Below are 57,671 nucleotides of genomic sequence, written 5' to 3' on the forward strand. Positions count from 1 at the left end.
CAGCCGCAGCGAGATGGCGAGCTGCATCACGTCCCAATAGATCGCCTCCGGCTGGCGACCGAAGGCGTAGAGGCCGTTCTGGTCGAAATAGGCCGCCGTGAAGTTCGCCGCCCAGCTGGGGGCGAAGCGCCAGGGACCATAGTCGAAGCTCTCGCCGGTGACGTTGATATTGTCGCTGTTGAGCACCCCGTGAACGAACCCGGCGGCCATGAACTGCCCCGCCATCCGCGCGGTGCGGGCGACGACATAGGCGAGCAGGCGCTCGGGCGCGTCCGGCCCGTCCTGCTCTCCGAAATAGTGGCGCAGCACATAGGCGGTGAGCTTCCGCAGCCCGTCCACGTCCTGAAAATAGGCGAGGCGCTGGAACACGCCGATGCGGATATGGCCATGGTTGAGCCGCACCAGCACCGCGGAACGCGTGGGGGAGGGCTCGTCGCCGCGATGGAGCGATTCGCCGGTCTCGACCAGCGAGAAGGTGCGGCTGGTCTCGACGCCCAGCGCCTCCAGCATCTCGGTGGCGAGGATCTCGCGCACGCCGCCCTTCAGCGTCAGCCGCCCGTCGCCGAAGCGGCTGTACGGGGTCTGGCCCGACCCCTTTGTGCCGAGGTCCATTAGCCGACCGGCGTCGTCGGTCATCTGCGCGAACAGGAAGCCGCGGCCGTCGCCGATCTCGGGATTGTACACGCGGAATTGGTGGCCGTGATAGCGCAGCGCCAGCGGCTCGGGGAGGCTGCCCGCAAGCGGCTCGAACCGGGCGAAATGGGCGAGCCATTCGGCATCGCTCAGCCCCTCCAGCCCCACGGTCGCGGCGGCACGGTCGTTGCGGAAGCGGAGAATCGTCTGGGGGAAGCGCGCGGGCGCCACCGGATCGTAGAAGCCATCCCCGAGTTCGAGGATCGCCTGTTGCGGAGCGAAGGCCATGCGGCGATATGGGGCGCGATGGGTGATCGGCGCAACTACTCCGATGGCGTTTGGTGGTCGAAAGACGGCCTGCGGCTGCATTATCGCGACTATCCGGGGCGCGACGACCGTCCGCCGCTGCTCTGCTTTCCCGGCCTCACACGCAACGCACGCGACTTCGAAAATCTCGGCGAGCGTTTCTCTGGCGACTGGCGGGTGCTCTGCGTCGAGTTTCGCGGGCGGGGCGAAAGCGCCTATGCCAAGGATCCGATGAGCTATGTGCCGCTCGTCTATCTCCAGGATGTCGAGGCGCTGCTCGCCGAGCTGAAGATCGAGAAGTTCGTCGCGGTGGGTACCTCGCTCGGCGGCATCGTGACGATGCTGCTCGCGGCGACCGACGGCGGCAAGCTGGCCGGCGCGGTGCTCAACGATGTCGGGCCCGAGCTGAACCCGGCGGGTCTGGCGCGGATCCGCACCTATGTCGGCAAGCAGGTCTGGTATCCGACCTGGATGCACGCGGCGCGGGGCGTCGCCGAGGCGAACGGGGACGTGTACCCGGACTACCGGATGGAGGACTGGCTGGCGATGGCCAAGCGGCTCCATCGGGTGAACAGCCAGGGCCGCATCGTGCTCGACTACGACATGAAGATCGCCGAGCCCTTCCGCGTGCCGGGCAACGAGGCCGGCCCGGACATGTGGCCGACGATCGACGCGCTCGCCGGCCGCCCGCTGCTGGTGGTGCGCGGGGAGCGCTCGGACATCCTCCGCGCCGAGACGGCCGAGAAGATGGTCGCGCGGGTGCCCGGTGCCGAGCTGGTGACGGTACCGCGGGTGGGCCATGCGCCGACCCTCGACGAGCCGGAAGCGGTGGCGGGGATCGAGCGGCTGCTGGCGAAGGTACAATAAGTTCCTTCCCGTGCCGGGGAGGAGTTGTAACCCGCATCCTAACGGATGACGCCGCCGCAATCGCCCGCTACACCCCGGCCCCCATGTCGATCCACATCCTCCATCTTCATTCGACCTTCGCGCTCGGCGGCAAGGAAGCGCGGGCGGTGCAGCTGATGAACGCGTTCGGCGATCGCGCGCGGCACACCATCGTCTCGGCGATGCCCGACCAGCTCGGCGCGCGCGAGGCGATCGACCGGCATACCAAGTACGAGATCGCGCTCGATCCGCCGCCGCTTACCGGCAGGCCCTCGGTCAAGCGCTACGAGCAGATCGCGCGCTTCATGCGGCGCTTCGACCTGGTGCTCACCTATAATTGGGGGGCGATCGACGGGGTGATGGCGGCGCGCGTGTTCGGCAAGGGCCTGCCGCCGATCATCCATCACGAGGACGGATTCAACGCCGACGAGGCCGAGAAGCTGAGCACCGTCCGCAACATGTATCGCCGGATGGCGCTGCCCGCTGCCAACGCGCTGGTGGTGCCGTCCGAGAAGCTCGAGCAGGTCGCGATCAAATTCTGGAAGCAGCCGGCCGAGCGTCTGGTCCGGATATCCAACGGGGTGGCGACCACGCGCTATACCGGGCCGCTCGACCCGTCGCTGTTGCCGATGCTGGAGAAGCGCCGCAAGGGCGAGGTGTTCATCGGCTGCCTCGCGGGGCTGCGACCGGTCAAGGATCTGCCGATGCTGGTCCGCGCCGTCGCCGGCATGTCTTCGCGGTTCAAGCTGGTGATCCTGGGCGAGGGGCCCGAGCGCCAGGCGATCCTCGACCAGGCCGAGGCGATGGCGATCGAGGACCAGGTGTTCCTGCCCGGCTTCATCGCCGATCCGCAGCGCTATCTGGGGCTGTTCGACATCTTCGCGCTTTCCTCGAAAAGCGAGCAGGCCCCCGTTTCGGTGCTGGAGGCGATGGCGGCGGGCCTGCCGATCGTCGCGCCGCGGGTAGGGGATATTGCGGCAATGGTGTCCGAGCCCAATCAAACGTATCTTTCTGCGGATCGCACCGAAGTGTCGCTGCGGGATCGGCTCGATATCCTTGCGCAGCATCCGGACGAACGGAAGCGGCTGGGTGAGGCGAACCGCCTGCGGGCTGCGGCGTTGTATGACGAGGCCGAGATGGTTTCGGCCTATGCGCGGCTCTATTCCCAGGCGATGGGACGGCCAGGCGCGCTGGGCTGAGACCGGCCGGAGACGGAGCCGAGTTGATTTGTTACTCGCTTGTCGCAGCCAATCCGGCTAGCGTCGCGCGGCAATTTTTGTGGAGGCAATGTGTTCAAGGGTCTTTCGCCCATCAACTACAACGGTCGTGAAGTATGGCCGCTGGTCGAGGGCGGGAAGGGCGTCGCAGCGACCAACCATGCGAGCGCGGGGGCCTGGGCGGCCGCCGGCGGCATCGGTACGGTCAGCGCGGTCAACGCCGACAGCTATGACGCGGATGGCAAGATCATCCCGCAGATCTACCGTGCCCTCACGCGCCGCGAGCGCCATGAAGAGCTGATCCAGTACGCGATCGAAGGCGCCGTGCAGCAGGTGAAGCGCGCCTTCGAGATCGCCGGCGGGAAGGGCGCGATCAATATCAACGTGCTTTGGGAAATGGGCGGTGCACAGCGCGTCCTCCAGGGCGTGCTGGAGCGGACCAAGGGCATGGTGGCCGGCGTCACCTGTGGTGCTGGCATGCCCTACAAGCTCAGCGAGATCGCGGCGCACCACGAGGTGAGCTACCTGCCGATCGTCAGCTCGGGCCGCGCCTTCCGCGCGTTGTGGAAGCGGGCCTATTCGAAGGCGCAGGAATGGCTGGCCGCGGTGGTCTATGAGGATCCCTGGCTCGCCGGCGGGCATAACGGCCTGTCCAACGCCGAGGACCCGCGCGCGCCCCAGGATCCCTATCCGCGGGTCAAGGCGCTGCGCGAGGTGATGCGCGAAGGCGGCCTGCCGGACAGCGTGCCGATCGTGATGGCCGGCGGCGTCTGGTACCTGCGCGACTGGAACGACTGGATCGACAATCCCGAGCTAGGCGCGATCGCCTTCCAGTTCGGCACGCGTCCGCTGCTGACCAAGGAAAGCCCGATCCCGGATGGCTGGAAGGCCAAGCTGATGGAGATCGAGGAAGGCGAAGTGCTGCTGCACCGCTTCTCGCCTACCGGTTTCTATTCCAGCGCCGTCCGCAATCCGTTCCTGCGCCATCTCGAAGCGCGGTCGGAGCGCCAGATCCCCTATTCGACCGAGGCGGCAGGCGACCACACCTTCCAGCTCGACGTGGGGGTGAAGGGCAAGAATTTCTGGGTGACCCGCAACGACCTGCTGCGCGCGCGCGAGTGGCATGGCCTCGGCTTCACCAGCGCGCTCAAGACGCCGGACAACACCTTGGTGTTCGTAACGCCCGAGGACCAGCAGATCATCCGCAAGGACCAGGCGGACTGCATGGGCTGCCTCAGCCAATGCCAGTTCTCGTCCTGGGCGGACACCGAGACCAACTCGACCGGCCGCCTGGCCGATCCGCGCAGCTTCTGCATCCAGAAGACGCTCCAGGACATCGCCCATGGCGGCGATACCGACCAGAACCTGATGTTCGCGGGCCACGCCGCGTACAACTTCAAGCGCGATCCCTTCTATTCGAACGGGTTCGTGCCGACGGTGAAGCAGCTGGTCGACCGGATCCTGACCGGGGATTGATGCCGCGACACTAAGCTCCTCCCCTTTAGGGGAGGGGTTGGGGTGGGGCAGTGTCTCACCGAGACCAACATCTGGTCTGGAATCCCTCCACCCCCAACCCCTCCTCCGAGGAGGAGGGGCTTAAAAAAATTCAAGCCTACAACCATCCCTCGAACACCTGATCCGGCGGGCGATGGCCGTCCGCCCAGCTGCGGATATTGGCGACGACCTTCATCCCCATCGCCTCGCGCGCCTCGAAGGTCGCCGAGCCGAGATGCGGCAGCAGCACGACATTTTCCAGCGTCATCAGACGCGGGTCGACCCTGGGCTCGTCGACATAGACGTCGAGCCCGGCCCCCGCGATGCGGCGTTCCTGCAGCGCCGTCACCAGCGCTTCCGGATCGACGATCTCGCCGCGCGCGGTGTTGACCAGCCAGGCGTTCGGCCCGAGCAGGTCGAGCCGCCGCGCATCGATCAGTCCGTTGGTAGTGGCGGTATGCGGCGTGTGGATCGTCAGGATGTCGATTGCTTCGAGCATCGCGTCGAGATCCTCGTGATAGGTGGCGCCCAACTGATGCTCGAGCACCTCGTGGACGCGGTGCCGCCCGTGATAATGGATCTGCAGCCCGAACGCCCGCGCGCGCTGGGCGACGGCCTGCCCGATCCGGCCCATGCCCAGGATGCCGAGCTTGCGCCCGCCGATACGGTGGCCGCGCATGCTGGTGGGGCTCCAGCCGTTCCAGCCGCCAGAGCGCACCAGCTTGTCGCCCTCGACCAGCCGGCGCGGCACGGCGAGGATCAGCGCCATCGCCATGTCGGCGGTGTCGTCGGTCAGCACGCCCGGCGTGTTGGTGACGATGATCCCGCGGGCGCGGGCTGCCTTGAGGTCGATATGGCCGACGCCAGCTCCATAATTGGCGATCAGCCGCAGCCGGTCGGGCGCTGCGGTGAGCAGCTCCGCCGTAATGCGGTCGGTAACGGTAGGGACCAGCACGTCGGCATCCGCCATGGCAGTGGCTAGCGCGGCGGCGTCCATCGGCGCGTCGTCGAGATTCGCGACCGAGTCGAACAGCGCCGCCATCCGCGCTTCGCTTGCTTGCGGCAGCGCGCGGGTGAGGATCACCCGGGGGCGGGACGGTCGCTTGGGATCGGCCATGGCAAAGGATTGGCCGGTGGCGGGGATACAGTCAACGGTTGAAGCGCAGAGCCGGCTGGTCGATAGACGGCGCATGCAGCAGCGGCGTTTCTCGATCGGTATCGCAGCCTTGGCGCTCGTCGCCCTGGCCACCCCCGCGCATGCGGAGCGCAAGCCGCCTTATTATGCCTCGCTGAAGGCGAGCAAGGCGCGGATGCGCACCGGGCCGGGCCGCAACTATCCCACCAACTGGTTCTACCAGCGGCGCGGGCTGCCGGTGAAGGTGCTGGCCAGCTACGGCGCCTGGGTGAAGGTGCGCGATCCCGATGGCGCGGAGGGCTGGATGCAGGCCAATCTGCTCGACGACAAGCGCACGGCGATCGTCGCCGGCGGCATCGCGGAGCTGCACAGCAGTCCCTCGAGCGATTCGCACATCAGCTGGCGGGCGGCGCCGGGGGTGGTTGGCAAGATCAGCGCGTGCAGCGGCGGCTGGTGCTGGTTCGATGCCACCGGGCGCGCCGGCTATGTCGAGCAGGCGCGGATCTGGGGGACCGAGCCGGGCGAGACGGTGCGTTGACTGCTCTCCTTTAGCCCCTCCTCCTTGGAGGAGGGGTTGGGGTGGAGGGATTCCAGACCAGAAGTTGGTCTCGGTGAGACTCTGCCCCACCCCAACCCCTCCCCTGAAGGGGAGGGGCTATACGTCGCTTCAATCCATCAGCTCCACCACCACCGCGGTGGCTTCGCCGCCGCCGATGCACAGCGAGGCCAGCCCGCGCTTCTGGCCCTTCGTCTCCAGCGCCGAGAGGAGCGTCGCCAGTACCCGCGCGCCGCTCGCGCCGATCGGGTGGCCGAGCGCGCAGGCGCCGCCATGGACGTTCACCGCATCATGGCCGAGGCCGAGTTCTTGCATCGCGATCATCGTCACGCAGGCGAACGCTTCGTTGACCTCGAACAGGTCGACATCGCCGGTTTCCCAGCCCGCCTTCTCCAGCGCCTTGCGCATTGCGAAGACCGGCGCGGTGGTGAAGCGCGCTGGCGCATGGGCATGGGCGGCATGGGAGACGATCCGCGCGATCGGCGTCAGTCCAAGTTTCTCCGCCACCGAGGCGCGCGCCAACACCAGCGCCGCCGCGCCATCCGAGATCGACGAGGCATTGGCGGCAGTGATCGTGCCGTCCTTGGCGAAGGCGGGCTTGAGCGTCGGGATCTTGGCCGGATCGGCCTTGGTCGGCTGCTCGTCGAGCGCCACCGTCACCACGCCCTTGCGCCCCTGCAGCTCGACGGGGACGATCTCGCGATCGAAGGCGCCGCTGGTCTGTGCTGCCTTGGCCCGCTCCAGGCTGGCGATGGCGAAGGCGTCCTGGGCCTCGCGGGTGAACTGATATTCCTTTGCCGTCTCCTCGGCGAAACTGCCCATCAGCCGGCCGGGCTCATAGGCGTCCTCCAGACCGTCGAGGAACATATGGTCCTTGAGCACGTCATGCCCGATCCGCGCGCCGCTGCGGTGGCGCATCGAGAGATAGGGCGCGTTGGTCATGCTCTCCATGCCGCCCGCGATCAGCAGGTCGACCGAGCCTGCAGCGAGCGCCTCGGCGGCCATGATCGTCGCCTGCATGCCCGATCCGCACATCTTGTTGATCGTCGTCGCCTCGATGTGCTGGGGCAGACCGGCCTTGAGGGCGGCCTGGCGGGCAGGGGCCTGGCCGAGACCGGCGGGGAGTACGCAGCCCATGTAGATGCGCTCGATCGCCTCACCCTTCAGCCCAGCGCGCTCGACGGCGGCACCCACCGCGGTAGCGCCGAGATCGGTGGCGGCGGCTTCGGCGAGGCTGCCCTGAAAGCTCCCCATCGGCGTGCGCGCATAGGACAGGATGACGATGGGGTCGGCGGACATGCAGGTTCCTCTCATGATGTTTGGCGCCGATCTAGGGTGTCTCCAGCGGGTTTGCAAAAGCCTGAGCGTTCCCGCAGGAAGGCGTCGTGCGAACCGCTTGCCGCCCTAGTCCGTTGCGACGCCCTCATTGGCGCCAGACCGTTCCGTGACACCGCTGGAACTCTGGGGACGGCCGATCCTGCTCGGTGTGCTCGGCGCGGTGTTCGGCAGTTTCATCGCCACGATCGCGATCCGCTGGCCGGAGGGGCGGGACGTGGCTCGCGGACGCTCCGCTTGCGATTCCTGCGGCACCTCGCTGCGTGCGGCCGAGCTGGTGCCGGTGCTCAGCTATCTCGCGCAGCGAGGGCTATGCCGCCATTGTTCGGCCCGCATCGCGCCGAGTCATTGGGCGACCGAGCTCGTGGGGCTGGCGATCGGCGTGATCGCGGGGCTCGCCGCGCCTGGCCTGGAGGGCACAGCGGGGGCGGTGTTCGGGTGGCTGCTGCTGGCGCTGGCAGCGCTGGACCTTGCAGCATTCTGGTTGCCGAACGGGCTCAACGCAGCGCTTGCGGTCATCGGACTGGGCGTTGGCGCGATGGGTTTTGGCGTACCGCTGACCGCGCGCGTAATTGGTGGCGTCGCCGGTTTTGCGGCGCTTTGGGTGGTCGCGCGGGGCTACAAGACGCTGCGCGGCCGGCAGGGGCTTGGCGGCGGAGATCCCAAACTGTTCGGGGCGATTGGCTGCTGGCTCGGCTGGGAGAATTTGCCACTGGTGCTGCTGGCCGCCAGTCTGATCGGGTTGGCGGTCGTACTGGCGATGCTCGTGGCGGGGCGGCGTGTGCGGGCCAGCGACCGGCTGCCCTTCGGGGTGATGCTGGCCTTGGGGGCTTGGGCGGTGTGGCTGGTTCCGCAGTTGCTCTCCGCGCCGATCGGCACGGGGGCGGACGCGCCGTGGCAGCTGACATCGATAGAGCATTGATCGGCGCCCATTCGCGCGCCAAAAAAAAGGCCGCCCCGGAGGACGGCCTTTGAAAGTCTTAGGAGAGGATGCCTGAAAGGCCCGATCTTTCTGCACCGCAGGAGCATCTGCTGCAAGTGCGAACTGTTACCGGTATCATTGCAAAATTTGCAACCTGCCAACGTTGTCACGTGCGTAAAGGTTAACCAAATCTAAGGGGGCTAGATGACTGCATTGAAATTAAACGACTTTCTTCCGTATCGAATGTCGATTGCCTCCAATGCGGTGTCGGACGCCGTAGCGACCACCTATCGGAACCTTTTCGGCTTGCGCATTCCCGAGTGGCGCCTGGTCGCCGTGCTGGCCGAGGGCGGAGCGATGAGCCAACAGGCGCTGTGCGGCCGGACGCGTATGGACAAGGTGACAGTGAGTCGCGCGGCGATCGGCTTGGTCGAACGCGGGCTGATCGCACGTGCGGCGAATCCGACCGACCAGCGCTCGCACCTCGTCGCGCTCACGCCCGAGGGTTGGCACCTGTACGAGCAGGTCGCGCCCAAGGCCCTTGAGCTGGAGCGGCGGCTGTTCGCCAGTTTCTCCGAGGACGAGAAGGCGCAGCTTGCTGCGATGCTCGGGCGGATCGAAGCGGCGGCTACGGCATTCGACGGGGGTTGATCGCCCCGCGTCGCCTCGCGTAAGCAGGGCGAGCCCTCCCCAGGCGTGTAGCGAAGAACCGCAAGGAGGACTCCGTTGACTGATTATGCCGATCGCGCCGGACTGCAGGTTGCCACGTCGCTGGTGCGCCTCGTCGAGGAGGCGGTGCTGCCGCCGCTCGGCATCGATGGGGACGGGTTCTGGAACGGTGCCGCTGCGATCTTCGCCGAGCATGCCCCGGTAAACCGCGCGCTGCTGGCCAGGCGCGATGCGCTGCAGGCGACGATCGATGCGCGGCTGGCAAGCGGCGCGGCGGCGGACGAAGCTTTCCTCCGCGAGATCGGCTATCTGGTGCCCGAACCCGCGCCCTTCTCCATTGCCACCGACCATGTCGATGCGGAGATCGCCACACTGGCGGGCCCGCAGCTTGTGGTGCCGGCGCTCAATGCTCGCTTTGTCCTAAACGCCGCCAATGCGCGCTGGGGCAGCCTGTACGACGCGCTGTACGGCACCGATGCGATCCCGGGCGAGGCGAGCCCCGGCGGCTATGACCCCGCGCGCGGCGCACACGTAATCGCCTGGGCGCGGGCGTTTCTCGACCAGGTGCTGCCGTCCGCCACCGAAATCGGCAGCACGGCGGAGGGCGCGCGGCACACCATCTACTATCGCGGCGCCAACGGCCTGCATTTCGCGATCGTGCGCGATCCCGGCCACGCGATCGGTCGCGACGATCCCGAGCATGTCGCCGACGTCCTGCTCGAGTCGGCGCTGACGGCGATCATCGATCTCGAGGATTCGGTCGCCGCGGTCGACGCCGAGGACAAGGTGCTAGGCTATGCCAACTGGCTCGGCCTGATGCGCGGTGATCTGGTCGAGACGTTCGCAAAGAACGGCCGCAACCTCACCCGCACGCTGGCCCCCGATCGCGTGCTCGGCAACGGCACCACGCTGCCCGGCCGCGCGGTGCTGCTCGTCCGAAATGTCGGGCATCTGATGACGACCCCGGCGGTGCTGCTGCCCGACGGCAGCGAGGCGCCCGAGGGCATTCTTGATGCGATCGTTACCGGCGCGATCGGGCTGCACGATGTGCGCGGGCTGGGGCGCTTCCGCAACAGCCGTGCGGGCGCGATCTATGTCGTGAAGCCGAAGATGCACGGGCCGGAGGAATGCGCCTTCGCCGATCGGCTGTACGGCGCGGTGGAAGCGCTGCTCGGCCTATCGCCCAACACGATCAAGATCGGCCTGATGGACGAGGAGCGCCGCACCTCCGCCAACCTTGCCGCGTGCATCCACGCGCTGAGGCACCGGCTGTTCTTCATCAACACCGGTTTCCTCGATCGCACGGGCGACGAGATTCACACCAGCATGCGCGCGGGCGCGATGGTGCCCAAAGGCGAGATGAAGGCCGCGCGCTGGATCGCCGCCTATGAGGCGCGCAACGTCCGCATCGGGCTCGATTGCGGGCTGGCCGGGCGCGCGCAGATCGGCAAGGGCATGTGGGCCGCACCCGATCGCATGGCCGACATGCTCGCGCAGAAGATCGCGCACCCGAAAAGCGGTGCCACCACCGCTTGGGTACCGAGCCCTACCGCCGCGACGCTGCACGCGACGCATTACCACCAGATCGACGTCGCCGCCTGCCAGCGCGCGCTGCCCGCCGAAGTGCCGCCGCTCGCCGATCTGCTGACGGTGCCGCTGGCCGAGGGGCGCAACTGGAGCGCCGAGGAGATCGCGCGCGAGCTGGACAACAACGCCCAGGGTATCCTGGGCTATGTCGTTCGATGGATCGACCAAGGCATCGGCTGCTCCAAGGTGCCCGACATCCACGATGTCGGGCTGATGGAGGATCGCGCGACGCTGCGCATCTCCTCGCAGCACATCGCCAACTGGCTGCTCCACGGCGTCGCCACGCCCGACCAGGTCGACGCGGCGCTGCAGCGCATGGCGGCAAAGGTAGATGGGCAGAATGCCGGCGATCCGCTGTACCAGCCGATGGCGGGACGGGAGGCGCAGAGCCTGGCCTTCCAGGCGGCCCGCGCGGTGATCTTCGAGGGGGTCGAGCAGCCGAACGGCTATACCGAGCCATTGCTGCACCGCTTCAGGGCACGCGCCAAGACGCTCGAACCTTGCGTTTGATCGCAAGCGTTGCTTGGAACGACAGAAGCGGGGAGCCAAATCGGCAACGGACCGTTACGGAAGCGGGAGGGCCGGATGCAATCGCGGCTCCCGAAGGAGGCGCGTGGGTAAAGGGGTTCGGGTGGTTTGGGTCGCGGCGCTGGCCGGGGCGGGGTTCGTGCCAGCAATTGCGCATGCCCAGCTGAACGATCCCAAGCCGGGGCAGGGCGCCCCGCAATCCGCGCCGCAAGCGCCCAAGGATGTCACTCCTACCGATCCGCAGCAGGCTGCGCCGATCGTTACCGACAAGGCGTTCGAAGCGGCACTGCCCAAGCTCAGCGACGACATCAACGCGCCGTTGGAGCCGATCGGTGGTTTCCAGAAACCGGCGGCGGCGAAACCGAATGCTGCGCCCCCCGCCGCGCCGACCGCGCCCGCCACGCCGGTGCAGCAGACCCCGGTCGTTGTCGACGAGCAGGGCTTTGCGCCGGCAGGGCCCGAGGCGCCGGAGATGGCCGCGCCGTTGCCGCCGCTCGCCGAGTTCAAGGTGGAGCCGGTCGCCGACACCGCCGACGACGGCGATAAGGCACCCGCCATCCGCTACACCACGGAAGTCGACGGCCTCGCCGAACTGCGGCTCGATGACGAGTTCCGCAGCCTGTCCGCGCTCCAGCACGGCAAGGGCAAAGCGGCCAACGCGGCGATGGTCACCGCCCGCGCCCGCGAGGACGAGAAGCTGGCGCTGCGGCTGCTGAAATCGCTCGGCTATTATGACGGCACCGCCACCTCCTCGATCGCGCAGAATCCGCCCAACTCCGGCAACCTGCGCGCGACGATCATCGCCTCGCCCGGCAAGCTTTACCGGCTGGGCTCGGTTCGGATCGAAAGCGACCCAACGAACCCGCCGGGGCTGCTCGACCGCGAACTGAACCTCAACCCGGGCGATCCCATCCAGGCCGATCGCGTGCTTGGCGCCGAGGCAAATGTCTCGCTGCGCATGCCGCAGCAGGGCTATCCGTTCATCGAGCTCGGTCAGCGTGACATCGTGCTCGACGATGCCACCCACACGGGCGACTATACCCTGCCGGTAACGCTAGGCCCGCGCGCCAGCTTCGGGCAGATCCAGACTGCGGGACGTCGGCAGGTGTTCACGCCCGAGCATATCAACGTCTTCCGGCGATACCGTGAGGGGCAGGTCTACGATAGCCGCAAGGTGGACGATCTGCGCCAGGCGCTGATTGCGACCGGGCTGTTCTCCACGGTGTCGGTCGAGCCGCAGCGCACCGGCAAGCCGGGTCCGGACGGCACCGAGCAGGTCGATTTGCTGGTACGCCAAGTCGCGGGCAAGGCGCGCACGCTGGCGGGCGAACTCGGCTACAGCACCGGCCAGGGCGTCAAGGCGCAGGCGAGCTGGGCACACCGGAACCTGTTCCCGCCGGAGGGCGCGCTGACCGTCAGCGGCATCCTCGGCACGCAGGAGCAGGCGCTGACCACGACCTTCCGCCGCTCCAACGCCGGCAAGCGCGACCGTACCTTCCTGGTCACCGCGTCGCTCAACCACCAGGATTACGATGCGTTCGAGGCGTTCACCAGCACGCTATCTGCGCGTATCTCGCGCGATTCCACGCCGATCTGGCAGAAGCGCTGGACCTATTATTACGGTGCCGAGCTGGTCGGATCGAACGAAGATCGGTACAATTACAGCCTCGGCAAGCGCGATCGGGGCACCTGGCTGATCGCCGCGATCCCAACCTTCCTCGGCTATGACACCTCCGACGACCTGCTCAACCCCACGCGCGGCTATCGCATCAAGGGCAATCTGAGCGCCGAAACCTCCGTGCGCGGATCGGTGCGGCCCTATGCGCGGGCGATGCTGGAGGTGGACGGCTATTACCCTGTCACCAGCAGCATCGTCCTCGCCGGGCGGGTGCGCGCGGGCTCTATCAGTGGCGTGTCGCGCGACGACCTGCCGCCCTCGCGGCGTTACTATGGCGGCGGCGGCGGCTCGGTCCGCGGCTTCGGCTATCAGGAGCTCGGCCCCCGCTCGCCCGACGACAAGCCGGTCGGCGGCCGTTCGTTCAATGAGTTCGGGATCGAGGCGCGCTATCGCTTCGGGAATTACGGCATCGTGCCGTTCCTCGACGCCGGCCAGGTCTATGAGGGCACGGCACCTACGGGCCGCAACCTGCGCTTCGGTGCGGGCATCGGCGGACGGCTCTACACCAATTTCGGCCCGCTGCGCATCGACGTGGCGACGCCGATCGCGCGCAAGAAGAACGAATCCAAGATCGCGCTCTACATTTCGATCGGACAGGCATTCTGATGGTGGACGACGTGCCTGAAACCGAGACCGTGACGGTCGTGCGCACCGGCAAGCCGCTCTGGGTGAAGATCGCCCAGTGGGCGGCGCTGGGGCTGGTCTCGATCGCCGCGCTGGCGGGGCTGGCGGTACTGGGGCTCGATACCCAGCCGGGACGGCGGCTGATCGCGGACCAGCTCGCGCGGCTCAAGCTCGAGTCCGGCCTCGGCTTCCGCATCGGCCGGATCGATGGATCGATCTATGGCGGCATGGTGCTGCGCGACGTGCGGGTGAGCGACACCAAGGGCGTGTTCGCCACCGCGCAAGAGATCAAGCTCGACTGGCGGCCGCTCTCCTATCTCAAGAACCGCATCGACATCCGCAATCTCGAAAGTCCGGAAATCCGGCTGGCGCGACTGCCGGCGCTCAAGCCTTCAGGCGATCCGAACGCGCCGCTGCTGCCCGACCTCAACATCGACATTGCGCGGCTGAACGTCGCTCGGATCGACATCGCGCCAGCGGTGGACGGCCAGCGGCACATCGCGCAGCTGCGCGGGTCGGCGCATCTGTCGGACGGTCGCGCGCAACTGGTCGCCGATGCGGGCACGATCGCGGCACGCGGCGTGGCCGGTGGTGACCGGGTGACGCTCAAGCTCGATGCGGTCCCTGCCGCCAATCGCCTCGACATCGACCTGCGGCTGAACGCCCCCAAAGGCGGCTTGGTCGCCGGTCTCGCCAAGTTGCAGGCGCCGCTGGTGGCCACCGTGCAGGGCGCGGGCGACTGGAAGCATTGGGCGGGTAAGGGCGTCGCGACGCTCGGCGGCGGCAGCCTCGCCGATCTCGACGTGATGGCCGACAATGGTCGCTTCCAGATCCGCGGCATGACGCACCCCGGCCTGTATCTGCAGGGACCGGTCGAGCGGTTAACCGCGCCGGGCCTGCGGCTCGACACCGATTTCCGCTGGGCAGACCGCAAGGCCGACGGCGTGATCAAGCTCAAGTCCGATGCGCTGTCGGCGCAGGCCCAGGGGCTGGTCGATCTCGGCCAAAACCAGTTCCACGGCGTCCATGTCGATGCGCTGCTGCTCAAGCCGGGCACAATCGCGCCCAAGCTGGTCGGCCGCTCGGTGCGCGCCTCGCTGGCGCTGGAAGGCGCCTTCGCGACGCCGATGGTCGACTACAAGCTGTCCGCCGGGGCGATCGGTTTCGGCGAGACGGTGGTCGAACAGCTCTACGCCGAGGGCCGCGCGCGTGTGGACTCGGATCGCATCCTTGTGCCGGTGCGTGCCAAGGCGGCGCGCGTCTCCGGCTTGAATGCCGCCGCAGGTGGGCTGGTCACCAATGTCACGGTTAACGGCGATATTGCCATCTCAGGCAGCCGCATCCTTTCGGACAATCTCCGGCTGAAGTCGGACAAGATCGATGCCACCGCGATCGTCGCCGCCGACATGGCCACGGGTCGCTATACCGGTGCGCTGAAGGGGCGGATCAACGACTATACCATCGCCGGGGTCGGCGTGGTCGACCTCAACACCGATGCCGAGCTCTACACTGCCCCCGGTGGCGGCTGGGGTATTCGCGGCAAGGTCGCGGGGCGGTCGCGGAAGCTGTTCAACGAAGGCGTCCGCAACTTCCTGGGCGGCAACACCGTCGCCTCGGCACGGCTCAACCTCGACCCCCGGGGCGTAATCGGCATCGCCGATGTACGCCTGAAAGCGCCGCAGTTCCGCGTGCTGCGCGGGCAGGGGACGTATGACCCCGCCGGACCGATCCGCATCACGGCCGACGCGGTCTCAGATCAGTACGGGCCGCTCAGTGCGCAGGTCACCGGCACGCTCAACGCGCCGCAGTTGCTGCTGCGGGCGGAAAAGCCGGGGCTGGGCGTGGGGCTTGCCAAGGTGGAGGCCAAGGTGGTTGGCCGCGGCGATGCCTATGCGGTGGTCGCGACCGGCGAGAGCAATTACGGGCCGTTCAACGCCGATGTGCTGGTGCGCACCGGCAAGGCGCTGGCGATCCAGGTCAATGCCGCGCGCTTCGCCGGCATGGACATTGCCGGCCAGCTCCAGCAGACGCCTGTCGGACCGTTCGCCGGCCAACTGACCTTCCGCGGATCGGGCGTCGACGGGATCGCGACGCTAGGCGCCGAGGGCAAGTACCAACGCGCCGATGTGCGGGCGACCGCGGCCAACGCCGCCATCCCTGGTGTCGCGGAGCTGACCATTGGCCGCGCCATCGCCAATGCGAGCATCGTGCTCGCCGAGCAGCCGCAAATCGTCGCCGACGTGCAGATCGCCAACCTCAAGCGCGGTGAGTTCCTGCTGCGCAGCGCGCGCGCCAAGATCGACTATGGCGGCGGCAACGGCACTGTGCAGGCGGTGGCTAGCGGCTCCTCCGGCGTAGCTTTCGACGTCGCGCTGAACGGGCGGATGACGCCGAACCTGTGGACTGCGGCGTTGCAAGGCCAGGCGAGCGGGGTGAAGTTCCGTACGCCACAGGCCGCGCGCATCGCGATCGAGAACGGCACCTACCGCCTGTTGCCGACGCAGATCGACTTCGATCAGGGCAGCGTACGCCTGGCCGGCCGCTATGGCGACGGCACGGTGCTGCAGGCGCGGCTCGATAAGCTCGATCTGGCGATCATCAACGCCTTCGTGCCCGATCTCGGCATTGGTGGTACCGCCACCGGCAGCCTCGACTTCGCCCAGACTTCGGCAGACGCGTTCCCGAGCGCGGACATGCGGCTGGAGATCGACGATCTCACTCGCTCCAGCCTAGCCCGCGTTTCGGCGCCGGTGCATATCAGCATGGTCGGCAAGCTGTTGCCCGACGGCGGCGACCTCCGCGCGTTGATCCGTCGGGGCACGGCCACCATTGGTCGCGTCGTCACGACGCTCCGGCCGCTCGGGCCGGGTGCCGGCAGTTGGACCGAACGACTGATGGCGGCGCCGCTTTCCGGCGGCATCCGCTATAACGGTCCGGCGGCGCTGCCCTTCGCCTTTGCGGGGCTGCCCAACCAGCAGCTCACCGGCGCGATCGGCATGGCGGCGGACTTCACCGGCCGCGTCGATCGCCCGCTGCTCAACGGCGTCGTCCGCGCCGACAACCTGACCTATGACAATGAAGGCACCGGCACCCGGCTGACCAACCTCAAGATCGACGGCCAGTTTTCCAACGACGCCTTCGTGCTGAACCAGGTGACCGCGCGTGCCGGCGACGGCAGCGTCAGCGCCAGCGGCCGGGTCGGCCTTTCCTCCGCGGACGGCTTCCCGATGGCGATCAACGTCAAGCTCGACAACGCCCGGCTGGCACGCAGCGAGGCGCTGGGTGCGACGGCGAGCGGCACGCTCACCATCACCAAGAGCGCCGACGTCCAGAAGATCGAAGGCCAGATCAACATCCCCGAGGCGAACTACCAGATCATCCGCCAGGGCGCGGCCGAGATCCCGGAGTTGACGGGCGTGCGGCGCAAGGGCGATGTCGATCCCAACCAGCAGGCGCAGGCGAAGAAGCCCGCGCGCGCCTTTGGAAATTTCGATCTCGCCATCCGTGTCCGCGCCGATAATCGCCTGATGGTAAGCGGCATGGGCCTGGAATCCGAGTGGCAGGCGAACATCACCATCGGCGGCACCACGCTGAACCCGCAGATCCGCGGCACGATGGAGGTGGTGCGTGGCACCTACAGCTTCGCCAGCCGCCGGTTCGAACTGACCAAGGGCATCATCAGCTTCCAGGGCGCCGAGCTGACCAACCCGACGATCGACATCTCGGCGAACACCACGGCGGAGGGCGTGACGGCGATCCTCAACATCACCGGCACCGCGCAGAAGCCGCAGATCGCGTTCACCTCCAACCCGGCGCTGCCGCAGGACGAGGTGCTGTCGCGGCTGTTCTTCGGCACCAACGTGACCAACCTGTCCGCCACCGAGGCGATCCAGCTGGCCGCGGCGCTCAACTCGCTGCGCGCGACCGGCGGCGGGCTCAACCCGCTCGGCCAGCTGAAGTCGGCGACGGGCATCGACCGCCTGCGCGTGCTGGGTGCCGACGACACCACCGGACGCGGGACCTCGCTGGCGGCGGGCAAGTACATCACGAATAACATCTATATCGAGATCATCACCGATGCTCGCGGCTTCACCGCGACGCAGCTGGAGGTGTCGCTGTCGCGGGCGCTGAGCGTCCTTTCGCAGACGAGTTCGTTCGGCGGATCGGGTGCGACGCTGCGCTACTCGCGGGATTATTGAGGTGGCGTAGGTCCAATAGTCGTGCAACCATGCCTCGCGGAGAGGCAGAAAAGATGCGCGAACATTTCGACGTGCTCGTCGTCGGCGCGGGGATTTCGGGGATCGGTGCGGGCTATCACCTGCAGACGCAGAGCCCCGGTCGCACCTATGCGGTCCTCGAGGGGCGCGAGCGCATGGGAGGTACATGGGACCTGTTCCGCTATCCGGGCATCCGCTCGGATTCGGACATGTACACGCTCGGCTTCCCGTTCCGGCCGTGGACCGATGCCAAGGCGATCGCCGACGGCGACGCGATCCTGCGCTATCTGGTGGATACCGCGCGCGAATTCGGAATCGATCGGCACATCCGCTATCGCCACAAGGTCGTTGGTGCCGCCTGGTCGAGCGAGGAGGCGCTGTGGACCGTCACCGTCGAGGCGGAGGGGCAGACCCGCCAGTTCAGCTGCAGCTTCCTGTTCTTCTGCTCGGGCTATTACAATTACGAGCGCGGCCATCTCCCGGACTTTGCCGGCCGCGAGGCGTTTCAGGGCCGGATCGTCCATCCGCAATTCTGGACCCCGGATATCGATTATTCGGGCAAGCGCGTCGTCGTGATCGGCAGCGGGGCTACGGCAGTAACGCTGGTCCCCGAAATCGCGCGGGAAGCGGCGCACGTCACCATGTTGCAGCGGTCGCCCAGCTATGTCGTGGCGCGGCCCTCGCAGGATCGGATCGCCAACTGGCTGCGGCGCATCCTGCCCGCTAAAACCGCCTATGGGCTGACGCGGTGGAAGAATGTGCTGATCGGCCAGTATTTCTACGGCCTGGCGCGCAAGCATCCGGTCAAGGCGAAGGCGCGGCTGGTGGACATGGTCCGCGGCGAGCTCGACCCAGGCTACGACGTCGCGACGCATTTCACCCCCAGCTATGATCCCTGGGACCAGCGGCTGTGTCTGGTGCCCGATGCCGACCTGTTCGCGGCGATCCGTAGCGGAAAGGCCGATGTCGTCACCGATCGGATCGAGCGGTTCACCCCCGATGGGCTCAAGCTGCAGTCAGGGCGCGAACTGGCCGCGGACCTGGTAGTCACCGCGACCGGCCTCGAAGTGCAGCTGATGGGCGGCGTGCCGGTGACGGTGGACGGCGAAGCGGTCGATTGGTCGCAACGGCTGACCTACAAGGGCATGATGTTTTCCCGCGTGCCGAATTTCGCGATCGCTTTCGGCTACACCAATGCCAGTTGGACGCTGAAGGCGGACCTCACCGCGCGCTATGTCACCCGCCTGCTGGCCGCGATGGCGAAGCGCGGCATGCGGCAGGTGACCCCGCAGCCCTCCGCCCCGGTAGAGCCGCAGCCCTTCCTCGACTTCACCTCGGGCTATGTCCAGCGTGCGCTGCACCTGTTGCCGCGCCAGGGCCATCGTAAGCCGTGGCGGGTGCACCAGAGCTACACCCGCGACCTGCTGGCGCTCAAATATGGCGGGATCGACGACGACATGGTCTTCTCCAATCCCGAGCCTGCCAAGCGCCGGGCCGCCTAGCCGAGCAGGGCACGGGCGGCGGCGACGCCGGTCTTGTAGGCGCCGTGGACGGTCGAGAATTCGGTGGCCGAGCAGGCCTCCCCGGCGAAGCGAATACGCGGGTCGATCGGGGTGCTCAGCACCTGCCGGGCCGAGGCGCGGCCGGGCAGGGCGTGGCTGTAGCCGCCGCGGATATGCGTCTCGCGGCTCCACGAGGATCCCGCGAGCAGCCGCAGCCGTCGCCGCCATTGGCCACCGAGCAGCGCGCACAGTTCCTCGATCGCGAAGTCGGCGGCGCCCTGCAGCCCCCGCGCGGCCAGTTCGCGCGCGCCGTCGCCGCCGAACATTGCTTCGATCACCGGATGCCCAAAGGGGCGGAGCGTGTAGGTGCCGGTGATGACGCTGCGCGGGTCGCCGAGCAGATGCGCGTTCGCCTCCAGCTCTTCGGCCCCCTGATCGATCGCGAGGAACAGCTTGTCGGCCAGACCCAGCGGAAGGGCGGCCGCGGCATGGAGCAGGTCGTCATGGCCCGGGAGCATGATGTCGCCGCGCGCGAGAATGTCGGTGGAGACGGTGACGATGACCTGCGCCGCCTCCAGCGTGCCGCGCGGCGTTTGCAGCTTGAGGCGGACGCTCGAGCCGTCGATTGCGGTGATCGGCGTGGCGAGCGCGGTGCGCAGGCATCCCGCCTGTGCGGTCACCAGCGCGCCATAGCCGGCGGGGACGCGCCAGTCGGTCTCGGTCGCGGCGTCCTCATAGGCGAGATAGTCGGCGATCGAGAGCTTGGCGGTGTCGACGCCGTTGACGAAGCCGCTGATCGCATCGATCCAGGCGCTCCAGCCGCTGTCGGGCACCAGCGCTGCGCCCGCGCGATCGCCCGGCGGCGGATCCTTGCGCAGCCGGGTCTCGAACGCGTCATAGGCTCTGGCAGCCTCGCGCTGTTCGGCCTGCGAGAAGCCCAGTTCGCGCCATTGCTCGCGCCAGCGGGGCAGCGTCTGGTCCAATTCAAAGCCGTGCAGCGCGGCGATCTCGACCCAAGGGTTGTGCTCGGCCGAATGGAGCCAGCCGGCGCCGAGGTCGAGCGCCATGCCGTCGACATGCTCGGTCCGCGCCCGTCCGCCGAGGCGGGTGTCGGCCTCGACCAACAGCACGTCCTTGCCGGCATCGGCCAGGGTACGGGCGGCCCCGATGCCGGCGGCGCCGCCGCCGACCACGATCACGTCGAACTGTTGCATCCCCTGCCGAACGCGCGTCAGGCCGAACGGCTGCGCAGCAAGGCCGATCGCAGGCATTCGCAGACCAGTTCGTCGCGCTGGTTGTGCATCTGGTGCCGCCAGGTGACGATGCCCTGGCCGGGCCGAGACTTGCTGGGGCGCAGCTCGACTACCTCGGAACTGGCGCGCAGCGTGTCGCCCAGGAACACCGGCTTGGGCATCACCAGCTTGTCATAGCCGAGATTGGCGACCAGCGAGCCCGCGGTGGTGTCCGCCACGGTGACGCCGATCATCAGGCTGAACGTATAGGTGCCGTTGACCAGGATCTGGCCGAACTCGGAGGCGCGTGCCGCCTCGGCATCGAGGTGTAGGGGCTGGGTGTTGTGGGTGAGGGTGGTGAAGAGGAGATTGTCGGTCTCCGTCACCGTCCGCCGCAGGGCATGCTCAATGCGGTCGCCCAGTTGCCATTCGTCGAAGAAGCGTGCCATTCAGCCTTCGTCCTCATCGAGCTTGAGCTTGAAGCCGGCATGGCTCTTGGTCCAGCCGAGCTTCTCGTAGAAGCGGTGCGCATCGACGCGGTCGTTGTTGGAAGTCAGCTGCACCATCCGACAGCCCCGGGCGCGGCATGCTGCTACCGCCCACTCTATCATTTGCCCGCCAAGTCCTTGACCACGCACGGAAGAGGCGATGCGCACCGCCTCGATCTGCCCGCGCCAGGCGCCGCGAAAGGCGATGCCGGGTAGGAAGCTCAGCTGCATCGTGCCGATCACCTCGCCGTCGCGCTCGGCGACGATCAGCCGCTGGTTGGGATCGCGATCGATGTCGGCGAAGGCCATCTCGTAGCGCGGGTCGAGCGGCAGCGAGGCATCCTCGCGCCCGCGACTGAGCTCGTCGTCGTCGAGCATCGCGACGATGGCGGGGAGGTCGGCAAGGGTGGCGTCGCGGAAGATCATGCCGCCTTCTCCACGCGGACGAGCAAGCTGCCTTCGGTGACCTGCCCGCCCGCGGTGACCGGGAGTTCCGCAACGGTGCCGTCGAACGGCGCGGTGAGGGCGTGCTCCATCTTCATCGCCTCCAGCGTGACGAGCCGCTGGCCCTTGGTGACCTGCGCGCCGGGAGCCACGTCCACGGCGGTGATGCGGCCGGGCATGGGGGCGAGCAGGGCGCCGTCGGCGGCGGTGCCGATGCTTTCTGCACCGGCAGAAGCCGGAAATGCGAAGCGGTGGGGGGCGTTGCTCTCTTCGGCTTGTACCCAGACGCTGTCGCCATCGATGTCATAGCGATGCGGCTCGACAGGGCCGGTTGCATCCAAATCGATATCGGTGGTCTTGCCGTCGACTGCAATTCGCACGGTATGGTGTGGGGCTGCGTTCAGACGGAAACCGAACAACGGGTTCCAGCGCGTGCCAGAGGAGACGACCCACTCGCGATTACCTCTGCCGGATAGGACGGGCTGTTCGGCCACACCCTTTTCCGGCGAGGCCAGAAGAAGCAGCGCGCCGGCAGAGAGCAATCGTGCGTCTGGTACTTCACGCTCGATCAGGCTGTCTAGCTTGCGCTCGATCAAGCCGGTGTCGATCAGTCCGTCCGCAAACTCGGGGGTTTGGAGCAGGCGAGCCATGAACTCCGCGTTGGTACGAACGGGCTGAACCCGAACGTCCTTGCAAACATCAGCAAGCTGCATCCGGGCTTCGGTGCGATCGTGGCCAGTCGTTATCAGTTTCGCGATCATGGGATCGTAGAATGCACTGACGCTAGCGCCTTCGGTGACGCCGGTTTCGATCCGCGCACCGTGCGGCAGCATGAAATACTCCAGCGTGCCGATAGATGGCAAAAACCCTTTGGCCGGATCCTCGGCATAGAGCCGCGCTTCCATCGCCCAGCCGTTAATCGCCAGCTCCTCCTGCCGCTTGGGCAGCGGCTCGCCGCTCGCCACGCGGAGCTGCCATTCCACCAAATCCTGCCCGGTGATCTCCTCGGTAACCGGATGCTCGACCTGCAGCCGGGTGTTCATTTCCATAAACCAGATTCGGTCGGCGCGCAGGCCTTCGCTGGCGTCAGCGATGAACTCGATCGTGCCGGCGCCGACATAGTCGACCGCCTTGGCCGCGCGCACTGCCGCCGCGCAAATCGCTTCGCGCGTCTCGGCGTCCATGCCGGGGGCGGGGGCTTCCTCGATCACCTTCTGGTGGCGGCGCTGGAGCGAGCAGTCGCGCTCGAACAGGTGAACGACATTGCCGTGCGTGTCGCCGAACACCTGCACTTCGATGTGGCGGGGCGAGAGGATGTATTTCTCCAGCAGCACCCGATCGTCGCCGAAGGAGGAGGCCGCCTCGCGCTTGCAGCTGGCGAGCGCGTCGGCGAACTCGGCAGCACTTTCCACCCGCCGCATGCCCTTGCCGCCGCCGCCCGCCACCGCCTTGATCAGCACCGGATAGCCGATCGCATCGGCTTCGGCCTGGAGCCGCTCGGGGCTCTGGTCCTCGCCGAGATAGCCCGGGGTGACCGGAACGCCTGCCGCGATCATCCGCGTCTTGGCGGCGTCCTTGAGGCCCATCGCGCGGATGCTGTCCGGCTTGGGTCCGACCCAGACCAGCCCGGCGGCGAGCACCGCCTCGGCGAACTCGGCGTTTTCCGAAAGGAAGCCATAGCCTGGGTGGATCGCCTCGGCCCCGGTTGCCTTGGCCGCCGCTATGATTTTCTCGCCGACCAGATAGCTCTCGCGCGCCGGGGAGGGGCCGATATGCACGGCCTCGTCGGCCTGGCGGACGTGGAGCGCGTTCGAGTCGGCGTCCGAATAGACTGCGATCGTGCGCAAACCCATCGCGCAGGCGGTGCGGATGATGCGGCAGGCGATTTCGCCGCGATTGGCGATGAGCAGCGATTTCAGCATGATAGGCGCTCCCGAACCGCGCAAACTTCACGAAGCTCGCGCATGTCGATGAAGAAAATAACGGTGGGTTGCGGTTCGCTGGCCATGGCCGAGCCTAGGCAGATTCCGCTGGTGTAGGACAGCCCGTCACGGGTGGCGCTCCGGGAAACCGTGGCGGGTATGGAGCGCGGCGAGCACCCCCTCGATGTTGTTGACGAAGCCGCCCTCGGCAAAGGCGAGCGCGGGGAGGTTCTGGTTTGCCTCGCCCAGGCGCGCCACCACCGCCGCGCGCGGGCGGGGCCAGGCGACGCGCACCACCTCGATGGCCGCGGCGCGCTCCGGGAAGGCGGCGAGCAGGCCCTCCACGGTGATGCAGTCCTTGCAGTAGAAGCGCCGCGCGCCGCCATAGGCCGGGTCGGCCCAGTCGGTGTCGAGGACGAACAGCGTGTCCCGGCTCATTCGGCGCATCCCGTGGTGCGCGAGGTCCAGGCGAGGCTGGCGATCTTCCAGGCGCCGTTCTCGCGCACCAGGCTGAAATGATCGGTGCCGCAGTGATGCACCTTGCCGTTCAGCCGGAATACGTACGGCGCCCAGACCATCGCGAGATCCCCGTCGATCTCCACCGCGGGGCTGGAGATGCGCTCGTCGAACGTCTCCGGGCCGGACTGGAAGCGGGCGAGCAACTCGGCGTTGGTCAGGGTGCGGACGGTGCCGGGGCCATCGGCCGCGTCGGTGACGATCGTCGCGCTGGCGCTCGGGAGAAGGACGGCGCCGATCACCGCGGCATCGCGCGTGTTGATCCCGCCCAGCAACTTGTCGACCGTCGCGAGCACGGCGCGCTCGTCGCTGCCGTCGGGCGGGGCGAGTGGGTTGGCGGGCGGCAGCTTCGTCGGTGAAGGAACGCTGTGGGTCGGATTTGCAGCGGGCTGCGGCAGACCTGCAGTTTGCGCGGCAAGGGTAAAAGCAATGAAAGACAATAGCATGGATCAGTCTCTGCAATCTGGTTCTGAGGACATGCGTGCGCGCTTCCTCACATCCGGAACACGCCGAACTGCGGGCGCTCCGGGATCGGTGCGTTGAGCGTTGCCGCCAGCGCGAGGCCGAGCACGTCGCGGGTCTGCGCCGGATCGATGATGCCGTCGTCCCACAGCCGCGCGGTGGCGTGCCAGGGGTTGCCCTCGTCCTCGTATTTCTGGCGGATCGGTGCCTTGAACGCTTCCGCTTCCTCCGGCGACCAGTTGGCCGCATCGCGGTGGACCGTGGCCAGCACGCTCGCCGCCTGCTCGCCGCCCATCACGCTGATCCGGCTGTTCGGCCAGCTGAACAGGAAGCGCGGGGAGTAAGCGCGGCCGCACATGCCGTAATTGCCCGCGCCGAAGCTGCCGCCGATCAGGATGGTGAGCTTGGGCACGGTCGCCGTCGCCACCGCCGTCACCAGCTTTGCGCCATGTTTCGCAATGCCTTCCGCCTCATACTTGCCGCCGACCATGAAGCCGGAGATGTTCTGGAGGAAGAGCAGCGGAATGCGGCGCTGGCAGGCGAGCTCGATGAAATGCGCGCCCTTCTGCGCGCTTTCGGAGAACAGCACGCCGTTGTTGGCGAGGATCGCGACCGGCATGCCCCAGATATGCGCGAAGCCGCAGACCAGCGAGCTGCCGTAGAGCGCCTTGAATTCGTGGAACTCCGAGCCGTCGACCAGCCGCGCGATCACCTCGTGCACGTCATAGGGCGCCCGGACGTCGGCGGGGAGGATGCCGTACAGCTCCTCCGGCGCATATTTGGGCGGGCGCGGGTCCTTCAGCGCGATGTCGGGCACGCGATCGGCGGGGAGGTGGCTGACGATGTCGCGGACGATGGTCAGCGCATGCTCGTCATTCTCGGCGAGGTGATCAACCACACCCGAGCGGCGGGCATGGAGGTCGCCGCCGCCCAGGTCTTCGGCGCTGATCTCCTCGCCCGTTGCCGCTTTCACCAGCGGCGGGCCGGCGAGGAAGATCGTGCCCTGGTTGCGGACGATCACGCTTTCGTCGGACATGGCGGGGACATAGGCGCCGCCCGCGGTGCAACTGCCCATCACGCAGGCGATCTGCGGGATGCCCTGCGCGGACATGTTGGCCTGGTTGAAGAAGATGCGGCCGAAATGATCCTTGTCCGGGAATACCTCGGCCTGGTGGGGCAGGTTCGCGCCGCCGCTGTCGACCAGATAGATGCAGGGCAGGCGGTTGGCCTCGGCGATCTCCTGCGCGCGGAGATGCTTCTTCACCGTCATCGGGTAGTAGGTGCCGCCCTTCACGGTGGCGTCGTTGCAGACGATCATGACCATGCGGCCCGAGACGCGGCCGATGCCGGCGATCCCCCCCGCGCCGGGGACTTCGCCGTCATAGAGGTCGCAAGCCGCGAGCTGGCCGATCTCGAGGAACGGGCTGCCGGGATCGAGCAGCCGCTCGACGCGCTCGCGGGGGAGCAGCTTGCCGCGCGCGACATGCTTGGCGCGGGCGGACTCGCTGCCGCCGAGCGCGGCCTGCGCGACATCGGCGCGGAGCTTCTCCGCGAGGGCGCGGTGGTGCGCCGCCTGGGCGCGGAACTGGTCGCTGTCGGGGTTGACCTGCGTGGGAAGAACGGGAGCAGACATCGTAGGTTACGCCGCCCCCAGCAATTCGCGGCCGATCAGCATGCGGCGGATCTCGTTGGTGCCCGCGCCGATGTCGAGCAGCTTGGCGTCGCGCAGGAAGCGTTCGACCGGCCAGTCCTTGGTATAGCCGGCGCCGCCCAGCGCCTGCACTGCCTCGCCCGCCACGCGGAAGGCGTTCTCGCTGGCGAGCAGGATCGCGCCCGCTGCGTCGAAGCGCGTCGTCTTGCCGGCATCGCAGCTGCGCGCCACGGCATAGACATAGGCGCGCGCCGAGTTGAGCGCGACATACATGTCGGCGATCTTGGCCTGCATCAGCTGGAAGCTGCCGATCGCCTGGCCGAACTGCTTGCGCTCGCGCAGGTACGGCAGGACCACGTCGAGGCACGCCTGCATGATGCCGAGCTGGATGCCGGCGAGCACGGTGCGCTCATAGTCCAGCCCGCTCATCAGCACCGCGACGCCGCCGTTGACCGGGCCCATGACGTTCGCCTCGGGCACTTCGCAATCGGTGAACACCAGTTCCGAGGTGGGCGAGCCGCGCATGCCCATCTTGTCGATCTTCTGGCCGATCGCGAAGCCGGGCATGTCCTTCTCGATGAGGAAGGTGGTGATGCCGCGCGAGCCTTCGCCGGTCTTGGCGTAGACGACGAGGGTGTCGGCATAGGCCGCGTTGGTGATCCAGAATTTGGTGCCGTTGAGCACATAGCCGCCCTGGACCTTCTCGGCCTTGAGCTTCATCGAGACGACGTCTGAGCCGGCGCCCGCCTCGGACATGGCCAGGCTGCCGACATGCTCGCCCGAGATCAGCTTGGGGAGATATTTGGCCTTCTGCTCGGCATTGCCCCAGCGCGCGATCTGGTTGACGCAGAGGTTGGAGTGCGCGCCGTAGCTGAGGCCGATCGAGGCCGAGGCGCGGGCGACTTCCTCGCAGGCGATGACATGCTCGAGATAGCCGAGCCCCAGGCCGCCATCCTCTTCGGGAACGGTGATACCGTGCAGGCCCAGCTCGCCCATCGCGGCCCAGAGTTCGTCGCGCGGGAACCAGTCCTCCGCGTCGATCCGTGCGGCGAGCGGGGCGATCTTGTCGCGGGCGAAGCGCGCGGTGGTGTCGCGGATCATGTCGGCGGAATCGCCGAGGGCGAAGTCGAAATCCGGGGTCATGCTTGTTCCTCTCCAACGGTCACGATCATGCCGTCGATTGTCGTTACGGGCCATGGAAGCAGTCGCGCGCCGACGCAAGGGCCGCCGACGCATCGGCCCTCCTCCACGGTGTAGAGCGCGCCGTGCCAGCTGCACTGGATATGGGTGGCGTCGGGGGTGAGATAGGCGTCGAGCTGCTGGGTCAGCGGGACGGGCATATGGGCGCAGCGATCGACATAGCCGAAGACCTGCGTGCCGCGGCGGACGACGAAGCCGTGGAACCGGCCGGCGCGCATCTCCAGCACGAAGTTGCGGGCGGTGCCGTCGGGGATCAGGTCGAGCGGGCCGAGCTTCACACCGGCGGGGGTAGTCGTCAGTCGCTCGGTCATGCTGGGCGCGATACTTCCAAGTCTGCGTTCCCCTTCCGCTTGCGGGAGGGGCTGCACCGTCTTAGCGCTGCTTCCACGTCGTTCCCTCCCCCGACCCCTCCCGCAAGCGGGAGGGGAGCGCAGGTTGCAGCGGTCGAAGAGATCACGGCAGCTGTGCCTTGGGGAAGCCTTCCCACACCGCGTCATAGTCCGGCTGGGCGTGGGCGAGCGCGTGCTCGGTCGGGCGGTAGGGCCAGCAGGTCTCGACCATGAACGCCATGGTGCCCTCGATCTTGTGCGGCTTGAGCTCTGCGTTCGTAGCGCCCCGCCAGCTGGCGACGTCGGGGCCGTGGCCGGCCATCAGGTTGTGGAGCGACAGGCCGCCCGGCGCGAAGCCCTCGGCCTTGGCGTCGTAGGCGCCGTGGATCAGGCCCATCGCCTCGCTCATCACGTTGCGGTGGAACCAGGGCGGGCGGAACGTGTCTTCCGCCACCATCCAGCGCGGCGGGAAGATCACGAAATCGGCGTTCGCGCGGCCGGCCACGGTACTGGGCGAGGTGAGGACGGTAAAGATCGAGGGATCGGGGTGGTCGAAGCTCACCGTGTTCATCGTGTTGAACCGGGCGAGATCGTAGCGATAGGGCGCGAGGTTGCCGTGCCATGCCACCACGTCAAGCGGGCTGTGGGGCAGGGTGGTTATCCACAGACTTGCCAACGACTTCTGCACAAGCGCGAACGGTTCGTCGCGATCCTCGAACCAGGCGGCGGGGGTCTCAAAATCGCGCGGGTTGGCGAGCCCGTTGGCACCGATCGGGCCGAGATCGGGCAGACGGAAGGGCGCGCCGAAATTCTCGGCGACATAGCCGGCGGCGCTGCCCCCGGGCAGCAGCACGCGGAAGCGGACGCCGCGGGGGATCACCGCGATCTGGCCGGGCGAGATGTCGATCCGGCCGAGCTCGGTCAGCAGCGTGAGCGCCCCTGCCTGGGGAATGAACAGCAGCTCGCCGTCGGCGTTGACGAAGGCACGTGCGTCCATGTCGCGATTGGCGCCGTAGCGGTGGACCACCACGCCTTCGAGATCGGCAGGGTCACGGGTGGCGAGCATCGTCTCCATGCCGTCGATCCAGTCGACCGGCGCGGCGGGGGCGGGGATCGGGTCCCAGCGCAGGCGATTGGGCGCGAGCGGCTTGGCCGGGGTGTGCGGCGAGAAGCGCGGGGCACCGTCATAGGGCCGGTAGGGCGGATGCTCGGCGCTGGGGCGCAGCCGGTAGAGCCAGCTGCGGCGGTTCTCGGCGCGCGGCGCGGTAAAGGCGGTGCCGGAGAGCTGCTCGGCATAGAGGCCATAAGGCGGCCGCTGCGGGCTGTTGCGGCCGATCGGCAGCGCGCCAGGTACCGCTTCGGTGGAGACGTGGTTGCCGAAGCCGGGGAAATAGGTGGTCACGGGGTTCGTCCTCTCCAGCACGCCTCCCCCTTGTGGATCAGGTCGGGAGGGGGACATTCGGTGGGGCCGGGGTATGCCATCGTTCCTGCGGCGGCACCCCCGGCTCTCTCCCTCTCCGAACTGGTCAGGCGTCGACCTTGATCACGCCGCGGCGGATCTGGTCCAGCTCGATGCTCTCGAACAGCGCCTGGAAATTGCCGTTGCCGAAGCCTTCATTGCCCTTGCGCTGGATGATCTCGAAGAAGATCGGGCCGAACATCGTCTCGGTGAAGATCTGGAGCAGGATGCCCTCGTTGTTCTCCACCGAACCGTCGATCAGGATGCGGTTCTTGCGCAGCCGCTCGATATCCTCGCCGTGACCGGGGACGCGCTTGTCGATCAGCTCGTAATAGGTCTCGATCGTGTCCTGCAGCCGCACGCCGCGGGCGCGGAGGCGCTCGACCGTGTCGTAAATGTCGTCGGTGGTCAGCGCCAAATGCTGGATGCCTTCGCCATTATATTCGCGGAGGAATTCCTCGATCTGGCTGTTGTCGTCCTGGCTCTCGTTGAGCGGGATGCGGATCGCCTTGTCGGGGGCGATCATCGCCTGGCTGAACAGGCCGGTCGCCTTGCCCTTGATGTCGAAATACTTCTGCTCCTCGAAGCCGAAGAGCGTGCGGTAGAACTCGCTCCACACGCGCATCTGACCGCGGCGGACATTGTGGGTGAGGTGGTCGAGCAGGTCGAGCCCGACACTGTTCTCGGCCTCTGCCTCGCGCCAGCCGGGGAACTCGGCCCAGTCGGCATAGAGGTCGCTGCCGTCCTGGATGAAATAGAGATAGGAGCCGCCGATGCCCTGGATGACGGTGTCGTCCTCATCAGTAGGCTTGCCGCCATGGGCGAGCGCCCATTCCATCGCCTTCTTGGGGTCCGATACGCGGAACGCCATCGCACTGGCCGAGGGGCCATGCTCGCCGCGGAACGCCGCAACGCGGCCGGCATCGTCGCGGTTGAGCATCAGGTTGATGCGGCCCTGCTTGTAGCGGGTGATGTTCTTGCGCGGATGGCGATGGGTGGGGACGAAGCCCAGCTGCTCGAACTGACGCGCCATCGCGTCCGGATCGGGCGAGGTGAACTCGACGAACTCGAAGCCGTTGAGGCCGAGCGGATTGGCGGTATCGGTCATGGCCGACCTAATACCCCAACTCCCGATTTAGTGTCAAATGTTACCAGTTCGTCACAGTCCCTCGCCGCCGACCCAATGCGCGTTGGAGAGGCGGCGGGCGACGGCCCAGGTCTGGGTGCGGATGTCGGGCACCGCGACGATCTCCCAGAAGGCGCCGCGAGTCATCGGCCCGAGCGCGTAGAGGTTCGCGTTGGCGCGGCCATCGGCGGCGATGGTCTGACCCTGGTTGTCGACGTCGATGCCGATATGCGCCGGGTCCGGGCGGATCACGCCGCGGGCGGCGAGGCGCTGGAGCAGCGGCTCGCGACTGCGGGCGAGGTCGCCGAGCGGTCCGGTGCAGTTGACGATGCGCTGGGCTAGGATCGTCTCCGGCACCTCCTGCCCGCGTGGGCGTAGGGTGACGGCGATCCCGTCCGGGGCTTCGACGAAGCCCAATGTCTTGGCGGCGCGGACTTCCAACTGGCCGCGATCGATCAGCGCCTGCAGCCGGGCGTGGACCTCGGGCGCGAGGCGGTGGCGATGGACGTCCCACCAGGGGCGGAGATGGCGAAGGAAGCGCGCACGCTCGTCCTCCCTGGCATTGGCCCACATCGGCTGGGTGAAGGGGCGGAGCTCGTCGACCGCGTTGCGCCAGCCGACCTGCTCGGCGCGGTCGCGGACGGCGCGGACCAGTGCAGATGCCTTGGTGCGGGGGCGTTCGCGGAGCTTGTCCCAGTCCTGCCCCGGGCCATGCGGGCGGGGGAGCAGGCCGCGGCGTGACACCGCGACGATCTTGCCGCCGAACCCGCGCGCCTCCAGCAACAGCGCCACGTCGACCATGGTGAGGCCGGTGCCGATCACCAGCACGGTATCGTCGTCCGACAGACCCTCGGGGACGCTCGGGTCCCAGGGATCGCCCTTGTAGCGTTCGGCGGAAAGCGTGGCGGGGTCGAGCCCCGGCGGATCGTGGGGCGGCAGATTGCCGACGGCGAGCACGGCGGCATCGGCGCGCAGCATGCCGTCGGACAGCTGGAGCGTCGCGCCGTCGGCGTCGAAGGTCACGTCCTCCACTTCGCCGCGGACGAGGCGCAGGCGATCGGGATAGCGGGCGAGCGCCTGCTCCAGCATCTCGCGGAGATATTCGCCGTACACCCGGCGCGGCACGAAGCTGGTCGCGGCATTCTCGACACCGCGCGCTTCCAGCCAGCGGACCAGATGCCCCGGATCGTCGGGAAAGGCGCTCATGTTCGCGGCGCGGACGTTGAGCAGGTGGGAGGGATGGGCAGCGCCATAGGCGAGCCCGGTGCCCGCCACCGGCGCGCGCTCGATCAGCGTCGCGCGCGGGCCTTCGTGGCGGATGAGGTTGATCGCCTGGAGCGTGCCCGAAAAGCCCGCGCCGATAATGGCGACGTGTTCGATCATGGTTGCGGCTCCCCCGATGCCGGCGTCAGATTTCGTAGTCGAGCTGCCACTCGGGCTGGCGGAAGGCCGGCTGCTGCTCGGCAAAGGCGGGCTGGCGGGCCTTCATCTGCGCATAGAGCCGCTTCACCGAGTCGCTCGCGGTACGGACGAACAGGAAGGGCAGCACCGCATGGACGATGCAGGCGGCGCCGCCGACCATCATCGTCGCGCCGAACTTGGCCGCAGTGGCGGCATGCTCGCCATAGCTTTCGCCGACGCTGCGCGGATGGGCGAGGAAAAGCCGAGTGATCATGTGGGAAATGTACGCGCGAACCGGCGCGGTGGGAAGGGCGGACACCGACGAAGCGGGCCGCCCTTCCGACGATCAGAGCTTGGCGATCGTCTCCGCCAGTGCGGTCACGTCGACATCGCTGCCTTCGGTGGCGACGGTTTCGGTGAGGTGCGCGCGGACCAGGTCGAGCAGCGGCAGTTTCGCGCCCAGCGCTTCCGCGGCCTCGCCCGCGAGGCGCATGTCCTTGAGGCCCAGCGGCGCGGCGAAACCGGCGGGGCGGTGACGGCGCTCGGCGATCGGCGGGCCATAGACCTTGTGGATGGCGCCATCGAAGATCGTGCCCGAGAACACCTCGAGCATCTTCTCGCGGTCCACGCCGCCCTTCTCGCCAAGCGACATCGCCTCGCCATAGGCCTCGACGGTGGCCATGATCATGAAGTTGCCGGCGAGCTTCACCAGGTTGGCGGCCGAGGGCTTGTCGCCCATCGGGAAGGTGACGCGGCCGAGCGCGTCGAGGATCGGCGCGGCGGCTTCCATCGCCTCAGGCGCACCGGCGGCGACGATGGCGAGCTTGCCCTGCGCGGCGACCGGCGGGCGGCCGAAGACCGGCGCGGAGACGAAGTGATGGCCCGCCTCGGCATGGCGCTCGGTGAGCGCGTCGGCGGTGGCGACGGCGATGGTGCTGTGCGAAAGATGCAGCGCGCCCGGTGCCATGCCCGCGAGCACGCCGTCCTCACCTTCGAGGATCGCGGTCAGCGCCGCATCGTCCGACACCATGGTCAGCACGATCTGCGCGCCGTCGGCGGCTTCGCGGGGCGTGCGGGCGAGGCGGGCGCCGCGTTCGGTAAGAGCGGCGGCCTTGTCGGGCGAGCGGTTCCAGACGGTGAGCGTGTGCCCGGCATCGAGCAACGCGCCCGCCATGCCGATCCCCATCTGTCCGAGCCCGAGAAATGCGAGGTCCATGCGTGTCTCCCTGGATTACGGCGCCGCATGTGGGGTGTGGCACCCGGAACCCAAGGGGTTATCCGCCGATCAGCACCGCCGCGTCGATGAGCGCCCGCGGGACCGAGACCCCCGGGGTGGTGCCGATATAGCGCGGCACCCAGGCGGGGCCGAACTTCTGCTTGAACGATCGCAGCCCGGAAAAGCCGTAGATCCGCTCGCCATGGCCATAGACTGCCGCCCCCAGCCGCGACCAGATCGGTGCGAGCGGGCCGGGCTTGAGCCCGGAGAGCGGCGCCATGCCGAGGTTGAAGCGCTGGAAGCCCTGCGCCGCGCCATATTGCAGCAGCCGCACGAACAGCAGGTCCATCGCGCCATAGGGCGTGCCGGGCCGGTGGCGCATCAGGTCGACCGAGATTTCCTCCCGATTGGGTGTCTCCCAGAGATTGGCGAAGGCGACGATCGTGCCCTCCAGCCGCAGCACGGCGCAGTCGAACTGCGACAGATAGTCGGGATCGAAGCGGCCGAGGCTGAAGCGCTTCTCGGCGCCGGTCTTGCCCGCCAGCCAGGCATCGGAGACGCGCTGGAGATCGGGAAGCGCCTCCGGGACCTGCGCGGCCGGGATCACCTCGAACACCAGGCCTTCGCTGGTCGCACGCTTGACCGAATAGCGCAGCGACTTGAACTGCCCGCCTTTCAGGTCATAGCCCTGGCGCAGATCGACCACCGCTTCCTCGCCATATTTGAGCGGCTGAAGGCCGAGTTCGACGACCAGCGGCAGCATCGCCGCGCTGACCTGGAACAGGCAGAGCCGGCCCCGCGCGGCATCGCAGCGGCGGCGGATTTCCCAGATCAGCTCGGACCAGGCTTCCTCGGGGCCCACTGGATCGCCCATCACGATCCAGGTGCGGCCCTGCACGCGGTACATCAGGAAGGCGTCGCCCGAGGTGGAGACGAGGAAGTCCTTGTCGCCGGTGTAAGCCAGCATCGCATCGGCGCGGCTAGTGGCGGCGAGTGCGCGCGTCGCCACCTGGGGGTCCAGCGCCTGATGCTCGCGCACCCGGGGGGCTGCGGACATCAGCCGCCAGAAGGCCCAGCCGACTAACAGCATCGTCGCGCCCAAGGTGGCGCGCAGGAAGCGCGGCGCATTGCCGCGCCAAGCGAAGTCCCACCAGAGATCGTCGCTGTACGGCACGCGCTTGTAGGCGAAGAAGCCCGCCCAAGCGCTGAGCAGCACCGCAATCAGCGCCGCTGCCCACCACCAGCGGGCGATCGGCGCCGAGCCGATGCCGGCGCTGCGGTAGAAGCCGGGCCGGGCATATTGGAGCAGCCCGGCGACGATCAGCAGCACCGTCGCTTCCTCGTAATCGATGCCCTTGGCGATCGAGAAGACAGCGCCTGCCACCAGCAGCAGTCGCGCCGCGTAGAAGCCGCTCTTCAGCCGCGCCTGCACGGCGGGGGCAATCAGCAGCAGCGCGGTGCCGACCAGGCTTGCGGCGAAATGCGAGCCCTCGACGAAGGGCAGCGGCAGGATGCCGTGCAAGGGGTGCATCCGGCCATGCGCCGGCGGCAGCGCACCCGAGACGAGCAGCACCAGTCCGCCGCCGAACACCAGCAGCGCGAGGAGGGGCGGTACGAGCACCTGTCCGATCCGGTGGGCGACACCCAAGCCGGTGGCGATCGGATGCCGCAGCCGTCGTCCCTCGATGCTGACCAGCAGCCCGCCGGCGACCAGTAGCGGGAGGAGATAGTAGAGGACCCGGTAGAGCAGCAGCGCGGCGAAAAGATCGCTGCGGCCGATCGGCACCAGCGCGAGCATCACCGCCTCGAACACGCCAATCCCGCCGGGCACATGGGTGACAAGCGCGATGACGATGGCGAGCGCATAGGCGAGGTAGAAGCTGCCGATCAGCGCCGGATCGGCATGAGGGATCAACACGAACAGCGCGCCCGATGCGCAGGCGAGGTCGATGGCGGCGATGCCGATCTGGCCCGCCATCAGCGGCACCGGCGGCAGCGGCAGGGTCGCGCTGCCGAGGCGCAGCTCCGCCAGACCGCGGGCCCGCAGGACGAACAGCACGGTGAAGGCGAGCAGCACCGCCAGTCCGGCGCCGTGCAGCAGCGCCAGCGGCAGCGTTTGGCCGAACAGCAGGAGCGGCTGCGGCGCGGCGAGCAGCGCGATGGCGGTCCCCGCGAAGACCCCGCTCCAGAAAGTGGCGCCCGCTATCAGCGTGATGCGCGCGACATCGGCGAAGTCGAGCCCCGCCGCACCGTACGCCCGCAGCCGCGCAGTGCCGCCGGTGAGCAGCGACAGACCGAGATTATGGCTGATCGTGTAGCTGGTGAACGAGGCCAGCGCCGCGGTCCGCCACGGCAGCCGCTGGCCGATCGCGCGCACCGCGAACCAGTCGTAGAGGGTGAGCGCAAGGTAGGAGGCGGTGGTGAACGCGAACGCCGCCGCCAGCCGCGCGGGCGCGATCTGGTGCAGCGCGTGCCGGACATCGCGCAGGCGCACTTCGGCGAGAATCGTACGCACCGCTTCGAAGCCCAGTGCTGCGATCGCCAGCGTAACGAGGATCAGCAGCGGCCTACGACGGCGCGCGAGCCAGGCCGGCAGACCGTTTGCGGTCGACGGCTCTTCCTCCGGCGCCTCGGTTTCGGCGGTCTGCATCCAACTCCCCCAACGGCGCCTTTCCCGTGCGCCAGCTCGCCTTACTCCGCCCGAGCGGCGCCGGGCAATTGAGGGGCGCGATTATGGTGCAGGCGCGTCCAAATGCGTGCCGAGCACCGGGGCGAGCGCGGCGAACACGGTGCGGACCAGCAGGTCGTGGTCCATCCGCAGGAAATGGCCGCCGGGCAGGGTGATGCGGCGGACATTGGGCGCGAGCAGGGTGGGGCACAGGCTGTCGGTCTCGTCCGCCCCGCGGATGCAGGTGACCGGCAGCCAGTCGAGCGCGCGCGCCGAGGCGGCATCGGCATCGGGCGTCCCGAGATAGGCGAAGCCGAGCGGGTCGGCACGGAAATAGGCGTCGGTGCCGGGGACGACGAGCACCAGCGCGGCGACCTGGGCACGAAGCGCCGGCGGGAGCGACGCCAGGGCCACCCGCGCCATGTCCGCGCCGAAGGACTGGCCGATGACGATCACCCTGGTCGCGCCCGAGCGGCGCTGGGCTTCGCGGATCGCGTGGATCAGCAGCGCCTGCACCTCGGCATGGGTCTGGCGCCGGGCAAAGGCGGTCGAGCTCGCCACGGCATAGACCGGCACCCCGGCCCCGGCGAGCGCCTCGACGACATAGGAACCCATGCCGTAGCGAATGCCCATATCCCCCGACAGGAACACCGCGGCGACCGGGGCGGTGCCGGGGCGCTCGGGCATGCCGTAGAGGTGGACGGGATCGCGATCGAGGAAGCCGGCGCTCCAATAGACCCCGAAGGCGATCGCGGCGAGCAGCGCGACGAGGGCGGCCGCCCAGCGCTTCCAGGCGAGACGGCGGGTGCGGGGGGAGAGTGTCGCCATCATTGCGCCTTATGGGGTGAGAGATGAAGGGGGGCTGAAGGGGGACACGTCCTTAGCCCTTCTCCTCGGAGGAGGGGTTGGGGTGGAGGGATGCCAGAACTTCTGTTGGTCTCTGCGAGACACGGCCCCACCCCAAACCCCTCCCCTGAAGGGGAGGGGCTTAAGCGCCCTCCCGCTTCGCCCCCTCAAAACTTGTTCCGCCCGGCGCGGATCTCGGCCCGCGCGGTGAACAGCGCCCGGGCGCCCGCGGCGACGTCGCGCATCACCACCACCGCCTTGTCGCCCGCCTCCAGCCGCTCGTCGCGGGCGGGGCGGGGGATCGAGCGGCCGTCGGCGCGGTCGATCTGGACGAGGAACACGCTGCCTTCGGCACGGCGCTCGGCCTCCTCGACGCTGAGCCCCGCCATGGCCGAGCCCTTCGCGACTTCGATCAGCTCCACCTCCAGCCCGAGCGCCCCGAGTTCGCGCCGCAGCCGCGCGAGCTCGGCCTCGCCCTGGACATGCTCGCGGTGCGGATAGAGGATCATCCGCGCCATCGCCTCGGCGCCGATATGGGTGGGGAAGACGACCCGGTCGGCGCCGGCATGGATCAGCTTGCGCTCGGTGGTCGGCGCCTCGCCGCGGGCGATGATCTCCAGCCCCGCGTTGAGATTGCGGGCACTGAGCGTGATGAACACGTTGGCCGCATCATCTGGCAGCACGGTGGCGAGCGCACGGGCGCGCTGGATCCCGGCGGCGATCAGCACTTCCTCCTCAGTCGCGTCGCCGGCGAGGGTGCACAGCCCCGCCGCTTCGGCCTCGGCGCGGCGTTCGGGGCCGCGCTCGATCACCACCACCGGCACCGCGGCGCGAGAAAGATCGCGGGCGAGCATCACCCCGATCCGGCCATAGCCGCAGATCACGACATGGTCGGCGAGCTTGTCGATGCGGCTCTGCATGCGGGTTGCTCCGAAAATACTCTGCAATTGCAGCACGGTGAAGAACTGGACGAGCGCGCTGGTGAGCAGGATCATGCCGGTGCAGCCGAGCACCATCGTGCCCATGGTCAGCGCGTGGAGATAGGGGGTGTTGATCGGCCGGATCTCGCCATAGCCGACGGTGTAGATGGTCAGTACGACCATGTAGCTCGCGTCGGAGAAGCTCCAGCCCGCCGCCATATAGCCGATCGTCGCCAGCACCGCGACCGCGAGCACGAACAGCAGGATCGAAACGAGGTTGCGCACCGGCGAGCCGAGCACCTGTTCCGCTTCTGAAAGAATCCCCCGCATTGCGTTGATAAGGGCATGGGAAGCGGGGCTTGTCCATCGGGGTTTGCCCGCATCGGCAACCGCGAGGCGCATGCGAACGTTTAGCCTGGATCGGGTATAAGGATCGGGAGAGGCTGCATGCGGAAATGGGTGTTCGGAGTTGCCGCGTTGTTCGCCGCGCCCGCCATGGCGCAGACCCCGACCCCCAAGCCCCCGGTCGACCTCAACATCCTCCATGCACAGGTGATCCTCGACCATCTCGGCTTCGGGCCGGGCATTCTCGACGGGCGTGCAGGCCAGTCGCTCACGGCCGCGGTACGGGGCCTGCAGGAAGCACGCGGGCTGAAGGTCACGGGCGTGATCGATCCCGCCACGCTGGCGGTGCTCCACCAGTACCGCGCACTGCGGCCGGTGCGGACGCTCGCGGTCGGTGCCGACACGATGCAAGGGCCTTTCGTCGATCCGATCCCCAAGGATCTCGATCAGCAGGCCAAGCTCAAGGCGCTCGGCTATCGCAATCCGCTCGAGAAGTTGGCGGAGATGTTTCATACTTCGTCTGAAGTCATCACGGCGCTCAATCCCGGCGTGACGACGATCAAGGCCGGCACGATGCTGCGCCTCCCCAACGCGCTGCCGGGCTCACGCGATTATCCCACCGACTGGAAGCCCGAATGGCGCCAGACCCTCAACATGCTCAACGTCGACCCGCGCCAGCCCCAGGCCGACCATATCGTCGTCGACAAGTCTGAAGGCGTGTTGAAGGTTTATGGCGCGGGCAACCGGCTGGTCGCGCAGTTCAGCGCCACGATGGGGAGCGAGCATGATCCGCTGCCGATCGGGCGCTGGAAAATCAATGGTGTAGATACCAATCCTAAATTTCATTATAATCCGAAGCTGTTCTGGGATGCGAAGAAGGGCGACGATCCGGCGATGCTGCCGCCGGGGCCGAACGGGCCGGTCGGCGTGGTGTGGATCGACCTGTCCAAGGACCATTACGGCATCCACGGCACGCCCGAGCCGCAGACGATCGGCCGCACCGAAAGCCATGGCTGCATCCGCCTGACCAACTGGGATGCCGCCCGCGTCGCGCTGATGGTCAAGCCGGGCACCCCGGCGCTCTTCCAGGAATAACGCCGTGCGCCGCTTCGGCCTGATCGCGGGGCTGGTGGTGGTGGCGTTGCTCGCGCTGTTGGTGTCGCGCGTGCGCTTCCTGCCGGCGGGGCAGGCGCCGCGCGTCCCGGCAGCGGCCCCGACGCCCCCAGCCGCACCGGCAGCGTCTTCCGGGCTGGTCATCCCGGTGCAGGGCGTCCCCGCCTCGGCGCTCAGCGATAATTGGGGCGAACCCCGCGGCGACGGCACCCGAGAGCACCACGCGATCGACATCCTCGCGGCCAAGGGCACCCCGGTGCTCGCCGCCGCGTCGGGCACGGTCGAGAAGCAGTTCGAGAGCGATCTCGGCGGCCACACGCTCTATGTCCGGACGTCCGACGGCGGGACGATCCACTATTATGCCCATCTCGATACGATCGGCGTGGCAGAGGGCGCGGCCGTGCGCCAGGGCCAGCCGATCGCCACCGTCGGCACCAGCGGCAGCGCCGATGGCGGCGCGCCGCACCTCCATTTCGAGGTGAAGCGCATGGCCCCCGGCGAGGGCTGGTGGCAGGGGACCAACGTCGATCCCTATCCGCTGCTTGCGGGAAAGCCCGGGCGGAGCTAAAGGGCCCCGCTCAGCTCTTTCTCACATACAGGCACGATCCATGAAGATCAGCGGCGTGGACATCCGTCCCGGCAACATCATCGAATATGAAGGCGGCATCTGGCGCGCCGTCAAGATTCAGCACACCCAGCCCGGCAAGGGCGGTGCCTATATGCAGGTCGAACTCAAGAACCTGCGCGACGGCCGCAAGAACAATGTCCGCTTCCGCTCGGCCGAGACCGTGGAGCGCGTGCGCCTCGACACCAAGGATTTCCAGTTCCTGTATCCGGAAGGCGACATGCTCGTCTTCATGGACAAGGAAACCTATGACCAGACCACGCTGCCGCGCGACCTGCTCGGCGAGGCCGCGGCCTTCCTGCAGGACGGCATGGACGTGGTGATGGAACTCTATGACGACGAGGCGATCAGCGTCCAGCTGCCCGACACGATCGAAGCGACGATCGTTGAGGCCGACGCGGTGGTGAAGGGCCAGACGGCCTCCTCCTCCTACAAGCCGGCCGTGCTCGACAATGGCGTGCGCGTGATGGTGCCGCCGCATATCGGCAGCGGCACGCGCATTGTCGTCGACGTGTACGAGCAGACCTACGTCCGCCGCGCGGACTGATCTGCCCGGCTTCGGCCGAACACATTGAAGGGAAGGGGACGGCAGGCCTGCGTCCCCTTTTCCCGTTTTCAGGTCAGGCCTTCCTTAGTCCCCCGCAGCAGCGGCAGGGAGAGAGATTGATATGGCAGCCTTTTCCGGCCTTCTCACCGTCATGGACCGTGCCGCACGCAAGGCGGCTCCCCGCCTGCGTCGCGACTTCAACGAGGTCACGCACCTGCAGGTCAGCCGCAAGGGCCCGGCCGATTTCGTGAGCATGGCCGACAAGCGCGCCGAGCAGACGCTGATCGAGGAACTGCGCAAGGCGCGTCCCGACTGGCGCATTCTGGCCGAAGAGGGCGGCGAGCTGCCGGGCGATCCGGACAAGCCGCGCTTCATCGTCGATCCGCTCGACGGCACCACCAACTTCCTCCACGGCATCCCGCATTTCTCGATCGCGATCGCGGTCGAGGACCCCAATGGCGCGCAGGGCAAGCCCGAGATCACCCATGGCCTGATCTACCAGCCGCTCACCGACGAGAGCTTCTGGGCCGAGAAGGGCCGCGGCGCCTGGCTGCAGGACCAGCGGCTGCGCGTCTCGGCGCGGCGGGACTTGTCCGAGGCGCTGATCGCGACCGGCATCCCGTTCATGGGCCATGGCAATTTCGCCGAGTGGAGCCGCATCTTCGGTGCGGTGGCGCCCGAAGTGGCGGGCATCCGCCGGCTGGGCTCGGCCGCGCTCGATCTCGCCTGGGTCGCTGCGGGCCGCTTCGACGGCTATTGGGAATCGGACTTGAAGCCCTGGGACGTCGCGGCGGGCATGCTGCTCGTCAAGGAAGCCGGCGGCTTCGTCACCGACTATCGTGGTCAGGACATGGCGATGCAGCGGAACCAGTTCCTCGCGGCCAATGACGGGCTGCACTCCAAGCTCCACAAGCTGGTTGCCAACGCGTTGCGCTGAGGCGGTAAGTACGACTACGGAGCCGGGAAATTAGCTGTATTTCCGGGCCGTTTCCGGGGGTTTGCGCCCTATAAGGTCCTTAAAACGCATCGGCCATCAAGCCGGGCGAACTGGGACAAACGGCGCATGAACATGGAAGCGGGCGGCCTCGGCAAGGGGCGTCGGGGAGAGGCATCGGACGAGGCGTTCTGCCATGATGTGGGCTCGGTGCTCGATAGCCTCTATGCGGTGGCCGAGTTCAGCCCCGACGGCATCCTGACGCGCGCCAACCAGCATTTCCTCGATGCGATGGGCTGCGTCCTCGAGACGGTGGTCGGCGAGCACCACCGCTTCTTCTGCGACGAGGACTATGCCGCCAGCGCGACCTATGCCGCCTTCTGGGAGCGGCTGCGCGCCGGCGAGACGATCGACGAGACTGCGCGCCGCAACGGCTGCGAGGGCAAGGAGGCCTGGATCGCCGGCCATTATGCCCCGGTCAAGGACGCCAAGGGGACGGTAAAGAGCATCATCCTGATCGCCCGCGACGTACGCGGCGCGCAGATCGAGGCGGCGCTCAACCGCAGCGTGCTCAATGCCTTCAGCCGCGCCACTGCGATGATCGAATTCGATCTCTCGGGCCGCGTGCTCAGCGCCAACGAGAATTTCTGCAACCTCCTCGGCTACAAGGCCGAGGAAGTCATCGACCAACACCACCGCATCTTCTGCACCGCTGAGTATGCGCGCTCGCCAGCCTATCGCCAATTCTGGGAGCGGCTGGGTCGTGGCGAGTTCGACGGCGGCCTGTACAAGCGCGTCGCCAAGGATGGCAGTGATCGCTGGATCCAGGCGACCTACAACCCGATCCTCGACCATCAGGGCCTGCCGGTGAAGATCGTCAAGTTCGCGATGGACGTGACCAAGCAGCAGATCGACACCGCCGAGGCAGCGGGCAAGCTCGCCGCGATCGACCGCTCGACCGCAGTCATCGAGTTCGACACCAACGGCTATGTCGTCGCCGCGAACGAAATGTTCCTGCAGACCATGGGGTATGATCGCAGCGAGCTGATCGGCAAGCACCACCGCACCTGTTGCGACCCGGACTATGTGAAGGGCGAGGAGTACAACAACTTCTGGCGTGCGCTTGCGGCGGGCGAGTTCCAGGCCGGCATCTTTCCGCGGATCGGCAAGGAGGGGCGCCGTGTCTGGATCCGCGCCACCTACAATCCGATCGTCGATGCCGACGGCAAGCTGATCAAGGTCGTCAAATACGCCTATGACATCACCGAACAGAAGCAGCGCGCCGCCGATGCCGAGGGCAAGGTCGCCGCGATCAGCCGCGCGCAGGCGGTGATCGAGTTCACGCCCGAGGGCATGGTCCTCGAGGCCAACGACAACTTCCTGAATGCAACGGGCTATCGCCGCGAGGACGTGGTCGGCAAGCACCACAAGATGTTCTGCGATGCCGAACTGGTGAACTCGCAAGAATATGCGCGCTTCTGGACCGACCTCGCGCACGGCGAGTACATCGCCGGGGACTTCCGCCGCCGTAACAAGGCCGGCGAGGAAATCTGGCTCAACGCTACCTACAACCCGATCTTCGACGGCCTCGGCAACGTCGTGAAGGTGGTCAAGTTCGCGCACGACATCACCGCCCGCAAGAAGGATGCGATCGAGACCAAGAGCCGCGCCCAGGCCGTCGACCGCAGCCTCGCGACGATCGAGTTCAGCCTCGACGGCGAGATCCTCACCGCGAACGAGAATTTCCTTTCGACCATGGGCTACACCCTGCGCGAGATCCAGGGGCGGCACCATTCGATGTTCGTTGATCCGGCGCACCTCAAGTCGAAGGAATATGGCGACTTCTGGCGCGCGCTGGGGCGCGGCGAGGGACAGACCGGCCGCTTCCACCGGATCGGCAAATATGATCGCGACGTGTTCATCCAGGCGAGCTACTCGCCGGTGTTCGACCTGCAGGGCAATCCGTCGCGGGTAATCAAATATGCCTATGACGTCACCGACCAGGTGATGCTGGAGCGCACGATCGCCGCCAAGACCGAGCAGATGCAGGGCGTCGTCGGCGACCTTTCGGAGGCGATCAAGACGATCAGCGACGGCGCAGCGAGCGCCACCGGCCTTGCCAGCGAGACCCAGGCAGCGGCCGATCGTGGCACCAGCGCGATCGAGGGCACGATCGAGTCGATGGAGCTGATGGCGGCCTCGTCGAAGAAGATCGCCAGCATCGTCGACGTGATCGGCGACTTGGCCGGCCAGACCAACCTGCTCGCCTTCAACGCCGCGATCGAGGCGGCGCGCGCCGGCGAGCACGGCGTCGGCTTCTCGATCGTCGCCGAAGAGGTGCGCAAGCTCGCCGAACGCAGCGCCTCGGCAGCCGAGGAAATCAACCGGCTGATCGGGGAATCGAGCGAACGCGTCACCCAAGGTACCGAGCGCTCGCGCTCGGCGCGCGATGCCTTCGAGGCGATTGCTGGCTGTGTCGACAAGACCACCGGCGCGATCTCGGGCATCGCCCACTCGGTCGGTGCCCAGCGGGAGACGTCGCGCCAGGTCGTGGCGATGATTGGCGAGCTCGCGACCTCCACCCACAGCGCGATCTGAGCGGGGCAATGGGGACCGAGCTCAGCGCGCCGGTCGGGGAGGCCGGGCGGCGCCATATCGACGTCGGGTTGCTCCGGCTGTGCGGCATCGAACTGGCGGTGCCGGTAGACTGGGTGCGCGAAGTCGTGCCGTGCCCGGCGGCAATGGGGCCATGCTTCGGCAGCCACCCGGCGCTGATCGGCTCGATCGGGGTGCGCGGCGACGTCATCCCGGTGGTCGACGTCAGCGTGCTGCTCGGGTTCGCCGAGGCAACCGGCGCGGGCGGCACCATCGTGGTGCTGCGCAAGGACGACGTGCTGCTCGGCCTGCGGATCGACACCGTCTCGGGCCTCTACCGCATCCCGGTATCGGCGGTGCGCGAGCTGGTCGACTCGGGCGGCGGGGCGCGGCTGGTCGATCGTGCCTTTGTCCGCGAGGAGCATCTCGTCGGCATCGTCGATCCGGACGCGCTGTTCGCGATGCCCAGCCTGCCGCTGGTCCGCTGCGCCGTGCGCGACGACGACCATGCCGCGCTCGGCCGCGCGGCACCCTTCGTGCTCGTCACCGTCGCGGGCGTGCAGATCGCGATTGACAGCCATCTGGTGGAAAGCACCGCGCCGGCGACCAGCCTGCGCCGCTGCGCGGTTCCTGCTCCCGGCTGGGCGCGCTCGGTCAATTATCTCGGCCGCGACGTCCGCGTCTTCGACCAGCTCGCGACCTTGGGCCTCGACGGCGCGACTCCGGAGGAGTCGCAGGGGCCGGTGATCCTGTTGCGCATCGCGCCGGGCAAGCTGGTCGGCTGGCATGTCGAAAGCGTGCGCAGCGTCGCGCGTATCGCCAGCGACAAATTGGGGCCGCTTCCCTCGGGTCTCGCAGGCCGCGCCTCGCTGTTCGGCGGCACCGCCACCGATCCCGGCGGCGGCCAGAACCTGGTGCTCGACAGCTCGGCGGTCCGCGCCGATCCCGCGATCGTGGCGATGGCGGCACTATGCCGCGAGGCGACCGAAGCCGGCGGCCGCTCGATCGCCGTGGCAAAGGGCAAGGCCGACGCCACCAGCGCCTTCCTGATCTTCGATACCGGCGAGCGGCTGCTCGCCACGCCGCTCGACGCGATCCGCGAGGTGGTGCCGTTCCGCGGGCTTTCCTCGCGAGTCGAGGACTATTCGGGGCTTTGCGGCCTCAGCGACCATCGCGGTGCGCCGGTGTCGGTCTATGCGGTGGAGGCGGGGGTCCAGCCCGATGACGCCAGGCTGCTGATCATTGCCCGCGACCAGGAGGGGCAGGGCGCTCGCGGCTTCCTCGCCCAGCGGCTCGCGACGATCATCAACGCTCCCGCGCTCCCTGTCCCGGGGGGAAGTCCGGGCGCTCGGTTCGTCCCCGCAACGATCGACGGCACCGCGCATTCCATCCGAATTCATACGCTTGGCTGAAGCCCCGCCGCACGCGTTCAGCGGGGCTTAACAATTGCGAATGATTCTCAGCGGTTCCAGGCCTTGCCGCACCGGGATCATGGTCCTAGAAGCCGCTCAAGATTCCGCAGTCGCGAGAAGAGAAGGCCATTGGTCGACCTGTCACAATATCTGCCGATCCTGATATTCCTCGGGATCGCCCTGTTGCTCTCGGGCACGTTCGTGTTCCTGCCGATGCTCGTCTCGCGCCTGACCGGCACGAACAAGCCGTCGCCGGAAAAGCTCACCGAATATGAGTGCGGCTTCCCCGCCTTCGAGGATTCGCGCAGCCAGTTCGACGTGCGCTTCTACCTCGTCGCGATCCTGTTCATCGTGTTCGATCTGGAAGCGGCGTTCCTCTATCCGTGGGCGGTAAGCGTGTTCAAGCTCGGCTGGACCGCCTGGATTTCGATGATGATCTTTGTCGCCGAGCTGGCGCTCGGCCTAATCTATGCGTGGAAGAAGGGAGCCCTGGAATGGGAGTAGAGCTTTCGTCGGCGCCCCCGGCCGGTACGCTCCCGGACGTCGGCTTCCTGAACGACATCAATGCCGAGATCTCGGACAAGGGTTTCCTGGTCACCTCCACCGAGGAGCTGTTCCAGTGGGCCCGTACCGGCTCGCTGTGGTGGATGACCTTCGGTCTGGCGTGTTGCGCGGTGGAGATGATCCACGTCAACATGCCGCGCTACGACATGGAGCGCTTCGGCGCCGCCCCGCGCGCATCGCCGCGCCAGTCGGACGTGATGATCGTCGCGGGCACGCTGTGCAATAAGATGGCCCCGGCGCTGCGCCGGGTCTATGACCAGATGTCGGAACCGAAATACGTGATTTCGATGGGCAGCTGCGCCAATGGCGGCGGCTATTACCACTATAGCTACAGCGTCGTGCGCGGCTGTGATCGCGTGGTGCCCGTGGACATCTACGTCCCCGGCTGCCCGCCGACCGCCGAGGCGCTGCTCTACGGCGTGATGCAGCTGCAGCGGAAGATCCGCCGCATCGGGAGCCTGGACCGGTGAGGGCGCCGGCTCCCCGCTATGCCGCCAACGACGGCGTGATCGAGGCGGCCAAGGCCGCGCTCGGCGACATGCTGGTCGAGGCGAAGGATGCCGTGGGCGAGGTGTCGCTCACCGTCGTCCGCGAGAAGCTGTGCGACGCGATGATCGCGCTGCGCGACACGCCGGGCCTGGAATATCAGCAGCTCAGCGAGATCGCCGGCGTCGACTATCCGCAGCGCGCCGAGCGTTTCGACGTCGTCTACCAGCTGCTGTCGTTCACCCGGAACCACCGTATCCGCGTCCGCGTCACCACCGACGAGGAAAAGCCGGTGCCGAGCGTGACGGACATCTGGCCGGTCGCCGGCTGGCTCGAGCGCGAGACGTACGACATGTACGGCGTGCTGTTCTCGGGCAATGACGATCTCCGCCGCATCCTGACCGACTATGGTTTCCAGGGCCATCCGCTGCGCAAGGACTTCCCGATGACCGGGTATGTCGAAGTGCGCTACTCGGAAGAGGCGAAGCGCGTGGTCTATGAGCCGGTCAGCCTGGCCCAGGACTTCCGCAACTTCGACTTCATGAGCCCGTGGGAGGGCGCCAAGTACGTCCTCCCGGGCGACGAGAAGGCGCCGCAGCCCGAGGCCAAGGGTGCGCCCACGCCGGTCAAGGCAGGCGAGGTGGCCGAGGCCGACACCGCTGCCGCGAAGAGCGAGCCGGCGCAGGGCAAGGACACTAAGACCACCGAAAGCCCGGCCCAGACCGGCGCCGGTCAGCCGCACCCGGGCAACCAGCCTGGCGAAAAGCCCAAGGATCCGGACGTCGTCCCGACCAAGGGCGAAGGGCAGAACAAATGAGCGATACCGTCGACAAGATCATGGAACGCGATATCGACCCGGCGACGGGCGATACCTCGATCGCGAACTACACGATCAACTTCGGCCCGCAGCATCCCGCGGCGCACGGCGTGCTCCGTCTCGTCACCGAACTGGACGGCGAGATCATCGAGCGCATCGATCCGCATGTCGGCCTGCTCCACCGTGGCACCGAGAAGCTGATCGAGTACAAGACCTACACCCAGGCGCTGCCGTATTTCGATCGCTTCGATTACTGCTCGCCGCTGGCGATGGAGCACAGCTATGTGCTCGCGGTCGAGAAGCTGCTCGATCTCGAGGTGCCGCTGCGCGGCCAGTATCTGCGCGTGCTGTTCGCCGAGCTGACCCGCATCTGCAACCACATGCTGAACCTCGGTTCGCACGTCATGGACGTCGGCGCGATGACGCCGAACCTGTGGATGTTCGAGATCCGCGAGGACTGCCTGAACTTCTTCGAGCGGGCTTCGGGTGCGCGCATGCACTCGAACTATTACCGCGTCGGCGGGGTTCGCCAGGACGTGCCGGTCAAGCTGCTGAACGACATCGCGGAATGGCTCGACACGCGCCTGCCGCGGCTGTTCGGCGACGCGATCAGCCTGGTCGCCGAGAACCGCATCTTCAAGCAGCGCAACGTCGACATCGCGACGGTGAGCCGCGAGGACGCGATCAAGTGGGGCTTCTCCGGCCCGATGATCCGCGCCGCGGGCATCCCCTGGGACATCCGCCGGTCGCAGCCCTATGACGTGTACGATCGCGTCGACTTCGAGATCCCGGTGGGCACCCGCGGCGATTGCTATGATCGCTTCATGGTCCGCGTCGAGGAAGTCTACCAGTCGGCCCGCATCATCAAGCAGTGCATCCAGGACATGCCGGAAGGCCCGGTCCTGACGCTCGACCGCAAGGTCGGTGCGCCGAAGCGCGGCGAGATGAAGCAGTCGATGGAAGCGCTGATCCATCACTTCAAGCTCTTCACCGAAGGCTATCACGTGCCGGCGGGCGAAGTGTATGTCGCGACCGAGAGCCCGAAGGGCGAGTTCGGCGTGTATCTGGTGTCCGACGGCACCAACAAACCCTATCGCTGCAAGGTGCGCCCGACCGCGTTCAGCCACCTGCAGGCGATGGACTTCATGTCCAAGGGGCACATGCTGGCGGACATCACCGCCATCCTGGGCGCCATGGATATCGTTTTCGGTGAATGTGACCGCTGATGGCTGACGCTCCTCAACTCCCCGACGAAGCCGAAGTGCGCGCGCGCTGGGGCAATTTCGCCTGGACGCCGGCCAATGCCGAAAAGGCACGCGAGATCATGTCCCGCTATCCGGCGGGCCGCCAGATGTCGTGCACCATCCCGTTCCTCGATCTGGCGCAGCGCCAGGTGGGTGCCGAGACGAACACGCAGGGCTGGCTGCCGGTTCCCGTGATCGAGTTCGTCGCGCGCCAGCTCGACATGCCGTATATCCGCGTGTTCGAGGTCGCGACCTTCTACACCATGTTCAACCTGGTGCCGGTCGGCCGCTACCATGTGCAGGTCTGCGGCACGACGCCGTGCATGCTGCGCGGGTCGGACGACGTGATGGCCGCGTGCAAGTCGCGCGGACTCAAGAAGGGCCACACCACCGCGGACGGGCTGTTCACGCTCACCGAGGTCGAGTGCATGGGCAATTGCTCGTCGGCGCCGATGGTGCAGATCAACGACGACAATTTCGAAGATCTCGATTTTGATCGCACCCTCGCCATCCTCGACGCGCTGGCCAAGGGCGAGAGCCCCAAGACCGGCACGCAGGAGCCGGGCCGCCACACCGTCGAGCCGCTCGGCGGGCCGACGACGCTCACCGCGATGGTCAACGAGAACCATGACTATCGGGGCGAATGGTGATGCGGGGCAACAGCCTCATCGTCACCATCCTGGCCATCATCGGCGGCATCGTCGTGCTCGGCTGGGTGCTCAAGCTTGCATTTAACTTGATCGGGACACTCGTCCTGATCGGTCTGGCCGTAGTCTTCTATCTGTTCGTACAGAAGCTGGTCGGGAAGGGACGCTAAGGTGCTTCAGGACAAGGACCGCATCTTCACCAATCTCTACGGCTACCAGTCGTGGCATCTCGACGCGGCGCGTGCGCGCGGTGCGTGGGATAACACCAAGGCGCTGCTGGAGCTGGGCCAGGATACCATCATCGACCGCATCAAGGCCTCGGGCCTGCGCGGGCGTGGCGGTGCCGGCTTCCCGACGGGCATGAAGTGGAGCTTCATGCCGAAGAACCCGACGCCCGAGCGTCCGAGCTTCCTCGTCATCAACGCCGACGAGTCCGAGCCGGGCTCGTGCAAGGACCGCGAGATCATCCGCCACGATCCGCACCTGCTGATCGAAGGCGCGCTGGTCGCGGGCTTCGCGATGCGCGCGCGTGCGGCCTATATCTACATCCGCGGCGAATATATCCGCGAGGCCGAGACGCTGTTCGCGGCGGTCGCTGAGGCCTATGCCGCCGGGCTGGTGGGCAAGAACGCCTGCGGTTCGGGCTATGACTTCGACGTCTTCGTCCATCGCGGCGCCGGCGCGTATATCTGCGGCGAAGAGACCGCGATGATCGAGAGCCTGGAAGGCAAGAAGGGCCAGCCGCGCCTCAAGCCGCCGTTCCCGGCGGGTGCGGGCCTCTATGGCTGCCCGACCACGGTCAACAATGTCGAGTCGATCGCGGTCGCCCCGACGATCCTGCGCCGCAGCCCCGAATGGTTCGCCAGCTTCGGCAACGAGAACAACAAGGGCACCAAGCTCTTCCAGATCTCGGGCCATGTGAACAAGCCGTGCGTGGTCGAGGAGGCCATGTCGATCCCGTTCCGCGAACTGATCGAGAAGCATTGCGGCGGTATCCGCGGCGGCTGGGACAATCTGCTCGCGGTGATCCCGGGCGGCTCGTCGGTGCCCGTCGTGCCGGCAGCCCAGATCATGGACTGCGCGATGGATTTCGACGGCCTCAAGGCGGTCGGCTCGGGCCTCGGCACCGCCGCGGTGATCGTGATGGACAAGTCGACCGACATCGTCCGCGCGATCAGCCGTCTCTCTTACTTCTACAAGCATGAGAGCTGCGGCCAGTGCACGCCGTGCCGCGAAGGCACCGGCTGGATGTGGCGCGTGATGGAGCGGATGCGCACCGGCGACGCCGACATCAGCGAGATCGACACGCTGCAGCAGGTGACCAAGCAGGTCGAAGGCCACACCATCTGCGCCCTGGGCGACGCGGCCGCCTGGCCGATCCAGGGCCTGATCAAGCATTTCCGCCCGGAAATGGAGCGCCGTATCAACGAGCGCCGTTCGGGCGGCCTCGAAACCATGCAAGAGGCGGCAGAGTAATGCCCAAGCTCAAGGTTGACGGAATCGAAGTCGAGGTGCCGCAGGGCGCCACCGTGCTCCAGGCCTGCGAGGCCGCGGGCAAGGAGATTCCGCGTTTCTGCTATCATGAACGGCTGAGCATCGCCGGCAATTGCCGCATGTGCCTGGTCGAGGTGAAGCCCGGACCGCCCAAGCCCCAGGCTTCGTGCGCGCTGCCGGCCGCCGACAATCAGGAAGTTCGCACCGACAGCCCGATGGTGAAGGCCGCACGCGAAGGCGTGATGGAATTCCTGCTGATCAACCACCCGCTCGATTGCCCGATCTGCGATCAGGGCGGCGAGTGCGACCTGCAGGACCAGTCGGTTGCCTATGGTCGCGGCCAGTCGCGGTACGAGGAAAACAAGCGCGCGGTCACCGAGAAATATATGGGCCCCATCATCAAGACGGTGATGACCCGCTGCATCCAGTGCACCCGCTGCGTCCGCTTCGGCGAGGAAGTGGCCGGCGTGGAGGATATCGGCGCGATCTATCGCGGCGAGAACATGCAGATCACGACCTATCTCGAAAAGGCATTCAAGAGCGAGCTGTCGGGCAATGTCGCGGACCTGTGCCCGGTCGGCGCGCTGACCCACAAGCCGGTCGCGTTCGAATATCGCCCCTGGGAGCTCAAGCGGAACCTGTCGATCGACGTCATGGACGCGGTCGGCACCAACATTCGCCTCGACAGCCGCGGCCGCCAGGTGATGCGCGTCCTGCCGCGCATCAACGAGGACGTGAACGAGGAGTGGGCGCACGACAAGACCCGCTACCATGTCGACGCGCTGGTCCGCCGCCGTCTCGACCGCCCGTTCGTCCGCAAGGACGGCAAGCTGGTCCCGGCGACGTGGGAAGAAGCGTTCGACGCGATCGCGGGCGTGGCCGCCACGGCAGGCTCGAGCGTTGCGGCGATCGCCGGCGACCTGCTCGATGCCGAGACCATGTATGCCGCCAAGGCGCTGGTGAAGGCGTTCGGTTCGGACCTGCTCGAAGGCCGCCAGACCGGCATGGCCTATGACACGTCGAGCCTGTCGGCGGTGGCGTTCAACACCACCATCGCGGCGCTCGAAGAGGCCGATGCGATCCTGCTGGTCGGCACCAACCTGCGCTGGGAAGCGCCGCTGGTGAACACCCGCGTGCGCAAGGCGATCAAGCGCGGCGCCAAGGTGTTCGCGATCGGGCCGGAAGTCGACCTGACCTACAAGGTCGAGTGGCTGGGCGACGATCTGGGGCTGCTCAACAGCCTCCCGGAGAACCTCGCCCAGGCAATCGATAATGCCAAGAAGCCGGCGCTGATCCTCGGCCCGGGTGCGCTGAAGAACGGCCATGGCGCCGCGCTCGCGATCGCGGGTGCGTTCCAGCGTGCCGCGACCGAGACCGAGGCGGCATGGAACGGCTTCAACGTCGTCCACACCGCGGCGGCGCGGATGGCCGGCCTGATGCTCGGCTATGCGCAGAAGGGCGGCATTGCCGACATCGTCGCGGCATCGCCGAAGCTCGCCTTCTTCCTGGGCGCCGACGAAGTGGACTTCTCGAAGTTCGCCGGCAGCTTCAAGGTCTATATCGGCCATCATGGCGACCAGGGCGCGCATCATGCCGATGTGATCCTGCCGGGCGCCACCTATGCCGAGAAGCCGGGCACCTATGTGAACCTGGAAGGCCGCGTGCAGCGCGCCGATCGCGCGGTGTTCGCACCGGGCGAGGCGCGCGAGGACTGGACGATCCTGCGTGCGCTCTCCGAGAAGCTCGGCCGCACGCTGCCGTTCGACAGCTTCGACGAACTGCGCGCCGCGATGGCGAGCGAGGTTCCGGCGCTCGGCCAGGAAGGTCTGGCTGAATATGCGTGGAACCCGCCGTCGCTTGCCAGCCAGGCTTCGGGTCCGGTGACCTATCCGGTCGCCGACTTCTATCTCACCAACGCCATCTGCCGTGCGTCGCCGACGATGCAGCGCTGCTCGGCCGAACTGCTCCATGGCGAAGACTTCGCAGAGGCCGCAGAATGACCTCCTGGTTCACCTATCTCGGCCTGCCGTACGAGCTGGCCTGGACCGTCGCCACGGTCATCGACATCCTCGTCATCGCGCTGCCGGTGATGCTGGCCGTCGCCATGATCATCTATGCCGATCGCAAGATCTGGGCGGCGATGGCGCTGCGCCGCGGCCCGAACGTCGTCGGCCCGCTCGGCCTGATGCAGTCCTTCGCCGACGGCCTGAAGGTGTTCCTGCAGGAAACCATCGTGCCGTCGGGCGCGAACAAGGGCCTGTTCCTGCTCGCGCCGATCATCACCTTCACGGTCGCGCTGATCGTGTGGGCGGTGGTGCCGTTCCAGGCGGGCGTCGCGCTGTCGAACATCAATGTCGGCCTGCTCTACGTGCTCGCGGCCTCGTCGCTGGGTGTGTACGGCATCATCCTCGCCGGCTGGTCGTCGAACTCGAAGTACCCGTTCTACTCGGCGATCCGCGCGGCCGCGCAGATGGTGAGCTACGAAGTCTCGATCGGCTTCGTGCTGATCTCGGTCGTGCTCTGGGCCGGCTCGTTCAATCTCGGCGCGATCGTCGAGATGCAGAAGGGCTATTACGGCTTCGTCAACGGCAACTTCGTCAACCCGCTGCTCTTCCCGATGGCGATCGTGTTCTTCATCTCGTCGCTCGCCGAGACGCAGCGCGCACCGTTCGACTTGACCGAGGCGGAGTCGGAACTGGTCGCGGGCTATCAGACCGAATATTCGTCGATGGCCTTCGCGCTTTACTGGCTCGGCGAGTATGCCAACGTCATCCTGATGTGCGCGCTCAACGCGACCCTGTTCTGGGGCGGCTATCTGCCTCCGTTCGACTGGGCGCCGCTCTATGCCGTGCCGGGCATCATCTGGCTCTTCATCAAGATGTCGATCTTCTTCTTCTGCTTCAGCTGGGTGAAGGCCACCGTCCCGCGCTATCGCTACGATCAGCTGATGCGCCTGGGCTGGAAGATCTTCCTGCCGCTGTCGCTTCTCTTCGTCTTCCTCGTTTCCGGGTATCTCATGCTGACCCGGGTTGGAGTGCCCGCATGAGCGTCGGTAGTTTCATTCGCACCTGGACTCTGTGGGAGTTCGTGAAGGCGCATGCCCTGACCTTGAAGTATTTCTTCAAGCCCAAGGCGACGATCAACTATCCGTACGAGAAGAACCCGCTCTCGCCCCGCTTCCGCGGCGAGCATGCGCTGCGCCGCTATCCCAATGGGGAAGAGCGCTGCATCGCGTGCAAGCTGTGCGAGGCGGTGTGCCCGGCGCTGGCGATCACGATCGAGGCCGAACCGCGCGACGACGGCAGCCGCCGCACGACGCGCTACGACATCGACATGACCAAGTGCATCTATTGCGGCCTGTGCCAGGAAGCATGTCCGGTCGATGCGATCGTCGAGGGGCCGAATTTCGAATTTTCCACCGAAACGCGTGAAGAGCTGATTTATCAGAAGGATAAGCTGCTCGCGAACGGCGATCGCTGGGAACGCGCAATCGCGGCGAACCTTGCCGCCGACGCGCCGTACCGTTAAGCGCCGCACCATTCAAAGGGGCCATCCGATTCCGTGATCCAGCTTCTCGCCTTTTACCTGTTCGCGATCATCGTGTGCGTCTCCGGCGCCTGCACGATCCTGTCGCGTAACCCGGTACATTCCGTCCTGTGGCTCATCCTGGCGTTCTTCAACGCCGCGGGCCTGATGGTGCTCGTGGGCGCCGAATTCATCGCCATGCTGCTGGTGATCGTCTATGTCGGCGCGGTCGCGGTGCTCTTCCTGTTCGTCGTCATGATGCTCGACATCGACTTCACCGAGCTCCGCGCGGGCGTGATGAAGTATGCCGCGGTCGGCGCGCTGCTCGCGCTGGCGCTGGTCGCCGAGATCATCGTCGCGGTGGGCGCCTGGAGCGCCGGCACGCTGGCGCTCGGCCGCCGCGTTGCCCCGGTGGCAGACGGCGTGCCGAACATCGAGGCGATCGGCGCGCTGCTCTACACGCGCTACCTGTTCGTGTTCGAGGGCGCCGGCCTGGTGCTGCTCGTCGCGATGATCGGTGCGATCGTGCTGACCTACCGCAAGCGCAGCGACGTGCGGCCGCAGAACATTGCGCGCCAGAACGCTCGCCGCGCCAAGGACGCCACCCGTAACATGAACCCGGCGGTCGGGCAGGGGATGGAGCTGTGATCTCGCTAACCCATTATCTGGTCGTCTCGGCCATCCTGTTCACCATGGGGGTGCTCGGCATCTTCATGAACCGGAAGAACCTGATCGTCATCCTGATGGCGATCGAGCTGATCCTTCTGGCGGTGAACCTCAATCTCGTCGCCTTCTCGTCGTTCCTCGGCGATCTGGTCGGTCAGGTGTTCGCGATGTTCGTGCTGACCGTCGCTGCCGGTGAGGCCGCGATCGGCCTTGCCATCCTGGTTATCTATTTCCGCGGTCGCGGCACGATTTCGGTCGACGACGTCAATCGGATGAAGGGCTGATGTCGCCTATCCTGATCATTGTATTCCTGCCGCTGATCGCGGCAGCCGTCGCGGGGCTCGTGAACAAGTCGTTTGGGGCCGCGCTCCCGAAGCTTGTCACCACGGGATCGCTGTTCGTCGCCTGCGCGCTGTCGTGGCCGATCTTCATCAAGTACCTCGCGGGCACTGAAGCTCCGAGCGTCACCCCGGTGCTGCACTGGATGACCTCGGGCACGATGAGCTTCGCCTGGGAGCTGCGCGTCGACGCGCTGACCGCGGTGATGCTCGTGGTGGTCACCAGCGTCTCGGCGCTCGTCCACCTCTATAGCTGGGGCTATATGAGCGAGGAGCCGGATCAGCCGCGCTTCTTCGCCTATCTCTCGCTGTTCACCTTCGCGATGCTGATGCTCGTGACCGCGAACAACCTGGTGCAGATGTTCTTCGGCTGGGAAGGCGTGGGTCTCGCGTCCTACCTGCTGATCGGCTTCTGGTTCCGCAAGCCCAGCGCCAATGCCGCGGCGATCAAGGCCTTCGTGGTCAACCGCGTCGGTGACCTTGGCTTCATGCTCGGCATCTTCGGCGTGTTCCTGGTGTTCGGCACCGTCGACATCCCGACGATCCTGGCGGCGGCGCCGAACCATGCCGGTTCGACGATCGGCTTCCTCGGCCACCGCTTCGACACGATCACCGTGCTCTGCCTGCTGCTGTTCGTCGGCGCGATGGGCAAGTCGGCCCAGCTCGGCCTGCACACCTGGTTGCCGGACGCGATGGAAGGCCCGACCCCGGTGTCGGCGCTGATCCACGCCGCGACCATGGTGACCGCGGGCGTGTTCATGGTCTGCCGCATGTCGCCGCTGTTCGAGCAGAGCGCGGTCGCGATGCACGTCGTGATGGTGATCGGCGCGGCTACCTGCTTCTTCGCCGCCACCGTCGGCACGACGCAGACCGACATCAAGCGCGTGATCGCCTATTCGACTTGTTCGCAGCTCGGCTACATGTTCTTCGCAGCGGGCGTCGGCGCGTACGGCGCGGCGATGTTCCACCTGTTCACGCACGCCTTCTTCAAGGCGCTGCTGTTCCTCGGTGCCGGCTCGGTGATCCATGCGATGCACCACGAGCAGGACATGCGCTACTATGGCGGCCTCTGGAAGAAGATCCCGCTGACCTACACGGCGATGATGGCGGGTACGCTCGCGATCACCGGCGTCGGCATCCCCGCGCTGTTCGGCAACCCGGTGGCGTTCGGCTTCGCCGGCTTCCACTCGAAGGACGCGATCATCGAGGCGGCCTTCGCTTCGGGCAACACCGGCGTGTTCTGGGTCGGCGTGGTCGTCGCGCTGCTGACGAGCTTCTACTCGTGGCGCGTGGTGTTCCTGACCTTCCACGGCAAGCCGCGCTGGGCCGCTTCCGAGCACATCCAGCACGCGGTGCATGACGCGCACGGCCATGGCCATCACGACGATCATGCGCACGACACGCACGGCCATGGCAGCGAGCATGCCAATGCGCCGGCGCAGGAAGATGCGGGTCACACCCCGCATGGCACCCATGCGCTGCACGAGCATGAGGCCGAGGGCACGGCGGGCTACCACCCGCACGAGAGCCCGCTGGTCATGCTGATCCCGTTGATCCTGCTGTCGATCGGCGCAGTGCTGGCCGGCTTCGTCTTCCACGGCGCGTTCATCGAGCCGACCGCGGGCGAGACCTATTGGCACGGCGCGCTGGCCTTCAACGAGCACCTGATGCACGCGATGCATGAAGTGCCGGTGTGGGTGAAGCTCTCGGCCACGGTGGCGATGCTGCTGGGCCTGGGCACCGCGGTGTTCGCGTATATCGTTTCGCCGGGCTTCCCGGCGGCCTTCGCCGAGCAGGTGCGTCCGCTGTATCTGTTCCTGCTCAACAAGTGGTATTTCGACGAGCTCTACAACCTGCTCTTCGTGCGTCCCGCATTCGCCATCGGGCGGCTGTTCTGGAAGCGCGGCGACGAGCAGACGATCGACCGGTTCGGCCCCAATGGCGCGGCGCGCCTGGTGCAGTTCGGAAGCTTCGGGGCCGTCAAGCTGCAATCGGGGTATCTCTACACCTATGCCTTCGTCATGCTGATCGGGCTCACGGCCGCGCTCACCTGGGTCATTGCGAGGTGATGGAATCATGACCGGCTTTCCGATCCTTTCCGTCCTGCTCGCGGTGCCTGCAGTTGCCGCAGTGCTCTGCCTGTTCGTGGGCGCCCAGGGCGCCCGCTGGACGGCGCTCCTCGCGACGCTCGTCAACCTGGCACTGGGCGCCTGGCTCTGGACCCAGTTCCAGCATGGCGACGGTGCCCCGCAGTGGCAGTTCGTCGAGCATGTCACGCTGTTCAAGATGGGCGGCGTGGAGTTCTCCTGGGCGCTCGGCATCGACGGCTTCGCCTTCCTGCTGATCGAGCTCTCGCTGTTCCTGATGCCGATCTGCATCGGGGCCAGCTGGCTCTCGGTCACCAAGCGCGTGCCGGAGTACATGGCGGCGTTCCTCGCGACCGAAGTGCTGATGATCGGCACCTTCGCCGCGCAGGATCTGTTCCTGTTCTACGTCTTCTTCGAAGGCGGCCTGATCCCGATGTACCTGATCATCGGCATCTGGGGCGGCGTGAACCGCATCTACGCGTCGTACAAGTTCTTCCTGTACACGCTGCTCGGCTCGCTGCTGATGCTGATCGCGATGATCGTGATGGTGCTGACCACCGGCACCACGTCGATCCCGGTGCTGATGGCGCATGACTTCCCTGCCAGCTGGCAGACCTGGTTGTGGCTCGCCTTCTTCGCCTCGTTCGCGGTGAAGATGCCGATGTGGCCGGTCCACACCTGGCTTCCGGACGCGCACGTGCAGGCGCCGACCGCTGGTTCGGTCATCCTGGCGGGCGTGCTGCTGAAGCTCGGCGGCTATGGCTTCCTGCGCTTCTCGCTGCCGATGTTCCCGGTCGCGTCGGTGCAGTTCATGTGGGTGGTCTTCGGCCTGTCCTGCGTCGCGGTGGTCTACACCTCGCTCGTCGCGCTCGTGCAGAGCGACATGAAGAAGCTGATCGCCTATTCGTCGGTCGCGCACATGGCGATCGTCACCATGGGTCTGTTCGCCTTCAACGCGAACGGCATCGACGGTGCGATGATGGTGATGCTGGGCCACGGTGTGGTCTCGGGCGCGCTCTTCCTGTGCGTCGGCATCATCTATGATCGCCTGCACACCCGCGAGA

Annotated in this window: 50 protein-coding genes (2 of these 50 running past the window's edge); 30 read left to right on the forward strand and 20 right to left on the reverse strand. The window is 67.1% G+C overall.

The genetic code is table 11. The features are described from left to right. A protein-coding gene (locus ABIC35_RS17655) for a protein adenylyltransferase SelO family protein (RefSeq protein WP_121076714.1) crosses the window boundary here: on the reverse strand, positions 1 to 921 show its 5' portion. Its footprint begins 429 nt before the window's first position; only the first 921 of its 1,350 coding nucleotides appear in the window; its start codon is at positions 919 to 921; its stop codon lies beyond the left edge, outside the window. A gap of 18 nt (positions 922 to 939) precedes the next feature. Here ABIC35_RS17655 and ABIC35_RS17660 point away from each other — a divergent pair, with 18 nt between their 5' ends. The 3 genes from ABIC35_RS17660 (at position 940) to ABIC35_RS17670 (ending at position 4,517) form a co-directional block, all read left to right on the forward strand. Next, positions 940 to 1,806, forward strand: coding sequence for an alpha/beta fold hydrolase (locus ABIC35_RS17660; protein WP_121076716.1), 867 nt, complete (start codon positions 940 to 942; stop codon positions 1,804 to 1,806). 83 nt (positions 1,807 to 1,889) lie between these two features. Next, positions 1,890 to 3,023 carry a glycosyltransferase gene (locus ABIC35_RS17665; protein ID WP_121076718.1) on the forward strand — a complete coding sequence of 378 codons (1,134 nt, stop codon included), beginning with the start codon at positions 1,890 to 1,892 and terminating at the stop codon, positions 3,021 to 3,023. A 90-nt stretch (positions 3,024 to 3,113) separates the two neighbouring features. Next, the gene (locus ABIC35_RS17670) at positions 3,114 to 4,517 is read left to right on the forward strand and encodes an NAD(P)H-dependent flavin oxidoreductase (RefSeq protein ID WP_121076720.1); all 1,404 of its coding nucleotides are present in this window, start codon (positions 3,114 to 3,116) and stop codon (positions 4,515 to 4,517) included. A gap of 136 nt (positions 4,518 to 4,653) precedes the next feature. Here the strand turns inward: ABIC35_RS17670 and ABIC35_RS17675 are convergent, their stop codons facing one another. Next, a complete protein-coding gene (locus ABIC35_RS17675; RefSeq protein ID WP_121076722.1) occupies positions 4,654 to 5,652 on the reverse strand; it encodes a 2-hydroxyacid dehydrogenase in 999 nt (332 codons plus the stop codon). Positions 5,653 to 5,725: 73 nt separating this feature from the next. Between ABIC35_RS17675 and ABIC35_RS17680 the strand changes: the two genes are divergently transcribed. Continuing rightward, complete coding sequence (locus ABIC35_RS17680; RefSeq protein ID WP_121076724.1) at positions 5,726 to 6,208, forward strand: SH3 domain-containing protein; 483 nt, start codon at positions 5,726 to 5,728, stop codon at positions 6,206 to 6,208. Between the two features lie 129 nt (positions 6,209 to 6,337). On the opposite strand, the gene ABIC35_RS17685 is transcribed toward ABIC35_RS17680, so the two are convergent. After that, a complete protein-coding gene (locus ABIC35_RS17685) occupies positions 6,338 to 7,525 on the reverse strand; it encodes an acetyl-CoA C-acyltransferase (RefSeq protein ID WP_121076726.1) in 1,188 nt (395 codons plus the stop codon). Between the two features lie 154 nt (positions 7,526 to 7,679). On the opposite strand from ABIC35_RS17685, the gene ABIC35_RS17690 reads away from it, so the two are divergent. The 6 genes from ABIC35_RS17690 (at position 7,680) to ABIC35_RS17715 (ending at position 19,288) form a co-directional block, all read left to right on the forward strand. Beyond that, positions 7,680 to 8,483: a prepilin peptidase gene (locus ABIC35_RS17690; protein WP_121079347.1), complete on the forward strand. Its 804-nt coding sequence runs from the start codon at positions 7,680 to 7,682 to the stop codon at positions 8,481 to 8,483. 204 nt (positions 8,484 to 8,687) lie between these two features. Further along, positions 8,688 to 9,134: a MarR family winged helix-turn-helix transcriptional regulator gene (locus ABIC35_RS17695; protein ID WP_121076728.1), complete on the forward strand. Its 447-nt coding sequence runs from the start codon at positions 8,688 to 8,690 to the stop codon at positions 9,132 to 9,134. A 75-nt stretch (positions 9,135 to 9,209) separates the two neighbouring features. After that, positions 9,210 to 11,249, forward strand: a complete 2,040-nt coding sequence (locus ABIC35_RS17700; RefSeq protein ID WP_121076730.1) for a malate synthase G — start codon at positions 9,210 to 9,212, stop codon at positions 11,247 to 11,249. A 103-nt stretch (positions 11,250 to 11,352) separates the two neighbouring features. Next, complete coding sequence (locus ABIC35_RS17705) at positions 11,353 to 13,551, forward strand: autotransporter assembly complex protein TamA (protein WP_354278538.1); 2,199 nt, start codon at positions 11,353 to 11,355, stop codon at positions 13,549 to 13,551. Next, the gene (locus ABIC35_RS17710; RefSeq protein ID WP_121076732.1) at positions 13,551 to 17,768 is read left to right on the forward strand and encodes a translocation/assembly module TamB domain-containing protein; all 4,218 of its coding nucleotides are present in this window, start codon (positions 13,551 to 13,553) and stop codon (positions 17,766 to 17,768) included. Before ABIC35_RS17705 ends, ABIC35_RS17710 begins: the two co-directional genes overlap by 1 nt. Before the next feature lie 53 nt (positions 17,769 to 17,821). Beyond that, on the forward strand, positions 17,822 to 19,288 hold the full coding sequence (locus ABIC35_RS17715; protein ID WP_121076734.1) for a flavin-containing monooxygenase: 1,467 nt from the start codon (positions 17,822 to 17,824) through the stop codon (positions 19,286 to 19,288). On the opposite strand, the gene ABIC35_RS17720 is transcribed toward ABIC35_RS17715, so the two are convergent. The 17 genes from ABIC35_RS17720 to ABIC35_RS17800 form a co-directional block, all read right to left on the reverse strand. After that, positions 19,285 to 20,559, reverse strand: coding sequence for a flavin monoamine oxidase family protein (locus ABIC35_RS17720; RefSeq protein ID WP_354278539.1), 1,275 nt, complete (start codon positions 20,557 to 20,559; stop codon positions 19,285 to 19,287). The genes ABIC35_RS17715 and ABIC35_RS17720 overlap by 4 nt on opposite strands. Then, on the reverse strand, positions 20,520 to 20,969 hold the full coding sequence (locus ABIC35_RS17725; protein ID WP_121076736.1) for a MaoC family dehydratase: 450 nt from the start codon (positions 20,967 to 20,969) through the stop codon (positions 20,520 to 20,522). The genes ABIC35_RS17720 and ABIC35_RS17725 overlap by 40 nt, the downstream gene beginning before the upstream one ends. Further along, positions 20,970 to 21,434 (reverse strand): GNAT family N-acetyltransferase, encoded by a 465-nt coding sequence (locus tag ABIC35_RS17730; RefSeq protein ID WP_121076738.1) that lies wholly within the window; start codon positions 21,432 to 21,434, stop codon positions 20,970 to 20,972. After that, complete coding sequence (locus ABIC35_RS17735) at positions 21,431 to 23,374, reverse strand: acetyl/propionyl/methylcrotonyl-CoA carboxylase subunit alpha (RefSeq protein WP_121076740.1); 1,944 nt, start codon at positions 23,372 to 23,374, stop codon at positions 21,431 to 21,433. The genes ABIC35_RS17730 and ABIC35_RS17735 overlap by 4 nt, the downstream gene beginning before the upstream one ends. Positions 23,375 to 23,500: 126 nt before the next feature. Then, positions 23,501 to 23,812, reverse strand: coding sequence for a DUF3088 family protein (locus tag ABIC35_RS17740; RefSeq protein WP_183049372.1), 312 nt, complete (start codon positions 23,810 to 23,812; stop codon positions 23,501 to 23,503). Next, positions 23,809 to 24,336 (reverse strand): nuclear transport factor 2 family protein, encoded by a 528-nt coding sequence (locus ABIC35_RS17745; RefSeq protein WP_121076744.1) that lies wholly within the window; start codon positions 24,334 to 24,336, stop codon positions 23,809 to 23,811. The genes ABIC35_RS17740 and ABIC35_RS17745 overlap by 4 nt, the downstream gene beginning before the upstream one ends. 47 nt (positions 24,337 to 24,383) lie before the next feature. After that, complete coding sequence (locus tag ABIC35_RS17750) at positions 24,384 to 25,985, reverse strand: carboxyl transferase domain-containing protein (RefSeq protein ID WP_121076746.1); 1,602 nt, start codon at positions 25,983 to 25,985, stop codon at positions 24,384 to 24,386. A 6-nt stretch (positions 25,986 to 25,991) separates the two neighbouring features. Beyond that, entirely contained in the window at positions 25,992 to 27,146 is a 1,155-nt protein-coding gene (locus tag ABIC35_RS17755; RefSeq protein WP_121076748.1) for an isovaleryl-CoA dehydrogenase, read from the reverse strand. Continuing rightward, positions 27,143 to 27,514, reverse strand: a complete 372-nt coding sequence (locus ABIC35_RS17760) for a Rieske (2Fe-2S) protein (RefSeq protein WP_121076750.1) — start codon at positions 27,512 to 27,514, stop codon at positions 27,143 to 27,145. Before ABIC35_RS17760 ends, ABIC35_RS17755 begins: the two co-directional genes overlap by 4 nt. Positions 27,515 to 27,656: 142 nt before the next feature. Continuing rightward, a complete protein-coding gene (hmgA, locus tag ABIC35_RS17765; protein ID WP_121076754.1) occupies positions 27,657 to 28,934 on the reverse strand; it encodes a homogentisate 1,2-dioxygenase in 1,278 nt (425 codons plus the stop codon). Between the two features lie 124 nt (positions 28,935 to 29,058). Beyond that, entirely contained in the window at positions 29,059 to 30,099 is a 1,041-nt protein-coding gene (gene hppD, locus ABIC35_RS17770) for a 4-hydroxyphenylpyruvate dioxygenase (protein ID WP_121076756.1), read from the reverse strand. 51 nt (positions 30,100 to 30,150) lie between these two features. After that, positions 30,151 to 31,500: an FAD/NAD(P)-binding protein gene (locus ABIC35_RS17775; RefSeq protein WP_121076758.1), complete on the reverse strand. Its 1,350-nt coding sequence runs from the start codon at positions 31,498 to 31,500 to the stop codon at positions 30,151 to 30,153. Between the two features lie 25 nt (positions 31,501 to 31,525). Further along, positions 31,526 to 31,792 (reverse strand): DUF6356 family protein, encoded by a 267-nt coding sequence (locus tag ABIC35_RS17780; RefSeq protein WP_121076760.1) that lies wholly within the window; start codon positions 31,790 to 31,792, stop codon positions 31,526 to 31,528. Between the two features lie 72 nt (positions 31,793 to 31,864). Then, the gene (locus ABIC35_RS17785) at positions 31,865 to 32,734 is read right to left on the reverse strand and encodes an NAD(P)-dependent oxidoreductase (RefSeq protein WP_121076762.1); all 870 of its coding nucleotides are present in this window, start codon (positions 32,732 to 32,734) and stop codon (positions 31,865 to 31,867) included. 58 nt (positions 32,735 to 32,792) lie between these two features. Continuing rightward, positions 32,793 to 35,384 (reverse strand): bifunctional lysylphosphatidylglycerol flippase/synthetase MprF, encoded by a 2,592-nt coding sequence (mprF, locus tag ABIC35_RS17790; protein ID WP_121076764.1) that lies wholly within the window; start codon positions 35,382 to 35,384, stop codon positions 32,793 to 32,795. An 81-nt stretch (positions 35,385 to 35,465) separates the two neighbouring features. After that, positions 35,466 to 36,230: an AcvB/VirJ family lysyl-phosphatidylglycerol hydrolase gene (locus tag ABIC35_RS17795; RefSeq protein WP_121079353.1), complete on the reverse strand. Its 765-nt coding sequence runs from the start codon at positions 36,228 to 36,230 to the stop codon at positions 35,466 to 35,468. A 185-nt stretch (positions 36,231 to 36,415) separates the two neighbouring features. Next, complete coding sequence (locus tag ABIC35_RS17800) at positions 36,416 to 37,498, reverse strand: potassium channel family protein (RefSeq protein WP_121076766.1); 1,083 nt, start codon at positions 37,496 to 37,498, stop codon at positions 36,416 to 36,418. A gap of 117 nt (positions 37,499 to 37,615) precedes the next feature. On the opposite strand from ABIC35_RS17800, the gene ABIC35_RS17805 reads away from it, so the two are divergent. The 20 genes from ABIC35_RS17805 to ABIC35_RS17900 all read left to right on the forward strand — a co-directional run. Beyond that, entirely contained in the window at positions 37,616 to 38,608 is a 993-nt protein-coding gene (locus ABIC35_RS17805) for a L,D-transpeptidase family protein (RefSeq protein WP_121076768.1), read from the forward strand. A 4-nt stretch (positions 38,609 to 38,612) separates the two neighbouring features. Continuing rightward, on the forward strand, positions 38,613 to 39,194 hold the full coding sequence (locus tag ABIC35_RS17810; protein WP_121076770.1) for a M23 family metallopeptidase: 582 nt from the start codon (positions 38,613 to 38,615) through the stop codon (positions 39,192 to 39,194). 40 nt (positions 39,195 to 39,234) lie between these two features. Continuing rightward, on the forward strand, positions 39,235 to 39,798 hold the full coding sequence (gene efp, locus ABIC35_RS17815) for an elongation factor P (protein WP_064312161.1): 564 nt from the start codon (positions 39,235 to 39,237) through the stop codon (positions 39,796 to 39,798). A gap of 121 nt (positions 39,799 to 39,919) precedes the next feature. After that, positions 39,920 to 40,735 carry an inositol monophosphatase family protein gene (locus ABIC35_RS17820; protein ID WP_121076772.1) on the forward strand — a complete coding sequence of 272 codons (816 nt, stop codon included), beginning with the start codon at positions 39,920 to 39,922 and terminating at the stop codon, positions 40,733 to 40,735. Between the two features lie 126 nt (positions 40,736 to 40,861). Continuing rightward, positions 40,862 to 43,330: a methyl-accepting chemotaxis protein gene (locus ABIC35_RS17825; RefSeq protein ID WP_121076774.1), complete on the forward strand. Its 2,469-nt coding sequence runs from the start codon at positions 40,862 to 40,864 to the stop codon at positions 43,328 to 43,330. An 8-nt stretch (positions 43,331 to 43,338) separates the two neighbouring features. After that, positions 43,339 to 44,739 carry a chemotaxis protein CheW gene (locus tag ABIC35_RS17830; RefSeq protein WP_121076776.1) on the forward strand — a complete coding sequence of 467 codons (1,401 nt, stop codon included), beginning with the start codon at positions 43,339 to 43,341 and terminating at the stop codon, positions 44,737 to 44,739. A 129-nt stretch (positions 44,740 to 44,868) separates the two neighbouring features. Beyond that, on the forward strand, positions 44,869 to 45,243 hold the full coding sequence (locus ABIC35_RS17835; RefSeq protein ID WP_121076778.1) for an NADH-quinone oxidoreductase subunit A: 375 nt from the start codon (positions 44,869 to 44,871) through the stop codon (positions 45,241 to 45,243). Then, on the forward strand, positions 45,234 to 45,773 hold the full coding sequence (locus ABIC35_RS17840) for a NuoB/complex I 20 kDa subunit family protein (protein WP_064312156.1): 540 nt from the start codon (positions 45,234 to 45,236) through the stop codon (positions 45,771 to 45,773). Before ABIC35_RS17835 ends, ABIC35_RS17840 begins: the two co-directional genes overlap by 10 nt. Next, positions 45,770 to 46,606 (forward strand): NADH-quinone oxidoreductase subunit C, encoded by an 837-nt coding sequence (locus tag ABIC35_RS17845; RefSeq protein WP_121076780.1) that lies wholly within the window; start codon positions 45,770 to 45,772, stop codon positions 46,604 to 46,606. The genes ABIC35_RS17840 and ABIC35_RS17845 overlap by 4 nt, the downstream gene beginning before the upstream one ends. Continuing rightward, a complete protein-coding gene (locus tag ABIC35_RS17850; protein WP_121076782.1) occupies positions 46,603 to 47,832 on the forward strand; it encodes an NADH-quinone oxidoreductase subunit D in 1,230 nt (409 codons plus the stop codon). Before ABIC35_RS17845 ends, ABIC35_RS17850 begins: the two co-directional genes overlap by 4 nt. Continuing rightward, positions 47,832 to 48,500, forward strand: coding sequence for a complex I 24 kDa subunit family protein (locus ABIC35_RS17855; protein ID WP_121076784.1), 669 nt, complete (start codon positions 47,832 to 47,834; stop codon positions 48,498 to 48,500). Before ABIC35_RS17850 ends, ABIC35_RS17855 begins: the two co-directional genes overlap by 1 nt. Continuing rightward, positions 48,500 to 48,667 carry a hypothetical protein gene (locus tag ABIC35_RS17860; RefSeq protein WP_157084547.1) on the forward strand — a complete coding sequence of 56 codons (168 nt, stop codon included), beginning with the start codon at positions 48,500 to 48,502 and terminating at the stop codon, positions 48,665 to 48,667. The genes ABIC35_RS17855 and ABIC35_RS17860 overlap by 1 nt, the downstream gene beginning before the upstream one ends. A gap of 1 nt (position 48,668) precedes the next feature. Next, on the forward strand, positions 48,669 to 49,973 hold the full coding sequence (nuoF, locus tag ABIC35_RS17865) for an NADH-quinone oxidoreductase subunit NuoF (RefSeq protein WP_121076786.1): 1,305 nt from the start codon (positions 48,669 to 48,671) through the stop codon (positions 49,971 to 49,973). Then, on the forward strand, positions 49,973 to 51,991 hold the full coding sequence (gene nuoG / locus ABIC35_RS17870; RefSeq protein ID WP_121076788.1) for an NADH-quinone oxidoreductase subunit NuoG: 2,019 nt from the start codon (positions 49,973 to 49,975) through the stop codon (positions 51,989 to 51,991). The genes nuoF and nuoG overlap by 1 nt, the downstream gene beginning before the upstream one ends. After that, entirely contained in the window at positions 51,988 to 53,037 is a 1,050-nt protein-coding gene (gene nuoH, locus ABIC35_RS17875; RefSeq protein WP_121076790.1) for an NADH-quinone oxidoreductase subunit NuoH, read from the forward strand. Before nuoG ends, nuoH begins: the two co-directional genes overlap by 4 nt. After that, entirely contained in the window at positions 53,034 to 53,519 is a 486-nt protein-coding gene (nuoI, locus tag ABIC35_RS17880) for an NADH-quinone oxidoreductase subunit NuoI (RefSeq protein ID WP_066718225.1), read from the forward strand. Before nuoH ends, nuoI begins: the two co-directional genes overlap by 4 nt. A gap of 33 nt (positions 53,520 to 53,552) precedes the next feature. Then, a complete protein-coding gene (locus ABIC35_RS17885) occupies positions 53,553 to 54,164 on the forward strand; it encodes an NADH-quinone oxidoreductase subunit J (RefSeq protein ID WP_121076792.1) in 612 nt (203 codons plus the stop codon). Further along, positions 54,161 to 54,466, forward strand: coding sequence for an NADH-quinone oxidoreductase subunit NuoK (nuoK, locus tag ABIC35_RS17890; protein ID WP_084580737.1), 306 nt, complete (start codon positions 54,161 to 54,163; stop codon positions 54,464 to 54,466). The genes ABIC35_RS17885 and nuoK overlap by 4 nt, the downstream gene beginning before the upstream one ends. Continuing rightward, positions 54,466 to 56,589 carry an NADH-quinone oxidoreductase subunit L gene (gene nuoL / locus ABIC35_RS17895; RefSeq protein WP_121076794.1) on the forward strand — a complete coding sequence of 708 codons (2,124 nt, stop codon included), beginning with the start codon at positions 54,466 to 54,468 and terminating at the stop codon, positions 56,587 to 56,589. Before nuoK ends, nuoL begins: the two co-directional genes overlap by 1 nt. Before the next feature lie 7 nt (positions 56,590 to 56,596). Continuing rightward, on the forward strand, positions 56,597 to 57,671 hold the 5' portion of the coding sequence (locus tag ABIC35_RS17900; RefSeq protein ID WP_121076796.1) for an NADH-quinone oxidoreductase subunit M. The gene runs 491 nt beyond the window's last position; 1,075 of the gene's 1,566 nt are visible here — the first part of the coding sequence; the start codon lies at positions 56,597 to 56,599; its stop codon lies off the right edge, out of view.

It is taken from the genome of Sphingomonas trueperi (genome assembly GCF_040545965.1).
In the GTDB taxonomy this organism is placed as follows: domain Bacteria; phylum Pseudomonadota; class Alphaproteobacteria; order Sphingomonadales; family Sphingomonadaceae; genus Sphingomonas; species Sphingomonas trueperi_C.

Excerpts from the sequence above, each read along its gene's own strand:
- ABIC35_RS17775 (WP_121076758.1), bottom strand. The coding sequence starts at position 31,500 with ATGATCGAACACGTCGCCATTATCGGCGCGGGCTTTTCGGGCACGCTC.
- ABIC35_RS17695 (WP_121076728.1), top strand. The coding sequence starts at position 8,688 with ATGACTGCATTGAAATTAAACGACTTTCTTCCGTATCGAATGTCGATT.
- nuoG (WP_121076788.1), top strand. The coding sequence starts at position 49,973 with ATGCCCAAGCTCAAGGTTGACGGAATCGAAGTCGAGGTGCCGCAGGGC.
- ABIC35_RS17725 (WP_121076736.1), bottom strand. The coding sequence starts at position 20,969 with ATGGCACGCTTCTTCGACGAATGGCAACTGGGCGACCGCATTGAGCAT.
- ABIC35_RS17745 (WP_121076744.1), bottom strand. The coding sequence starts at position 24,336 with ATGCTATTGTCTTTCATTGCTTTTACCCTTGCCGCGCAAACTGCAGGT.
- ABIC35_RS17860 (WP_157084547.1), top strand. The coding sequence starts at position 48,500 with ATGCGGGGCAACAGCCTCATCGTCACCATCCTGGCCATCATCGGCGGC.
- mprF (WP_121076764.1), bottom strand. The coding sequence starts at position 35,384 with ATGCAGACCGCCGAAACCGAGGCGCCGGAGGAAGAGCCGTCGACCGCA.
- ABIC35_RS17855 (WP_121076784.1), top strand. The coding sequence starts at position 47,832 with ATGGCTGACGCTCCTCAACTCCCCGACGAAGCCGAAGTGCGCGCGCGC.
- ABIC35_RS17825 (WP_121076774.1), top strand. The coding sequence starts at position 40,862 with ATGAACATGGAAGCGGGCGGCCTCGGCAAGGGGCGTCGGGGAGAGGCA.
- ABIC35_RS17720 (WP_354278539.1), bottom strand. The coding sequence starts at position 20,559 with ATGCCTGCGATCGGCCTTGCTGCGCAGCCGTTCGGCCTGACGCGCGTT.
- ABIC35_RS17850 (WP_121076782.1), top strand. The coding sequence starts at position 46,603 with ATGAGCGATACCGTCGACAAGATCATGGAACGCGATATCGACCCGGCG.
- nuoL (WP_121076794.1), top strand. The coding sequence starts at position 54,466 with ATGTCGCCTATCCTGATCATTGTATTCCTGCCGCTGATCGCGGCAGCC.
- ABIC35_RS17685 (WP_121076726.1), bottom strand. The coding sequence starts at position 7,525 with ATGTCCGCCGACCCCATCGTCATCCTGTCCTATGCGCGCACGCCGATG.
- ABIC35_RS17665 (WP_121076718.1), top strand. The coding sequence starts at position 1,890 with ATGTCGATCCACATCCTCCATCTTCATTCGACCTTCGCGCTCGGCGGC.
- ABIC35_RS17740 (WP_183049372.1), bottom strand. The coding sequence starts at position 23,812 with ATGAGCCGGGACACGCTGTTCGTCCTCGACACCGACTGGGCCGACCCG.
- ABIC35_RS17755 (WP_121076748.1), bottom strand. The coding sequence starts at position 27,146 with ATGACCCCGGATTTCGACTTCGCCCTCGGCGATTCCGCCGACATGATC.
- ABIC35_RS17805 (WP_121076768.1), top strand. The coding sequence starts at position 37,616 with ATGCGGAAATGGGTGTTCGGAGTTGCCGCGTTGTTCGCCGCGCCCGCC.
- nuoI (WP_066718225.1), top strand. The coding sequence starts at position 53,034 with ATGAGCGTCGGTAGTTTCATTCGCACCTGGACTCTGTGGGAGTTCGTG.
- ABIC35_RS17660 (WP_121076716.1), top strand. The coding sequence starts at position 940 with ATGGGTGATCGGCGCAACTACTCCGATGGCGTTTGGTGGTCGAAAGAC.
- ABIC35_RS17710 (WP_121076732.1), top strand. The coding sequence starts at position 13,551 with ATGGTGGACGACGTGCCTGAAACCGAGACCGTGACGGTCGTGCGCACC.
- ABIC35_RS17735 (WP_121076740.1), bottom strand. The coding sequence starts at position 23,374 with ATGCTGAAATCGCTGCTCATCGCCAATCGCGGCGAAATCGCCTGCCGC.
- hppD (WP_121076756.1), bottom strand. The coding sequence starts at position 30,099 with ATGACCGATACCGCCAATCCGCTCGGCCTCAACGGCTTCGAGTTCGTC.
- ABIC35_RS17785 (WP_121076762.1), bottom strand. The coding sequence starts at position 32,734 with ATGGACCTCGCATTTCTCGGGCTCGGACAGATGGGGATCGGCATGGCG.
- ABIC35_RS17820 (WP_121076772.1), top strand. The coding sequence starts at position 39,920 with ATGGCAGCCTTTTCCGGCCTTCTCACCGTCATGGACCGTGCCGCACGC.
- ABIC35_RS17760 (WP_121076750.1), bottom strand. The coding sequence starts at position 27,514 with ATGACCGAGCGACTGACGACTACCCCCGCCGGTGTGAAGCTCGGCCCG.
- ABIC35_RS17750 (WP_121076746.1), bottom strand. The coding sequence starts at position 25,985 with ATGTCTGCTCCCGTTCTTCCCACGCAGGTCAACCCCGACAGCGACCAG.
- ABIC35_RS17730 (WP_121076738.1), bottom strand. The coding sequence starts at position 21,434 with ATGATCTTCCGCGACGCCACCCTTGCCGACCTCCCCGCCATCGTCGCG.
- ABIC35_RS17840 (WP_064312156.1), top strand. The coding sequence starts at position 45,234 with ATGGGAGTAGAGCTTTCGTCGGCGCCCCCGGCCGGTACGCTCCCGGAC.
- ABIC35_RS17780 (WP_121076760.1), bottom strand. The coding sequence starts at position 31,792 with ATGATCACTCGGCTTTTCCTCGCCCATCCGCGCAGCGTCGGCGAAAGC.
- ABIC35_RS17830 (WP_121076776.1), top strand. The coding sequence starts at position 43,339 with ATGGGGACCGAGCTCAGCGCGCCGGTCGGGGAGGCCGGGCGGCGCCAT.
- efp (WP_064312161.1), top strand. The coding sequence starts at position 39,235 with ATGAAGATCAGCGGCGTGGACATCCGTCCCGGCAACATCATCGAATAT.
- ABIC35_RS17680 (WP_121076724.1), top strand. The coding sequence starts at position 5,726 with ATGCAGCAGCGGCGTTTCTCGATCGGTATCGCAGCCTTGGCGCTCGTC.
- ABIC35_RS17800 (WP_121076766.1), bottom strand. The coding sequence starts at position 37,498 with ATGCGGGGGATTCTTTCAGAAGCGGAACAGGTGCTCGGCTCGCCGGTG.
- nuoH (WP_121076790.1), top strand. The coding sequence starts at position 51,988 with ATGACCTCCTGGTTCACCTATCTCGGCCTGCCGTACGAGCTGGCCTGG.
- ABIC35_RS17715 (WP_121076734.1), top strand. The coding sequence starts at position 17,822 with ATGCGCGAACATTTCGACGTGCTCGTCGTCGGCGCGGGGATTTCGGGG.
- ABIC35_RS17795 (WP_121079353.1), bottom strand. The coding sequence starts at position 36,230 with ATGGCGACACTCTCCCCCCGCACCCGCCGTCTCGCCTGGAAGCGCTGG.
- ABIC35_RS17675 (WP_121076722.1), bottom strand. The coding sequence starts at position 5,652 with ATGGCCGATCCCAAGCGACCGTCCCGCCCCCGGGTGATCCTCACCCGC.